This is a genomic window from Paracoccus amoyensis (genome assembly GCF_014490725.1).
GTDB lineage: Bacteria > Pseudomonadota > Alphaproteobacteria > Rhodobacterales > Rhodobacteraceae > Paracoccus > Paracoccus amoyensis.
This window is the reverse complement of the sequence record NZ_JACOQL010000001.1, coordinates 170836-225654: the sequence shown is the minus strand read 5'-3', so window position 1 is coordinate 225654 and position 54819 is coordinate 170836. Positions and strand designations below refer to the sequence as shown.

59 protein-coding genes, 1 tRNA gene and 1 pseudogene (2 of these 61 cut by a window edge) are annotated in these 54819 nt (G+C 60.6%); 26 read left to right on the top strand and 35 right to left on the bottom strand.

The genetic code is table 11. From position 1 onward, the window contains the following. Window positions 1-449: the 3' portion of a pyridoxal phosphate-dependent aminotransferase gene (locus H4P12_RS01135; RefSeq protein ID WP_187791755.1), read on the top strand. It extends 754 nt beyond the left edge of the window; 449 of the gene's 1203 nt are visible here — the last part of the coding sequence; its start codon lies beyond the left edge, outside the window; the stop codon is at window positions 447-449. A 47-nt stretch (window positions 450-496) separates the two neighbouring features. Next, window positions 497-883, top strand: a complete 387-nt coding sequence (locus H4P12_RS01130) for a host attachment family protein (protein WP_187791754.1) — start codon at window positions 497-499, stop codon at window positions 881-883. A 57-nt stretch (window positions 884-940) separates the two neighbouring features. Here the strand turns inward: H4P12_RS01130 and H4P12_RS01125 are convergent, their stop codons facing one another. Beyond that, window positions 941-1723, bottom strand: coding sequence for a 3-hydroxybutyrate dehydrogenase (locus H4P12_RS01125; RefSeq protein ID WP_187791753.1), 783 nt, complete (start codon window positions 1721-1723; stop codon window positions 941-943). A 353-nt stretch (window positions 1724-2076) separates the two neighbouring features. Here H4P12_RS01125 and H4P12_RS01120 point away from each other — a divergent pair, with 353 nt between their 5' ends. Together H4P12_RS01120 and H4P12_RS01115 are read left to right on the top strand one after the other, a co-directional pair. Beyond that, window positions 2077-3936 (top strand): extracellular solute-binding protein, encoded by a 1860-nt coding sequence (locus tag H4P12_RS01120; protein ID WP_187791752.1) that lies wholly within the window; start codon window positions 2077-2079, stop codon window positions 3934-3936. Window positions 3937-4066: 130 nt separating this feature from the next. Continuing rightward, on the top strand, window positions 4067-4405 hold the full coding sequence (locus H4P12_RS01115) for a hypothetical protein (protein ID WP_187791751.1): 339 nt from the start codon (window positions 4067-4069) through the stop codon (window positions 4403-4405). A 23-nt stretch (window positions 4406-4428) separates the two neighbouring features. On the opposite strand, the gene H4P12_RS01110 is transcribed toward H4P12_RS01115, so the two are convergent. Beyond that, on the bottom strand, window positions 4429-4755 hold the full coding sequence (locus tag H4P12_RS01110) for a YnfA family protein (protein WP_187791750.1): 327 nt from the start codon (window positions 4753-4755) through the stop codon (window positions 4429-4431). Between the two features lie 197 nt (window positions 4756-4952). On the opposite strand from H4P12_RS01110, the gene H4P12_RS01105 reads away from it, so the two are divergent. Further along, window positions 4953-5843, top strand: a complete 891-nt coding sequence (locus H4P12_RS01105) for a cation diffusion facilitator family transporter (RefSeq protein ID WP_187791749.1) — start codon at window positions 4953-4955, stop codon at window positions 5841-5843. Window positions 5844-5855: 12 nt separating this feature from the next. On the opposite strand, the gene xth is transcribed toward H4P12_RS01105, so the two are convergent. Continuing rightward, entirely contained in the window at window positions 5856-6641 is a 786-nt protein-coding gene (xth, locus tag H4P12_RS01100; RefSeq protein WP_187791748.1) for an exodeoxyribonuclease III, read from the bottom strand. Window positions 6642-7068: 427 nt separating this feature from the next. On the opposite strand from xth, the gene H4P12_RS01095 reads away from it, so the two are divergent. After that, the gene (locus H4P12_RS01095; protein ID WP_187791747.1) at window positions 7069-7674 is read left to right on the top strand and encodes a hypothetical protein; all 606 of its coding nucleotides are present in this window, start codon (window positions 7069-7071) and stop codon (window positions 7672-7674) included. Window positions 7675-7702: 28 nt separating this feature from the next. Here the strand turns inward: H4P12_RS01095 and H4P12_RS01090 are convergent, their stop codons facing one another. Both H4P12_RS01090 and H4P12_RS01085 read right to left on the bottom strand, forming a co-directional pair. Next, window positions 7703-8059, bottom strand: coding sequence for a hypothetical protein (locus H4P12_RS01090; RefSeq protein WP_223115660.1), 357 nt, complete (start codon window positions 8057-8059; stop codon window positions 7703-7705). A 91-nt stretch (window positions 8060-8150) separates the two neighbouring features. Continuing rightward, complete coding sequence (locus H4P12_RS01085) at window positions 8151-8474, bottom strand: HesB/IscA family protein (protein ID WP_187791746.1); 324 nt, start codon at window positions 8472-8474, stop codon at window positions 8151-8153. A gap of 78 nt (window positions 8475-8552) precedes the next feature. Between H4P12_RS01085 and H4P12_RS01080 the strand changes: the two genes are divergently transcribed. The 3 genes from H4P12_RS01080 to H4P12_RS01070 all read left to right on the top strand — a co-directional run bounded on the left by H4P12_RS01080 (window position 8553) and on the right by H4P12_RS01070 (window position 11083). After that, window positions 8553-9722 (top strand): deoxyguanosinetriphosphate triphosphohydrolase, encoded by a 1170-nt coding sequence (locus H4P12_RS01080; RefSeq protein ID WP_187791745.1) that lies wholly within the window; start codon window positions 8553-8555, stop codon window positions 9720-9722. A 90-nt stretch (window positions 9723-9812) separates the two neighbouring features. Then, a complete protein-coding gene (locus tag H4P12_RS01075) occupies window positions 9813-10241 on the top strand; it encodes an OsmC family protein (protein ID WP_187791744.1) in 429 nt (142 codons plus the stop codon). Further along, window positions 10241-11083 carry a transglutaminase-like domain-containing protein gene (locus H4P12_RS01070; protein WP_187791743.1) on the top strand — a complete coding sequence of 281 codons (843 nt, stop codon included), beginning with the start codon at window positions 10241-10243 and terminating at the stop codon, window positions 11081-11083. The genes H4P12_RS01075 and H4P12_RS01070 overlap by 1 nt, the downstream gene beginning before the upstream one ends. 7 nt (window positions 11084-11090) lie before the next feature. On the opposite strand, the gene H4P12_RS01065 is transcribed toward H4P12_RS01070, so the two are convergent. The 3 genes from H4P12_RS01065 to H4P12_RS01055 are packed head-to-tail and all read right to left on the bottom strand — an operon-like array spanning window position 11091 to window position 14206. Next, window positions 11091-11996 (bottom strand): DMT family transporter, encoded by a 906-nt coding sequence (locus H4P12_RS01065; protein WP_343069744.1) that lies wholly within the window; start codon window positions 11994-11996, stop codon window positions 11091-11093. Further along, window positions 11993-13588: a peptide chain release factor 3 gene (locus tag H4P12_RS01060; protein ID WP_187791742.1), complete on the bottom strand. Its 1596-nt coding sequence runs from the start codon at window positions 13586-13588 to the stop codon at window positions 11993-11995. The genes H4P12_RS01065 and H4P12_RS01060 overlap by 4 nt, the downstream gene beginning before the upstream one ends. 42 nt (window positions 13589-13630) lie before the next feature. Beyond that, entirely contained in the window at window positions 13631-14206 is a 576-nt protein-coding gene (locus tag H4P12_RS01055; protein ID WP_187791741.1) for a uracil-DNA glycosylase family protein, read from the bottom strand. Between the two features lie 167 nt (window positions 14207-14373). On the opposite strand from H4P12_RS01055, the gene H4P12_RS01050 reads away from it, so the two are divergent. Genes H4P12_RS01050 through H4P12_RS01035 form a run of 4 tightly spaced genes read left to right on the top strand, consistent with a single transcriptional unit; the run spans window position 14374 to window position 18992 of the window. Further along, complete coding sequence (locus tag H4P12_RS01050; protein ID WP_187791740.1) at window positions 14374-15027, top strand: ABC transporter ATP-binding protein; 654 nt, start codon at window positions 14374-14376, stop codon at window positions 15025-15027. Continuing rightward, the gene (locus H4P12_RS01045) at window positions 15011-16801 is read left to right on the top strand and encodes a KpsE/RkpR family capsule polysaccharide export protein (protein WP_187791739.1); all 1791 of its coding nucleotides are present in this window, start codon (window positions 15011-15013) and stop codon (window positions 16799-16801) included. The genes H4P12_RS01050 and H4P12_RS01045 overlap by 17 nt, the downstream gene beginning before the upstream one ends. Then, entirely contained in the window at window positions 16798-17640 is an 843-nt protein-coding gene (kdsA, locus tag H4P12_RS01040) for a 3-deoxy-8-phosphooctulonate synthase (protein WP_187791738.1), read from the top strand. The genes H4P12_RS01045 and kdsA overlap by 4 nt, the downstream gene beginning before the upstream one ends. Further along, complete coding sequence (locus H4P12_RS01035; protein ID WP_187791737.1) at window positions 17637-18992, top strand: mechanosensitive ion channel domain-containing protein; 1356 nt, start codon at window positions 17637-17639, stop codon at window positions 18990-18992. The genes kdsA and H4P12_RS01035 overlap by 4 nt, the downstream gene beginning before the upstream one ends. 3 nt (window positions 18993-18995) lie before the next feature. On the opposite strand, the gene H4P12_RS01030 is transcribed toward H4P12_RS01035, so the two are convergent. Then, window positions 18996-20171: a BaiN/RdsA family NAD(P)/FAD-dependent oxidoreductase gene (locus H4P12_RS01030; protein WP_187791736.1), complete on the bottom strand. Its 1176-nt coding sequence runs from the start codon at window positions 20169-20171 to the stop codon at window positions 18996-18998. A 94-nt stretch (window positions 20172-20265) separates the two neighbouring features. Here H4P12_RS01030 and H4P12_RS01025 point away from each other — a divergent pair. The 3 genes and pseudogenes from H4P12_RS01025 to H4P12_RS18985 all read left to right on the top strand — a co-directional run bounded on the left by H4P12_RS01025 (window position 20266) and on the right by H4P12_RS18985 (window position 20766). After that, window positions 20266-20340: transfer RNA gene (locus tag H4P12_RS01025), tRNA-Gln, on the top strand. A 138-nt stretch (window positions 20341-20478) separates the two neighbouring features. After that, a pseudogene (locus H4P12_RS01020) lies at window positions 20479-20625 on the top strand (catalase); the annotation flags it as partial. A 9-nt stretch (window positions 20626-20634) separates the two neighbouring features. Beyond that, a complete protein-coding gene (locus tag H4P12_RS18985) occupies window positions 20635-20766 on the top strand; it encodes a hypothetical protein (RefSeq protein WP_343069764.1) in 132 nt (43 codons plus the stop codon). A gap of 55 nt (window positions 20767-20821) precedes the next feature. Here H4P12_RS18985 and H4P12_RS01015 read toward each other — a convergent pair whose 3' ends face one another. Together H4P12_RS01015 and H4P12_RS01010 are read right to left on the bottom strand one after the other, a co-directional pair. Next, a complete protein-coding gene (locus H4P12_RS01015) occupies window positions 20822-21826 on the bottom strand; it encodes an NAD(P)H-quinone oxidoreductase (protein ID WP_187792435.1) in 1005 nt (334 codons plus the stop codon). Window positions 21827-21889: 63 nt separating this feature from the next. Beyond that, a complete protein-coding gene (locus H4P12_RS01010) occupies window positions 21890-22588 on the bottom strand; it encodes a TetR/AcrR family transcriptional regulator (protein ID WP_246448774.1) in 699 nt (232 codons plus the stop codon). Window positions 22589-22759: 171 nt separating this feature from the next. Here H4P12_RS01010 and H4P12_RS01005 point away from each other — a divergent pair, with 171 nt between their 5' ends. From H4P12_RS01005 to H4P12_RS00975, 7 genes are all read left to right on the top strand, one after another. Continuing rightward, window positions 22760-23533: an SDR family NAD(P)-dependent oxidoreductase gene (locus H4P12_RS01005; protein WP_187791735.1), complete on the top strand. Its 774-nt coding sequence runs from the start codon at window positions 22760-22762 to the stop codon at window positions 23531-23533. 9 nt (window positions 23534-23542) lie between these two features. Further along, complete coding sequence (locus H4P12_RS01000; protein WP_187791734.1) at window positions 23543-24751, top strand: acyl-CoA dehydrogenase family protein; 1209 nt, start codon at window positions 23543-23545, stop codon at window positions 24749-24751. A 42-nt stretch (window positions 24752-24793) separates the two neighbouring features. Beyond that, window positions 24794-26371: an AMP-binding protein gene (locus H4P12_RS00995; protein WP_187791733.1), complete on the top strand. Its 1578-nt coding sequence runs from the start codon at window positions 24794-24796 to the stop codon at window positions 26369-26371. Next, on the top strand, window positions 26361-27389 hold the full coding sequence (locus H4P12_RS00990) for a phosphotransferase family protein (RefSeq protein WP_187791732.1): 1029 nt from the start codon (window positions 26361-26363) through the stop codon (window positions 27387-27389). The genes H4P12_RS00995 and H4P12_RS00990 overlap by 11 nt, the downstream gene beginning before the upstream one ends. Beyond that, the gene (locus H4P12_RS00985) at window positions 27386-27940 is read left to right on the top strand and encodes a TRAP transporter small permease subunit (protein WP_187791731.1); all 555 of its coding nucleotides are present in this window, start codon (window positions 27386-27388) and stop codon (window positions 27938-27940) included. Before H4P12_RS00990 ends, H4P12_RS00985 begins: the two co-directional genes overlap by 4 nt. Further along, on the top strand, window positions 27930-29159 hold the full coding sequence (locus tag H4P12_RS00980; protein WP_187791730.1) for a TRAP transporter large permease: 1230 nt from the start codon (window positions 27930-27932) through the stop codon (window positions 29157-29159). Before H4P12_RS00985 ends, H4P12_RS00980 begins: the two co-directional genes overlap by 11 nt. Before the next feature lie 101 nt (window positions 29160-29260). Next, window positions 29261-30313 (top strand): TRAP transporter substrate-binding protein, encoded by a 1053-nt coding sequence (locus H4P12_RS00975; RefSeq protein WP_187791729.1) that lies wholly within the window; start codon window positions 29261-29263, stop codon window positions 30311-30313. An 83-nt stretch (window positions 30314-30396) separates the two neighbouring features. Here H4P12_RS00975 and H4P12_RS00970 read toward each other — a convergent pair whose 3' ends face one another. Then, complete coding sequence (locus tag H4P12_RS00970) at window positions 30397-30651, bottom strand: MerR family DNA-binding protein (RefSeq protein WP_187791728.1); 255 nt, start codon at window positions 30649-30651, stop codon at window positions 30397-30399. A 226-nt stretch (window positions 30652-30877) separates the two neighbouring features. Then, complete coding sequence (locus tag H4P12_RS00965) at window positions 30878-32068, bottom strand: MFS transporter (RefSeq protein WP_187791727.1); 1191 nt, start codon at window positions 32066-32068, stop codon at window positions 30878-30880. A gap of 130 nt (window positions 32069-32198) precedes the next feature. Here H4P12_RS00965 and H4P12_RS00960 point away from each other — a divergent pair, with 130 nt between their 5' ends. After that, a complete protein-coding gene (locus H4P12_RS00960) occupies window positions 32199-33089 on the top strand; it encodes a LysR family transcriptional regulator (protein ID WP_187791726.1) in 891 nt (296 codons plus the stop codon). Between the two features lie 322 nt (window positions 33090-33411). After that, window positions 33412-34776 carry a chromate efflux transporter gene (gene chrA / locus H4P12_RS00955; RefSeq protein WP_187791725.1) on the top strand — a complete coding sequence of 455 codons (1365 nt, stop codon included), beginning with the start codon at window positions 33412-33414 and terminating at the stop codon, window positions 34774-34776. A gap of 22 nt (window positions 34777-34798) precedes the next feature. Here chrA and H4P12_RS00950 read toward each other — a convergent pair whose 3' ends face one another. The 10 genes from H4P12_RS00950 to epmA form a co-directional block, all read right to left on the bottom strand. Continuing rightward, a complete protein-coding gene (locus H4P12_RS00950; protein WP_187791724.1) occupies window positions 34799-35545 on the bottom strand; it encodes a fumarylacetoacetate hydrolase family protein in 747 nt (248 codons plus the stop codon). Beyond that, window positions 35542-36480 (bottom strand): sugar kinase, encoded by a 939-nt coding sequence (locus H4P12_RS00945; RefSeq protein ID WP_187791723.1) that lies wholly within the window; start codon window positions 36478-36480, stop codon window positions 35542-35544. Before H4P12_RS00945 ends, H4P12_RS00950 begins: the two co-directional genes overlap by 4 nt. 1 nt (window position 36481) lies before the next feature. Then, window positions 36482-37402, bottom strand: a complete 921-nt coding sequence (locus H4P12_RS00940; protein WP_187791722.1) for a 2-hydroxyacid dehydrogenase — start codon at window positions 37400-37402, stop codon at window positions 36482-36484. Further along, window positions 37399-38133: an amino acid ABC transporter ATP-binding protein gene (locus H4P12_RS00935; RefSeq protein WP_187791721.1), complete on the bottom strand. Its 735-nt coding sequence runs from the start codon at window positions 38131-38133 to the stop codon at window positions 37399-37401. Before H4P12_RS00935 ends, H4P12_RS00940 begins: the two co-directional genes overlap by 4 nt. A gap of 53 nt (window positions 38134-38186) precedes the next feature. Next, the gene (locus H4P12_RS00930; RefSeq protein WP_246448772.1) at window positions 38187-38990 is read right to left on the bottom strand and encodes a transporter substrate-binding domain-containing protein; all 804 of its coding nucleotides are present in this window, start codon (window positions 38988-38990) and stop codon (window positions 38187-38189) included. A 21-nt stretch (window positions 38991-39011) separates the two neighbouring features. After that, window positions 39012-39668 (bottom strand): amino acid ABC transporter permease, encoded by a 657-nt coding sequence (locus H4P12_RS00925; protein WP_187791720.1) that lies wholly within the window; start codon window positions 39666-39668, stop codon window positions 39012-39014. Window position 39669: 1 nt separating this feature from the next. Then, complete coding sequence (locus tag H4P12_RS00920; protein WP_187791719.1) at window positions 39670-40338, bottom strand: amino acid ABC transporter permease; 669 nt, start codon at window positions 40336-40338, stop codon at window positions 39670-39672. A gap of 66 nt (window positions 40339-40404) precedes the next feature. After that, window positions 40405-41415: a LacI family DNA-binding transcriptional regulator gene (locus H4P12_RS00915; RefSeq protein WP_187791718.1), complete on the bottom strand. Its 1011-nt coding sequence runs from the start codon at window positions 41413-41415 to the stop codon at window positions 40405-40407. Between the two features lie 89 nt (window positions 41416-41504). Next, entirely contained in the window at window positions 41505-42503 is a 999-nt protein-coding gene (locus tag H4P12_RS00910; protein ID WP_187791717.1) for a serine hydrolase domain-containing protein, read from the bottom strand. Window positions 42504-42601: 98 nt separating this feature from the next. Then, a complete protein-coding gene (gene epmA, locus H4P12_RS00905) occupies window positions 42602-43663 on the bottom strand; it encodes an EF-P lysine aminoacylase EpmA (RefSeq protein ID WP_187791716.1) in 1062 nt (353 codons plus the stop codon). A 116-nt stretch (window positions 43664-43779) separates the two neighbouring features. Between epmA and efp the strand changes: the two genes are divergently transcribed. Beyond that, window positions 43780-44346, top strand: a complete 567-nt coding sequence (gene efp, locus H4P12_RS00900; protein ID WP_187791715.1) for an elongation factor P — start codon at window positions 43780-43782, stop codon at window positions 44344-44346. Between the two features lie 57 nt (window positions 44347-44403). Here efp and H4P12_RS00895 read toward each other — a convergent pair whose 3' ends face one another. The 12 genes from H4P12_RS00895 to H4P12_RS00840 form a co-directional block, all read right to left on the bottom strand. Next, complete coding sequence (locus H4P12_RS00895) at window positions 44404-45798, bottom strand: FAD/NAD(P)-binding protein (protein ID WP_187791714.1); 1395 nt, start codon at window positions 45796-45798, stop codon at window positions 44404-44406. 15 nt (window positions 45799-45813) lie between these two features. Further along, window positions 45814-45957, bottom strand: a complete 144-nt coding sequence (locus tag H4P12_RS00890; RefSeq protein WP_187791713.1) for a hypothetical protein — start codon at window positions 45955-45957, stop codon at window positions 45814-45816. A gap of 45 nt (window positions 45958-46002) precedes the next feature. Next, window positions 46003-46602 carry an RBBP9/YdeN family alpha/beta hydrolase gene (locus tag H4P12_RS00885; protein ID WP_187791712.1) on the bottom strand — a complete coding sequence of 200 codons (600 nt, stop codon included), beginning with the start codon at window positions 46600-46602 and terminating at the stop codon, window positions 46003-46005. 226 nt (window positions 46603-46828) lie between these two features. Next, entirely contained in the window at window positions 46829-47461 is a 633-nt protein-coding gene (locus H4P12_RS00880) for a 2-dehydro-3-deoxy-6-phosphogalactonate aldolase (RefSeq protein ID WP_187791711.1), read from the bottom strand. Next, a complete protein-coding gene (locus H4P12_RS00875) occupies window positions 47461-48363 on the bottom strand; it encodes a 2-dehydro-3-deoxygalactonokinase (RefSeq protein ID WP_187791710.1) in 903 nt (300 codons plus the stop codon). The genes H4P12_RS00880 and H4P12_RS00875 overlap by 1 nt, the downstream gene beginning before the upstream one ends. Next, a complete protein-coding gene (locus tag H4P12_RS00870; protein WP_187791709.1) occupies window positions 48360-49340 on the bottom strand; it encodes an aldose epimerase family protein in 981 nt (326 codons plus the stop codon). Before H4P12_RS00870 ends, H4P12_RS00875 begins: the two co-directional genes overlap by 4 nt. Further along, window positions 49337-50179: an SMP-30/gluconolactonase/LRE family protein gene (locus tag H4P12_RS00865; protein WP_187791708.1), complete on the bottom strand. Its 843-nt coding sequence runs from the start codon at window positions 50177-50179 to the stop codon at window positions 49337-49339. The genes H4P12_RS00870 and H4P12_RS00865 overlap by 4 nt, the downstream gene beginning before the upstream one ends. Further along, a complete protein-coding gene (gene yjfF / locus H4P12_RS00860) occupies window positions 50176-51156 on the bottom strand; it encodes a galactofuranose ABC transporter, permease protein YjfF (RefSeq protein ID WP_187791707.1) in 981 nt (326 codons plus the stop codon). Before yjfF ends, H4P12_RS00865 begins: the two co-directional genes overlap by 4 nt. Continuing rightward, window positions 51153-52172 (bottom strand): ABC transporter permease, encoded by a 1020-nt coding sequence (locus H4P12_RS00855; RefSeq protein WP_187791706.1) that lies wholly within the window; start codon window positions 52170-52172, stop codon window positions 51153-51155. Before H4P12_RS00855 ends, yjfF begins: the two co-directional genes overlap by 4 nt. Then, window positions 52172-53677, bottom strand: coding sequence for a sugar ABC transporter ATP-binding protein (locus H4P12_RS00850; RefSeq protein WP_187791705.1), 1506 nt, complete (start codon window positions 53675-53677; stop codon window positions 52172-52174). Before H4P12_RS00850 ends, H4P12_RS00855 begins: the two co-directional genes overlap by 1 nt. 59 nt (window positions 53678-53736) lie before the next feature. Further along, window positions 53737-54696, bottom strand: a complete 960-nt coding sequence (gene ytfQ / locus H4P12_RS00845; RefSeq protein ID WP_187791704.1) for a galactofuranose ABC transporter, galactofuranose-binding protein YtfQ — start codon at window positions 54694-54696, stop codon at window positions 53737-53739. Between the two features lie 46 nt (window positions 54697-54742). Further along, window positions 54743-54819: the 3' portion of an aldehyde dehydrogenase (NADP(+)) gene (locus H4P12_RS00840; RefSeq protein ID WP_187791703.1), read on the bottom strand. Its footprint extends 1429 nt past the window's final position; the window shows 77 of its 1506 coding nt (coding positions 1430-1506); the start codon falls outside the window, past its right edge — the gene reads right to left on this strand; the stop codon is at window positions 54743-54745.

Sequence of the window (54819 nt, the reverse complement as noted above, 5' to 3'; positions counted from 1 at the left end):
CGGCCCCTGCTCCGCTGGTCAAGGCGATGGCAAAGTTGCAATCGCAATCGACATCGAACCCCTGCTCGATCAGCCAATATGCGGCTGAAGCCGCGCTGAACGGGCCGCAAGACTATATCGACGAAAGCCGCGAGGCATTTCAGCGCCGGCGTGATCTGGTCGTGGCCGGGCTGAATGACTGTCCCGGTATCGAATGCCCGACACCGCAAGGGGCATTCTATGTCTATCCTTCCATCAAGGGTTTGATTGGCAAGACTTCGGCCGGTGGAACCGCGCTGACGGACGATCAGGCCTTTGCCAACGCCCTGTTAGAGGAAACCGGTGTTGCCGTCGTCTTTGGCGCGGCGTTTGGCCTTAGCCCGCATTTCCGCGTCAGCTATGCCACCAGCGATGACCAACTGACTGAGGCGGTCGCCCGGATCAGGAAGTTTTGCGAGGGCTGCAACTGACAGGTGGAATTGCGCGTTGATTTCGGAACAAGAAGCAGGAGGCTATTTTGTTACCGCATAATACACTTGTCGTTGTTGCCGACGGCCATTCCGCAACACTGTATCGCAATGTTGCAAAACATGGCGTTGAATTGTCAGAGGTTGAAAAGCTTTCCCCCGGTGATCTCGACAAACAGTCGGCGGGTGCCGTGATGGACGAAGGCTCGCCCCGCGCGGAAGAGGAAGCGGGCTTTGCCGCCCAACTTGCCCAATACCTCAATGCATTGGCGTTGAAGCATAAATATGATGATCTGGCTGTGGCGGCTGACCCGTCAACGCTGGGCGTAATGCGCAAGCATTATCACAAGGAGCTGCAATTCCGTCTGCGCAAGGAATTGTCCAAAACGCTGACCAATTCAGATCTGGCCGCGATCGAGGCTGCGTTTACCGCCTAAGCGTCGCACCCTGAACAAAACGGGCCGATAACGGCCCGTTTTTATGTCTGGTTCAGGTCAAAGGGCGGTCCAGCCGCCGTCCACGCTGATGGTCGTTCCGGTAATCTGGGCTGCTGCATCGCTGCACAGAAAGACGACCGTATCACCAAGCTGTTCGACGGTGACGAATTCTTTGGATGGCTGGCGTTCCAGCATGACCTTTTCGATCACCTCGTCACGGCCCATCTTGTATTCTTTCATCGTGTCGGGAATCTGCGCCTCGACCAGCGGCGTCAGGACGTAACCAGGGCACACCGCATTGCAGGTGATCGCCTCTCGGGCGGTTTCCAGACCGGTCACCTTGGTCAGCCCGACAACGCCGTGCTTGGCCGAAACATAGGCCGATTTATAGGGGCTGGCGGTCAGGCCATGGGCCGAGGCGATGTTGACGATGCGGCCCCAGCCGGCTTCGCGCATCTTCGGCAAAGCGGCAGCGGTGGTATGGAAGGCCGAACTAAGGTTGATTGCGATGATGGCATCCCATTTGTCCGATGGAAAATCCTGAATCGGCGCGACATGTTGAATGCCTGCGTTGTTCACCAGAATATCGCACTTCCCGGCCTTTTCGATCAGGGCGCGACATTCGTCGCCTTTGGACATGTCGGCCTTGATATAGCGAACGGTCACGCCGTGTTGCTTGGCCAGTTCGTCGGCCAGCGCATGATCTTCTTTATTGTCGGTAAAGCTGTTCAGGACGATGTCGGCCCCTGCGGCGGCAAGCTGATGGGCCACGCCCAAACCGATTCCCGAATTTGACCCCGTCACGACGGCAGTTTTTCCGGTCAGAAATTTCTCGAACATATATCCTCCTAAACGCTCGGGCTTGGGCGCAGAGTAATCCTGCGGCGGGCGGTGTGAAGCCTGAATTTACGCGGGCAGCTAAACGCCGCCCCGACGATTCTGAAAGGCATTCAGGATCAAGGACAGTGTTTCACCCATTTTTGTAAGCTGCCGTAAGCCATAAAAAAGCGCCCGCACAAGGCGGGCGCAAGTCATGAGGCAGGTTTCATACAGGCAAGAAACCTATCGAGCAGTGAGTTATTTATACGCGATGCACCGCCCGAGTCCAACATCCATTTCCCCGCTGCCATTGACGCCCGCAGACTCAGATTGTTGATATCGGAACGACAACAAGAATGACCGGGCGGCAGGCAATGCGAATCTTCAAAAACCTTAACAAATGCGCGATTACGCGTGCTTTTTCGCTGCTGGCTCTGGTTGGTTCCGGTGTTGCAGCAATGCCGCTGGCAACCCTTGCCGATCCCGCGCATGGCATTGCAATGTATGGAAAACCTGCGTTGGAGGCAGGTTTCGAATCCCTGCCCTATGCGAATCCGGAAGCCCCGAAAGGGGGCACGATTCGCATGGCAGAGCCGGGTAGTTTCGATTCGCTGAAACCTTGGGTTCTCAAGGGCGATGCGGCTTGGGGCGTGGGCGTTCATGTGGTCGAAACGCTGATGTATCGGTCAATTGATGAGCCTTTTACGCTTTATGGTCTGTTGGCCGAATCCGTCGAAACCGATGAGAATCGCTCTTGGGTGGAATTCACGTTGCGGCCCGAAGCCCGCTTTTCCGACGGCAGTCCGGTCACTGTCGAAGATGTGATGTGGTCCTATGAAACGCTTGGGACGCAGGGGCATCCCCGCTATCACGGCGTCTGGTCCAAGATTGCCAGGATGGAACAGACTGGCCCCCGAAGCGTCCGTTTCACCTTCAACGAACAGGACCGCGAACTGGCCATGCTGATGGGGCTGCGTCCGGTTCTGAAAAAAGCGCAGTGGGACGGCAAGGACTTTGCTCAATCCGGGCTGGAAGCTCCCATCGGATCGGGCGCTTACATGGTAGACCGCGTTGATCCCGGTCGTTCAGTCACGTTCCGGCGCAATCCCGATTATTGGGGCAAGGATCTGCCGCTGAACCGCGGCCTGCATAATTTTGACACAATCCGGTATGATTATTATGGCGACGCCAATGCCATGTTCGAGGCATTCAAGGCGGGCAATGCCGATATCTGGCGTGAACTGTCGCCGCAAAAATGGGAAACGCAGTTCAACTTTCCCAGGGCCGCGCAAGGCAGTGTTCTGAAAGCCGAGATTCCGAACGAACGTCCGTCGGGCATCATGGGGCTGGTGATGAACACGCGCCACCCGCTTTTCACGGATTGGCGTGTGCGGCAGGCGATGATCGAAGCGTTCAATTTCCAGTTCATCAACAACACATTGAACGCCGGAAAAGAACCTCGGATCACGTCCTACTTCTCAAACTCTGCGATCGCGATGCAGCCCGGCCCGGCACAAGGCCGCGTGGCGGAACTCTTGCAGCCATTCGCGGATGACCTGCTGCCCGGAACGATCGAAGGCTATTCCCTGCCCGCAGGCTCGGACCGGCCAATTGATCGCGACGGCATGCGCCGTGCCATGGACCTGCTGGAACAGGCGGGCTGGACCGTTCAGGGCGGCAAGCTGCGCGATGTCGATGGCCGCCCCTTCGCCTTTGAAATCCTGCTGAACCAATCCGGCAGTGCCATGCGCGCCGCGTCAGAGACGCAGCAAATGGTCGATATCTTTATCGAGGCCCTGCGCCGTCTGGGCATCGACGCCCATGCCACCCTGCTGGATTCGGCGCAGTTCATTCAGCGCACGAACAACTTTCAATTTGACATGACCTGGTATGAACGCGCCCTGTCGCTGTCACCCGGAAATGAACAGATGTTGTATTGGGGCAGCGCCGCAGCGGATCAGCCCGGCAGCCGGAACTGGATGGGAATGAAAAGCCCCGCAGCCGAGGCGATGATCCAGGAAATCGTGACTTCAGACACTCCCGAAGAATTTACTTCTGCCGTCAGGGCCTTGGATCGTGTGCTTACAGCGGGCCGATACGTGATTCCGGTCAGCTTCTCGCCCATCTCACGTCTGGCTCATTCGTCCAACCTGCATTATCCTAGTGACCGCACACCATTATACGGAGATTGGCCGGGTTTCATGCCCGAGCTGTGGTGGCAGGAGGCAGAGTGATGAAAGCAGTGATAGGCGCAATAATTGCCTGTGCCCTTTTGGCCGGATGCAACACGGTCGCGGGCGTTGGTGAAGACATAACCGGCATCGCCACGTGGGCACAGACCGGGATAGGTGGAAGGGGCTACTGATGAAATGGCACCACGTCGAGGAAAACTGGCCCGCCTTCTATGAGGCCATTCAGGAAAAATGGCCGGAAGTCGATGAAGGCGATCTGGATGATATCGGCGGCGATCAACGTGCCTTCGTCAAATATCTTGTCGAAGTGACCGGACAGGACAGCGCCGAAATCAAAGAGGAACTTCGGGAATGGCTGATCGGCGAAATCCCCTCGGACGTCGTGATGGACCCGATCCATGACAATCATTCCATCGCGCTAAGTTCCAAATACGTCGGCGAAGGCGAAGACGAATATGACGATGACGCCCGCTTCGGTCAGGATGATGAAATTCGCGGCGACGGCGATTGATCGCGGACGCAGCGCCTGCCAGGTCAGACGTCTCGTGGTGCCCATAAGATGATGGCCGCCCCGATCAGACAGACAGCCCCCCCGATCAGATCCCACTGATCGGGTTTTTGCCCTTCGACCAGCCACAACCACAACAGCGATGCGGCGATATAGACGCCGCCATAAACGGCGTAGGCCCGTCCCGCCTGATCCGGCGGGCTCAACGCCAGCAGCGATGCGAACAGCATCAGCGACAGGACGCCCGGCACCAGCCAAAGCGCCGATTTATCCAACCGATACCACGCCCAAAAGGCAAAGCAGCCAGCAATCTCGGCCAGCGCGGCGGTGGCGTAAATGAAAATGGCCTGCATGATTCTGTCTTAAACCCCGACCGCGATCCCGTCCATGAGAATGCTTCGCAAGACCCTTGCGAACCCCTCTCAACTAGCGAGATTCAAGGCCCTTTTCTGCGCAGTTCGGGCTTTTCCGGGCTGCGACCGGTTGAGGTTCAATGCCTGATCTGCGACATGCCCTCTTCGATCAAGGGACCGTTCAAGGGGTGCGGGTCATGTCGCCAACTCTTAAAATCGCCACCGGCAGCATTGTTGTTGGTGTGATTGTTCTGGCGCTGAAAACCCTGGCCTGGTGGCTGACGGGTTCGGTCGCGCTGATGTCGGATGCGCTGGAAAGCACGGTCAATGTCGCGACCGCCATCGCGGCGCTGATCGCGATTCGCATTGCCGCGAAGCCTGCAGATCACAGCCATCCCTATGGCCACCAAAAGGCAGAGTTCTTCAGCGCCGTTCTGGAAGGCGTGATGATCATTGTCGCCGCGCTTTTGATCCTGCGCGAATCCTATCATGGGCTCATGCATCCGCGCCTGCTGGAGGCACCGATGGAAGGCTTGCTGATAAATGCCGGGGCCAGTGTTCTGAACGCAATCTGGTGTGCCGTTCTGATCCGTCAGGGGCGCCGCCTGAAGTCCCCTGCCCTTGTCGCGGACGGCCACCATCTGCTTTCGGATGTCGTGACCTCGATCGGCGTCATTATTGGCGTTGCGCTGGCCGTTGCGACGGGCTGGCCGATCCTTGATCCGCTGCTGGCGGGGCTGGTGGCACTGAATATTCTGTGGTCGGGGTGGAAGGTGATGGCATCGTCGCTGAGCGGGCTGATGGACGAAGCTGTGCCCGACGCGACCCTGACCACAATCCGCGACATCATTTCCGACCGTGCGACCGGCGCAATCGAGGCGCATGACCTGCGCACGCGCCATGCCGGCAGCGCGACCTTTATCGATTTTCATCTGGTCGTGGATGGCGAAACGACGGTGACACGCGCCCATGAAATCTGCGACCGGATCGAGGCTTCGATCAAGGCAAAGCTGCCCGAAGCGCAGATCACCATTCATGTCGAGCCTGAACATAAGGCCAAGCACAGCGGCGTGCTGGTGCTGGACTGACGGCGGCCTTTTTCAGGCAGCCAGTCTGATCCAGACAGGCACGTGATCGCTGGGCTTTTCACCCGCCCGCGCATCCTTGTCGACGCCGACATCCACCATCAGATCGGCCGCCTGCGGTGACAAAAGCAGATGGTCGATGCGAATGCCGTCATCCTTGTTCCACGCACCTGCCTGATAGTCCCAGAACGTGAATGGGCCACGCGTCGACCATGGGTCGCGGAGACGGACAGCATCGCTCCAGCCTGCCCATTCAATCCGGCGCAGCGCCGCACGGCTTTCGGGCAGAAACAGCGCGTCCGTTATCCAGTTCTGCGGGTTGGCCGCATCGCGGGCTTCAGGAATGACGTTAAAATCGCCCAGCATCACGACCGGCATTTCAGTCGCGCGCAGTTCCGCCGCACGCGCTGCCAGACGTTGCATCCAAGCCAGCTTGTAATCGTATTTCGGCCCAGGAGCGGGGTTGCCATTGGGCAGGTAAAGCCCCGCGATCCGCACGGCAATATCACCGATCACGGTCGCTTCGATATAACGGGCCTGTTCGTCCGCATCGTCACCGGGCAGACCACGCATGACATCTTCCAACGGCAGCTTTGAAAAGATCGCAACACCGTTGAAGCCCTTCTGACCGTGCGTTTCCACGGTCCAGCCCAAATCCTCGAAATGTTCGCGCGGGAAATTTTCGTCGACCGATTTGATTTCCTGCAGCACGACCACATCGGCGCCGGACCCTGCCAACCAGTCGGTCAATGCTTCGATTCTGGCTTTGACGCCATTGATGTTGAATGTCGCGATTTTCATGCCTGTATGTTCGGCTTTCGTCGCCGGATTGGCAAGCCGTCCCACGACCTGTTCTTTTGGATCATTGCCGGCTGGGCCGAGATTATTCCCCTTCTAGTTCCGAGCCATTTCACGCTTTTGAAACAATCCAGAACGGATCGCTTTTCCGCTATACTGCGCCTTTGGCCTGAATCTGGCGACCACCCTGAAATATCGGACTGGATTATGATCCTACCGGTCTGATTTTCCAGCAGTGGCCACATCGTCGGCGCGGGCACGGATATCATCATTTCTGGCGGATGAATGGCGACCGGACCGCAGAGTTTTCAATCCTGCTGGATGACCTGGCAGCGATAGGACAAAACGGCCTTTCTGCCTTAGGGCGCTGCATTTCGGTTTTCGCCCCAAGGTGATAGAATAGGGTCAGGACCCCTTGGGATCGGACCTGATGATACGCTGCCTGATTGCACTGCTGCTGCTATGCCTGCTGCCCGCGCTGGCCGCGCCTGCATGGGCGGACGAACGGCCGCGTGCCGGTTTGATGTGGAACCGCAGCGGGTTGCCAGCGACCCTGCCGATGCTGGTGAAGACGTTGCCGGGCAAGGATTATGTCGCCTATATTGTCGACCCAGAGACAGACCAGCCTGTGATGGCGGGGTATATCCAGGGCGGCCGGTTGTTCCGATTGCTGGTTCCGCCGGGCACATGGATGGTGCGTTTCGCCTATGGCCGCGACTGGCAGAATGAGGATCAGCTGTTCGGCAGCGACACCGGCTGGACGCAGATGGATGCGCCCCTGACGTTCGGCGCGGGCGTGGCGCGCAGGCATGGCCATATCATCACGCTGATCGAACAGAACGGCAAGATGCGGGTGGCGGACGCGCGCCCGCAAACCCATTGCCAGATCGCCGGTTTGGACAGCATCCGTCACGGTTGGGATGGGGCGAACCGTGAAATCGCCTCACTTCTGGCTGGACGAGGCATGGGCGATTTCTGGGGCGAATTGCGTTATAACGAACTGGATATAAAGCTGCGCCAGATCGTCTGTGGATGATCCCGCCAACCTTGATCCGAAATGGGATTCAGGCCCGCTTTTTCCTAGGCGCGAAGGCAACCATCAACGCGCCGATCCCGGCACCGATCAGGGCATAGTTGATCATCATCGAAAACAGATCGGTCTGATTGGCCGCAGCGATCGAGCTGGCGGCCTGTTCGGCGCCTGCACCACTTGCCCGAGCATCCATCATCGCAATCATTCCCGGGTCATTGCAATTGGCCAGCATCGTATTGGCGTTTTCAGCGTCGCTGCCATATTCATCCCGAACCAATTGCTCGCAACGCGCCTGATCCGCTGCGGACACGGATGATGTGCCGAATTGCCGATAGGCGCCGATCCCGACCAAAAGGATGGCAATCAGAATATAGATCTTGGTTTTCATGGGTCTTATCCAGATTTGTTAAACTTGAATTGACCCTACTCGGGCGTCACCGCCCAAGCCAGAACAAAACAGGTTTGTGCAGGATAAGACCTCAGATCGAAAAGGACGTGCCGCAACCGCAACTGGATGATGCATTCGGGTTGTCGATCACGAAACGCGCGCCGATCAGCTCATCCGAAAAATCAATGACCGCGCCCGCCAGATAGGGCAGCGAGACCGGATCGACCACCACCCGCTGACCGCCACCTTCCAGCACCAAATCATCGGATTCAGGATCATCTAGCCGGATATCGTATTGGAACCCGGAACATCCGCCACCGGATACGGCCACGCGAAGCGGGCGGGTTTCACCACCTTCGTTGATTTCGGCCAACCGGGCAAAGGCGCGTTCGGTTACTTTCGGAGGCAGGTTCATGGGGCGTTCCCGTTTTCGTCTGTGGATAACAAATATAGGCTTTGCCACCATATCCCGCAAGGAAGGCTTCGTCAGTCCGTGTCAACATTAGCGCCCTATGCCTGCCACCCCGATGCCAGCCGCGGCAGGTTGTATCCGGAAAACCTGTCTACATTCCGTTCACCCTGGCAGCGCGACCGCGACCGGATCATCCATTCCAGCGCCTTTCGGCGGCTGAAACACAAGACGCAGGTTTTCGTGGAACATGATGGCGACGCCTATCGTGGCGATTATTTCCGCACCCGTCTGACCCACACGGTCGAGGTGGCGCAGGTTGCCCGGACCATCGCCGGCGCACTGAACCTGAATACCGATCTGGCCGAATCCGTGGCACTGGCCCATGACCTGGGCCATCCGCCCTTTGGTCATACGGGCGAAGATGCGCTGGCGGCGCTGATGGCCCCTTATGGGGGCTTTGATCACAACGCACAGGCGCTGCGGATCGTGACCCGGTTGGAACGCCATTACGCGGATTTCGACGGGCTGAACCTGACATGGGAAAGCCTGGAGGGGATCGCCAAGCATAACGGGCCGGTTCACGCTCCTCTGCCCTATGCGCTGGCCGAGGTGAATGACCAATGGGATTTGGAACTGCACACCAATGCCAGCGCCGAAGCGCAGGTTGCTGCGGTGGCGGATGATGTGGCCTATAACCACCATGATCTGCATGACGGTCTGCGAGCCGGATTGTTTACCGAGGCGGAACTGGCCGAACTGCCCGTGGTGGGCACTGCCTTTGCCCAGGTTGACGACCGCCACCCGGACCTTGACCCGATGCGCCGCCGTCACGAGGCGCTGCGCCGCGTCTTTGGTGTCATGGTCGAGGATGTGATCCACGTCGCCGAAAACCGACTGGCCAGCCTGCAACCCAGATCGGCACAGGAAATCCGTGATATGGACGGCCCGATCATCCGCTTTTCCAAGCCGCTGTATCAGAACATCAAGGCCATCAAATCCTTTCTGTTCACCCGCATGTATCGCGCGCCCTCGGTGGTGGATGAACGTGTCAGCGTCACCGCCATGCTGAACGATCTGTTCCCGCTTTTTCTGAACGATCCGAGCCACATGCCCGATCATTGGAGCGCCGAGGCCCTGGCCGCACCCGATGAAACGCATCGCGCCCGTATCGTGCTGGACTATGTCGCAGGGATGACCGACCGCTATGCCATCGCGGAACATCAGCGACTGTTCGCCCGGCGTCCGTTGTAGATATTTATCGTTTAATATTTATCGTATCGCGAACCCGTATCCCGGCCTGCGCGTTAGGTGGCAGTTGCACATCTGACAGGAGGAATGAAGATGGCCGGTTTCACGCGCAAAGGTTCGGCAAAATGGCAAGGCGGTCTGAAGGACGGCAAGGCGACGGTCTCGACGCAATCCGGTGCCCTGTCAGAACAGCCCTATGGCTTCAATACCCGGTTTGAAGACAAGCCCGGCACCAATCCCGAAGAACTGGTCGGCGCGGCGCATGCGTCCTGTTTCTCGATGGCGCTGTCGAAAATGCTGGAAGATGCCGGTATCTCGAATGTGACGATCGATACGACCTCGGCCGTGACGCTGGAGCAGGATGGCGATGGCTTCACCATCACCAAAGCCCATCTGACCACCAATATCTCGGGCGATGGCGACAAGGCAAAGATCGAGGAACTGGCTCAGCAGGCGAAAGCAGGGTGCCCGGTGTCGAAACTCCTGAAGGCAGACGTGACCATGGATGCGACGGTCGCCTGATGCTGATCCGGGTCGGTCATGAAATCATCATCACAACGGCACAGGACACCCCGTTGATCTGCCAAACGGCGCCGCATGTGTCACGGCAGGGCGATTTTATCGCGCCTGAAAGTGTCACGACCGACCCGCAGACGCCGATTCACAGCTATTTCGACGGCTATGGAAATATCTGCAGACGCATGATTGCGCCGCAGGGTCAGTTCACGCTGCGCGGTGATGTGACCTTGCACGATGACGGTCAGCGAGATGCGGTGGACGAATCCGCCGAAGAATGGCCGGTCGAAGCGTTGCCCGATGAAGCGCTGAATTTTCTGACCGGATCACGTTATGTCGAAACGGATCTTCTCAGCCAAGAGGCTTGGGACCGTTTCGGCACGATCGCACCCGGTTGGTCCCGCGTTCAGGCGATTGTCGATTACGCCCACAACCATCTGACCTTTGATTATCAACAGGCCCGCGCAACGCGCACGGCGGCCGAGGCGAATGCCGAGGGTGTGGGCGTTTGTCGCGATTTTGCACATCTGGCGCTGGCTTTTCTTCGCGCGCTGAATATCCCCGCCCGTTATGTAAACGGCTATGTCGGGGATATCGGCGTGCCCGCAGTTCCTGACCCCATGGATTTCGCCGCCTGGACAGAGGTATTTCTGGGCGGCAAGTGGTGGACTTTCGATCCACGCAACAACCAGCGCCGTATCGGCCGCGTTGTCGTTGCCCGCGGGCATGACGCTTCGGATGTGCCGTTGATCAACAGCTTTGGTCAGCACACGCTGGACGGCTTTACCGTTTGGTGCCACCCTGTCGATCATCAGGGAAATGAGCTGGACGGAATGCTGTTTGCTTGATTTCCGCTTAGCGCAGGAAAATCAACGCCATTCCGGTGCAGGCGATGGCGGCACCCAGCCAGCTGGCCGCCGTGGGTCGCTGGCCCGTGCGGAGCCACAGCATCGGCAGGATCAGAACCGGCGATGTCGCCGACAGTGTCGAGACGATCCCCACCTTGCCCCCTACCAACGCATACAACACCAGCGTCATGCCCAGACCAAGACCGATCACCGCAGTTGCCAGAGCAGGCAACACAACCGCCGCAGTCAGTTTGGCATTCTGTCTGCCATTGAAGCCCCCTACCATCATCAGGCTGCCAAGCGCGCCGAAACACAGACCCGAGGCTGCCACACGCATCAGGGATGCCGCATAGGGGTCGACCCCGGCCTCCATGACAGGTCGCGCGATCAGGGCGCCAACCGCCTGCCCCAATGCCGCGCCCAGACCGAACAGGATGCCGGTTATCACGATGCCCTCGGTCTGCTCGAAGCGGTGCGCATTGGCGCGTGGTCGTCCTGCAATCGCGATCGCGACACCGGCAGCGGTCAGCGCAACACCGATGCTTGCCTGCAGCGACAGTTCCTCGCCCAGCACCGCCCAGCCAAGGATCGCCGCCATCGGCGCGTTCAGCGCAAAGATCGCTCCGGCCCGCCGCGCCCCAAGGCGTCCGACAGCCGCGAAATTCAGCGTGTCACCAATGAAAATTCCGATGACCCCGGACAGGATCAGCACCAGCCCCGCGTCAATGTCCAACAACCCGCTTGGGGTGCGAAACACGACAATTGCACTGAGCAGAACGATGGCAAAGATGTGCCGCAACAAATTGAAACGGAACGGCCCGATGGCGCGAACGGCGTCCGTGACAACCGTTCCCGTGAATGCCCAACAGGCCGCGGCGCCAAGCGCCGCAAGTTCGTGCAAGGGCAGGTTCACACCATCATTTCTTTCGTCGCCGTCAGTTTCAGCTCGGGGTGGTCGCGTTCGATCCGGTCGATATCCCATTGCAGGCGGGTCAGATAGACCATGTCACCATCGTGATCCTGCGCCAGATGGCCCTTGTTGGCGTTGGCAAAGGCCTCGACCTTGTCCTTTGGACCTGCAACCCACCGGGCGCTGGTGAATTGCGACGCCTCGAACCGGACGGGGATGCCGTATTCCAGCTCGATCCGGCTGGCCAGAACCTCGAATTGCAGCGCGCCGACGACGCCGACGATGAAGCCGGAACCGATCATCGGCTTGAACACCTTGGCGGCGCCTTCCTCGGCGAATTGCATCAGGGCTTTTTCCAGATGCTTTGCCTTCATCGGGTCAGTGGCGCGAACGGTCTGCAACAATTCAGGTGCGAATGACGGGATGCCGGTAAAGCGCAACCCCTCACCCTCGGTCAGGGCATCACCGATGCGCAGCTGGCCATGGTTCGGGATGCCGATGATGTCGCCTGCCCACGCCTCTTCCGCCAGTTCGCGGTCGGCGGCCAGAAACAGCACCGGGTTTGACACCGCCATCGGCTTTTTCGACCGCACATGCAGCAGTTTCATCCCGCGTTCAAAATGCCCCGAGGCCAGGCGAACAAAGGCCACCCGGTCGCGGTGTTTGGGATCCATATTGGCCTGCACCTTGAAGACAAAGCCGGTCACCGGCTTTTCTTCGGGCACGATTTCACGATCCGCACTGTTTTGCGGCTGCGGTTCGGGGCCGTATTGGCTGATCCCCTTCATCAGTTCCTGAACGCCGAAACTGTTGATCGCGCTGCCAAACCAGATCGGGGTCATATGCCCTTCAAGGAAGGATTGGCGATCAAAGGCGGGCAGCAACTCGCGTGCCATCTGAACCTCTTCGCGCAGCTTTTCCAGCAACTCGGCCGGGACGTGCTGTTCCAGTCTGGGATCGTCCAGACCTTCGATCTTGATCGATTCCGCGACCTTGTTGCGATCGGCGCGGTCCATCAGTTCCAGCCGATCGTTCAACATGTCATAGCAGCCGATGAATTCGCGGCCCACCCCGATGGGCCAGCTTGCCGGGGTCACGTCAATAGCAAGGTTTTCCTGAATCTCGTCGATGATCTCGAACGTGTCGCGGCTTTCACGGTCCATCTTGTTACAGAAGGTCAGGATCGGCAGATCACGCAGACGGCAAACCTCGAACAGTTTGCGGGTCTGGGATTCCACGCCTTTCGCGCCGTCGATGACCATGATCGCGGCATCCACCGCCGTCAGCGTGCGATAGGTGTCTTCCGAAAAGTCGCTGTGACCGGGAGTATCGACCAGATTGAAGCGATAGCCGTCGAAATCAAACGACATCGCCGAGGCCGAGACCGAGATCCCCCGGTCCTGTTCCATCTTCATGAAGTCGGAACGGGTCCGGCGCGCCTCGCCCTTGGCGCGGACCTGACCGGCCATCTGAATGGCGCCACCGTAAAGCAGAAACTTTTCGGTCAGCGTGGTCTTACCGGCGTCGGGATGCGAGATGATCGCAAAGGTCCGGCGGCGGGCGATTTCGGGCGGAAGCGCGGGGCGGTTGTTCATGCCCGCGCATGTATAGCCGAACGGGCGGTTGTGCAATTGGCCTTACAGCATTGCCGCAACAGCGGTGCGCAATTCAGGTAACAGGTCAGCTTCGAACCACGGATTGCGTTTCAGCCAGCCCGTATTTCGCCATGAGGGATGCGGCAGGGGAAAGATCGCAGGTGCATGATCACGCCAGTTCGCAACGGTCCTGGTCACGTTCTGCGCGCCCAGATGCCATTTCATCGCATGCCCGCCCACCAGCAAGGTCAGCTTGGGTTGCAGCCTGTCCATGACCTGCTGACGCCATGTCGCCGCACAAAGTGACGGCGGCGGCAGGTCGGCCCCCTTGGCATCATAGCCCGGAAAACAGAAAGCCATCGGCACGATGGCAGTCCGGCTGCGATCATAGAACATCTCCGCATCAATCCCCATCCATTGCCGCAGCCTGTCCCCGGATCGATCGGTAAAGGGTTTGCCGCTTTCATGCACCCGCATCCCCGGAGCCTGCCCCACGATCAGGATGGGCGCACCCGTTTGAAACCAGACCACCGGCTTCGGCCGATGCCGTGTGGCCGTTGCGGCAAAGCGCGTTTCACATAGGCGACATGCCCTGATTTTCTGCTGAAGATCGGTCATCCCACCTATCTAGTAAAAATGCTTCACGAAAGAAGGGTGACACAACTATCTTTCATCTGGCATCACCAAGGGAACTGTGGACAGTCAGCGACTGCCGAAATACCGATGCACGACACGCATGCGGAAGATCGCTGGTTCGGGCAAGTAAGTGGGTGGTGACAAAAGCCATGCTGGAATTCGACAACGTCTCCAAGTCCTTCTGGACGGGAACGCGGCGCAAGGTGATCCTTGACCACGCGTCTTTTCGCGTCGAACCCGGCAATTCGGTCGGCATTCTTGCGCCAAATGGTACCGGCAAAACCACACTGATCAACATGATGTGCGGATTGGAAAAACCTGATGAAGGGAAAATCCGCCGCACCAGCCGGATTTCCTTCCCGCTTGGCTTCATGGGCGGTCTGGTGGCGCGTTTGTCCGCCAATGAAAACGCCCGCTATATCGCGCGGCTTTACGGGCTGGATCCTGACTATGTCTCTGCCTTTGCACGCTGGCTGACCGATATCGACGAATATTTCGACCGGCCCGTGGGCACCTACTCGGCCGGAATGCGACAGCGGTTCAATTTTTCACTGCTGCTGTCGCTGGAATTCGACATCTATCTGATCGACGAAGGCATGCCGCAAACAACCGATGTCGAATTTAACCGCAAGGCAGGATCTGTGCTGTATGAACGGCTTAGCAAGGCGACGGTGATCATCGTATCGCACCAACCGGCCACGATTGAAAAATTCTGTGATTCTGCCGCGATCCTGCGGGATGGGCGGCTTTACATGTTCGAATCCCTCGACGAAGCGAAACAATATTATGACTACACCGCCTAAGGCCCGCCGCTTCCACATCTCGGCCGATGAGGCTGTGCAGCCGGGACAAGCGGCGAAGACGCCTGCAACCGATCCTCGCATCCGGGTCGAGGTTCAGAAGAAAGCAAGCCCGCTACCCACCGGCGCGGACCAGGCCGCAACCGCGAAACCGGGGGACAGCGCCACAAGTGACGCTGCCGCAAAGCGTGCGCGGTTCATGCGCACGGACCCCGTCGACGACGGGCTTGATGGATTGCGCGCCGCCGCCGACGCCGCCGCAAAGAAAGCCGGTAACGTCGGCCACAAGCCGTCGTCCCCCGGCAATGAAGATGATCTGGACGCCAAGCTGGCGGCGATTCGGGCCGAAAACCTGTCGGCACGACAGTTGCGCATCGCACGCCGCATTGCGGGGCTGCATCATATCAATGTCGAATCCGACGAAGAGGCGGTCCTTCGCCTGCGAGAACGCGGCATTGACCCGTCGCACCGGGCAGCCCTGGGGCAAATTCTGTCGTCCGAAGGCAGCAGGTCACAGGCAAAACCATCTCAGCAGCCGCTTGCCCTTGTTCGCCCTGCCCAGCAAAGCATGCCGTTGCCACTGCCAAGCGCGGGCGGGGCGCGCTTGCCCCCGCGAGAGACGCTGGACGAAGATCGCCGCGCCGCAGAAATCTTCAAAATTCAACGCGATATCGCCCGCCGCCGCCGCCGCCGCATGCTGTTTCTGGCGATGCGCCTGTTGCTGTTGGTTGTGTTGCCGACGGTAATTGCAGGGCTTTATTATTTCCGCGTCGCGACGCCACTTTACGCCACGCATTCTCAGTTTCAGATTCAATTCGCCAGCGTCAGCGGTTTGGGCGGTGAAGGAAACGCCATCGCCGGGATGCAGGCCAATAGTGATGCGGTCAGCGTGCAGAATTATCTGTCGTCACGCGATGCGATGATGCGCTTGAACGCGGATAAGGGGTTCCGGGCGGCCTATCAGGATCCGTCCATTGACCCCCTGAAACGGTTGCCAGCTGATGCCACGAATGAGGCGACCTACCGGCTGTATCAGAAATCGGTAAAAATCGGCTATGATCCGACCGAGGGGATGCTGGATATGGAGGTTATCGCCCCGAACCCCGAAATCAGCGAAGCATTCTCGCGGGCACTGATCGACTATGCTGAAGAACGCGTGGATCATATGACCGCCAGATTGCGTGCCGACCAGATGGAGGGCGCTGTTCAGGTCTATGAGGATGCCGAAGCAAAGGTGGTCGCCGCGCAGCAACGCGTGCAGGAACTGCAACAATCGCTGGGCGTGCTTGATCCGGCCGCCGAAAGCACGGTCGTGATGAATCAGATCGCCTCGTTGGAAAATCAGCTGTCCGCAAAGCGGTTGGAGTTGGGGCAGCTGTTGTCGAATACCCGCCCGAATGAAAGCCGCGTTTCCGCCGTGCGAGGTGACGTAGCGCGTTTGGAAGAAATGATCGCCGATACCCGTCAGCAACTGACGCAGGGCGATGAAACACGCAGCTCTCTGGCGACGATAGGCGGCGAATTGCGAATTGCGGAAAGTGATTTGCTGACACGTCAGGAATTGCTGGCCGCCGCCGCCGAACAAATGGAATCCGCCCGGATCGAGGCGAACAAGCAAGTGCGCTACCTGTCCCTGTCGATCACCCCCGTCCCGCCAGATGAAGCAACCTATCCCAAGGCATTTCAGAACACTCTGGTGGCCTTCCTTATATTTTCCGGAATTTACCTTATGTTGTCCCTGACAACGTCCATTCTCCGCGAGCAGGTTTCAACATGACCCAGCAAAAGCACGTTCAGATCGGCAATATCACCTGTGGCAACGACCTGCCGCTGACGATCATTGCCGGTCCATGCCAATTGGAAACACTGGACCACGCTCTGATGATCGGTGAGAAGATGGCCGAAATCTGCGCGAAAGAAGGCGCAAGCTATGTCTTCAAGGCCAGCTATGACAAAGCCAACCGGACCTCGCTTGGCGGCAAACGCGGTATCGGCATTGAAGAAGGGCTGGAAATGCTGGCGACGGTGCGCGACCGTCTTGGCTGCCCGGTGCTGACCGATGTGCATGACATCGAACAGGCCACCCGCGCCGCAGAAGTCGTCGACATTATCCAGATTCCCGCCTTCCTGTCCCGGCAGACCGATCTGTTGCTGGCTGCAGGTCGCAGCGGTGCGGTGGTGAATATCAAGAAGGGGCAATTTCTGGCCCCATGGGATATGGCCAACGTCGCGGATAAAGTCGCCTCGACCGGCAATGACAAGATCATGCTGACCGAACGCGGAACCAGCTTTGGCTATAACACTTTGGTCGCAGACATGCGTTCGCTGCCCACGATGGAGCGGACAGGCTATCCCGTCATCATGGATGCGACCCATTCGGTGCAGCAACCGGGCGGTCAGGGCGGTTCATCCGGCGGACAGCGCGAATTTGCACCTGTGATGGCGCGGGCGGCGGTGTCGCTGGGCGTTGCGGGTGTCTTCATCGAAACCCATCAGGATCCCGATAATGCCCCCTCTGACGGGCCGAACATGATCTATCTGGACAAGATGCCATCCCTGGTCGCCTCGCTGATGCAGTTCGACCAGCTGGCAAAAGCCGATCCCGTCATGGCATGAGGTTCTGGCGGGTTTTTCGATTTTTTCTGCTGATCGCAAGCCTGACGCTGGCACCGATGGCCAGCGCACAGGCCCGCGATGATGCAGGCACAAACGAAGCCCCCGTCGGAACCATATCGGTCCGCGACAATCCCGCGACGGATTTCGCGATTCGCACCCGAATTGACGGCATCCTCAACCAAGTGCCCGCCTTTTCGGCGATCACGGCCCGCGTTCGCGCTGGCGTCGTCACGCTGGAAGGTGAGGTTACCGAACAGCAGACCATCACCCGCCTGAACGAGCTGATGTCCCGCGTCGATGGGGTGGTGGCGATTGAAAACAAAGTCGCGCTCAGCACCGATATCGGTGCCAGACTGGAAACGGTCCGGGAACGGTTTCAGCAGCGTTTGAACACGATTGCTGCGGGCTTCCCCTTTGTCCTTCTGGGCCTTGGGGTCGGTGCGGTTATCGTGATCGTTGGGGGTTGGATTTCCCGGCGGCGCAAAACGATCGAGCATCTGACCCCGAATCCGTTCATCGCCGATTTCCTGGCCCAGACAATCCGGCTGACATCGTGGATCGTGGCGCTGGTCGTGGCATTGGACTTGATGGAAGCGGGCGCCCTGTTGGGCACCTTGCTGGGTGCCGCAGGTATCTTTGGTCTGTCGCTCAGCTTCGCCTCTCGCGATACCATCGAAAATTTCGTCGCGACGCTGATTCTGTCGCTGCGGCAGCCCTTCAATCCGAATGACCTGATCGAGGTGAACAACCTGCGTGGCCGCGTGATCCGCATGACCAGCCGAGGAACCTCGCTGCTGACGCTGGACGGCAACCACATTCGCATCCCGAACCAGATCATCTACAAGGCAGTGATCATCAACTATACGCGCAATCCCGAACGGCGCTTCATGGTGGATCTGGTCATCAACCCCGCCTCGGATATGTGGCTGGCGCGCGATCTGGCGATCAAGACGATGGCGGGCATGGATTTCGTCATGAAACGGCCAGAGCCTGTGGCGTGGATCGAACCCTCTGGGTCGCATCAGGAACTGATCGTCGTGCGTGCAGGCGGCTGGCTTTCTCAGGAAGGGACCGATTTCGACCTTGCCCGTGGTGAGGCGTTCCGAAGATTGCGGCGTGCGCTGGATGATGCAGGTTTTGCCGTTCCAGAGATGATTTATCGCGTGCAGATGGAAGGTGGCGAAGTCGCCGATCAGCAACCTGCCGCCCCCGCACCCAAACCATATAAACGGGAAAAAACCCTTGATCTGACACCCGATGAGGCGTTCGAACAAATGGTCGACCGCGAACGGGTTGATGATGGCCGCAACCTGCTGACCCCTGCTCCGCCGCGGAACCCGCAGGGCAGCTAAAACCTATGAGGCCTTTCCGGCGGCATCGGCAGATGCCCATGCCCACTGGAAATTATAGCCGCCCAGCCACCCGGTCACATCCACGCACTCGCCGATGAAATACAGCCCCGGCACATGCCGCGCCTGCATCGTTTTGGCATCCAGATCACGTGTATCAATCCCGCCCAAGGTCACCTCTGCCGTGCGATATCCTTCGGTTCCGACAGGCCTGATGGGCCAGCGGTTCACCCTTGCCCCCAGGACCTCCAACCTCGCATTGGGCTGATCGGCCAATCTGGCATCGGCCAGCCCCATTTCCGCCACAATGGCAGCGGCCAACCGTTCGGGCAGAATCGCCGACAGCGCCGTTGCAACCGCCATACGACCGCCCTGCCCGCGTTGCCTCTTCAGTTCTTGTGCAACATCGCGGCCCGGCGCCATGTCGATCAGCAATGTCTCTCCGGGTTGCCAGTAGCTTGAGATTTGCAGGATGACCGGCCCGCTTATCCCGCGATGCGTAAACAGCAGCGCATCACGAAACTTGCCGCCGTTATGGGCAATCTGCGCGTCAATCGCGACGCCCGCCAAGGGCCGGCACAGTGCCAGATCCTGCTCTGCAAAGGTTAGCGGCACAAGTCCGGCCCGCGTTTCGACCAACCGCAGGCCGAATTGCTGCGCCAGATCATAGGCAAATCCCGTCGCCCCCATTTTCGGGATCGACTTGCCACCCGTCGCGACCACGATCCGGCTGGCCTCAACTTTATGCTGGCCTGCATCGACGATGAACCTGTCGCCGATCTGGCTGATTGAACGTGGCTGGCTCCCCAGCCTCAGGTCCGCCCCGCGCATCCGGTTCAGCAGCATATCCGTGATCTGTGTTGCCTTACCGTCGCAAAAAAGCTGGCCCTGCGTTTTTTCATGCCAGGCAATACCCGCCCTATCGACAAGGTCTACGAAATCCTCGGGACGGTAGCGCGACAGCGCACTGGCCGCGAATCTGGGGTTCTGCGACAGAAAGCGTTCGCGGCTGGCGGCCAGATTCGTGAAATTGCATCGCCCGCCACCGGATATCCGGATTTTTTCGCCCGGACGGGTTGCGTGATCCAGCACAACGACCCGCCGCCCCTGACCGAGGGCCGAGCCTGCACAGAATAATCCGGCCGCTCCGGCCCCAAGAATAACGATATCTGCCTGTTCCATAATGGGCGCATATCGGGGCTGCGTTTGGCACGCAAGTTTTCTCATTTTTCGACTTGCACCCTCTGATCGTGTTAGTTAGACAGCCTTCCACAGTTGGGGCGTGGCCAAGTGGTAAGGCATCGGTTTTTGGTACCGTGTACCGTAGGTTCGAATCCTACCGCCCCAGCCAAAATCATCCAGGTTCTTGAAAGCGTCACCTAAAAGCGCCGCAAGGCGGTTAATAGGGACCATGTCCTCCATGACTGTCCATCAATGGCGCGGTGAATAGCCCCGTGTTTTCTGGACGCCTTCCTGGCTAACGTCGAGGCAACGCGGCGCGGCCGATGCCGAACGCGACATTCGCGGATTCGCCATGGAATTCCATACTCAGGAAGGCAATTGGGACCTGTTCGGCAACAATACACCGGTCTTCTTCCTGCGCGATCCGCTGAAAGTTCCCGACCTGAACCATGCCCAGATCCCGGTGAATCTGCCCAAATGCCCCTATAACGCCGATCACCGCGACGGCGCGATGCGGGGGAAGGGCAATTACGGATCACGGCTGCATTACGAACCCAATATGTTCGGCGAATATGGGGCAATAGCGCGTGGCTGAAACCCCCACGCCCCCGGTCGCGATGACCGGGGGCGGGGTAGCACGTCTTGCGCGGTCAGGCCGATTGCAGTTGCTGCCCGTAATCGGTCAGCAGCACGATCTTGCCGGCATGCTTGCGGCCTTCCATCAGGGCATGGGCCTCGGCGGCGCGGTTCAGCGGGAAGGTCTGATCGACGACAGAGCGGATCTTCCCGGCCGCAAACAGCGGCCAGACGGTCTTTTGCAACCCGGCCGCGATCTGGGCCTTGACGGTCAAGGGCTGCGGCCGCAGCAGCGATCCGGTCAGGATCAGGTTTTTCACCAGCACCGGCATCATGTCGATCTGAACCTTGCTGCCCTGCAGATAATACAAGTTCACCAATCGGCCCTTCTGCGCAAGGCAGTCGATATTGCGCTGAATGTAGTCGCCGCCAACAATGTCCAGCACAAGATCGACACCTTCGCCGCCGGTCTTGTCGCGCACCACCTCGAAGAAATCCTGCTGACGATAGTTAATCGCGACGCTGGCGCCCAGCTCGCGGCAAAAATCGCAGGCCTCATCGCTTGATGCGGTTGTGAAGACCTCGACCCCAAGGGCCGAGGCAAGCTGGATCGTCGCGCTGCCGATGCCGCCGCTGCCGCCATGGACCAGCAGCCGCCGGGCGTTCAGCAGATCGCCCTGCATCGCCAGATTGAACCAGATCGTGAAATAGACCTCGGGCAGGGTCGCGGCCTCGGCCATTGTGACATTGGCGGGGATCGGCAAGCATTGCTCGACCGGGGCGCGGCAATATTCGGCATAGCCCCCGCCATGGGTCAGGGCGCAGACAGCGTCGCCGACCTTCAGATCGCCGACGTCGCTGCCAACTGCCGCGACGGTTCCGGCAACCTCAAGACCCGGCAGATCGCTCGCGTCAGGCGGCACGGCATAGCGACCCTGCCGCTGCAGCACGTCCGGATAGTTCACACCAGCCGCTGCGACGCGGATGACGACCTCGCCGGGTTCGGGGCGGGGGATGTCGCGCTGTTCGGGCACAAGGACCGTGGGCGGCCCTGGCCGCGAAATGGCGACGCATGTCATTTGACCTTCCAGCTGTTCTGCCACAGGAATGTCTCCTTGATTTTCAGAAATGGGTTTGGGAAATCATCCAGCCGCGGGGTGGGAAAGCTGATCGACGGGCAGGCAGGTGGTCAGGACCATTTCCTGCACCGCCGCAATATAATCGTCGACCGACACCTTGCGACGGCGGTATTTGGCGCGTTTGACATACCAGTCTTGCAGAAGCGGCTTGATCATCGTCGGCAAAAGGGGTGTCACGCCGGGGCGGAAGCGACCATCGGCGATGGCGCGGGCCGTAACCTCGGCGAACAGAGATTCGGTCAACGCCTCGCTATCGACAGCCCTGCCACGCTCCTTGGCGGGAAAATTCTTGGCCTCCATGAAGGCAAAGCTGAACCATGGCTGCATCTCCTCGGTCAGGCGGATATGCGCCTCGATCAACCATTTCAGATGTTCGATCGGATCGCTGACCACTTCGGGCGGCGGGTTGCCCAGAACGCTGTCGACCGCCCCGGTGACTTCGGACAGGATCATGTTCAGCAGCGTGGTCTTGCTGTCGAAATAGGCGTAAAGCCCCCCCATCGAAACGCCTGATTCTTTCGACAGGTCACGCAAGGACATCGCCTGAAAGCCCTTGCTGTTGGACAGTTTCAGCGCTGCCGAGATGATGATTTTCAGCTTTTTCAGTGCAACGTCAGGCTTCTGGACCGAGATGACATCTGCATGCCGTTCCAGCATCGAACGGCACAGGTCGTCGCCCGTATGACCCTTTAATTCCAACATTTTCGGTGCCCTTCTCTTCAATGATCGTTGCGACAACCAACCCGGTATCCACGCCCTGACATTGCGTCTGGAATCTTTCGTCGCAATTTATAGAACGAACGCTCGCTTGACAAGTTGGCACCTCCTCCCGCATAAAAAAATGAGCGAGCGCTCGATAGGAGGGTTGACGCCATGACCAAAACTGAACACCACCTTCATTCATGGCCCGGCATGGCGGGCCGCACAGCCCTGATAACCGGTGCCTCAACCGGCCTCGGGGCGCATTTCGCGCGGCTTCTGGCGCAGCAGGGCGCGCATGTTGTCGCCGCCGCGCGGCGGATCGACCGGGTCGAGACGCTGTGCGCTGACCTGCGCGATCAGGGGCATCAGGCGACGCCGCTGGCGCTGGATGTCAGTTCGGCGCAGGCGGTGCAGGCGGCGCTCTCGGGGCAGGTCTTCGATCTGGTCGTCAACAATGCCGGCGTGTCGCATTCCTGTGCCGCGCTCGATCTGGATCAGGACACGCTGGACGCGGTGATCGACACCAACCTCAAGGGCGTGTTCCACGTCGCCCGCGCCACGGCGGCGGCGATGCGCGAGGCCGGTCGGGGTGGCGCCATCGTCAACGTCGCCTCGATCCTCGGCTCGCGCGTCTCGGGCCATGTCGCGGCCTATGCGGCGTCCAAGGGCGGGGTGCTGCAACTGACCCGTGCGCTGGCGCTGGAATGGGCGCGCCACGGCATCCGCGTCAATAGCCTCAGCCCCGGCTATATCGAGACCGACCTGAACAGCCATTTCTTTGCCACCGAACAGGGTCAGGCGCTGATCCGCCGCGTGCCGCAGCGCCGCCTTGGCCAGCCGCAGGATCTGGACGGGGCGCTGTTGCTGCTCTTGTCCGACATGGGCCGCTTCATCACCGGTGCCGATATCGCCGTCGATGGCGGCCATCTTGTTTCATCGCTTTAGGAGGCCATCATGGACTTCACCATCTCCCCCGAGATCGAGGATTACCGCGCCCGCATCGCGGCGTTCGTCGATAGCCGCATCCTACCAGTCGAGGGCCATCGCAGCCTCTGGGACGAGCACGGCAATATCGGCCGCGCGGCGCTGACGGACCTGCGGGCACAGGCGCGCGATCAGGGCCTGTGGTGCCTGCAGGTGTCCAAGGAAAACGGCGGGCAAGGGCTGGGCAAGGTCGGCATGGCGGTCTGCTATGAGGCGATGAACCGCTCGATCTTTGGGCCGGTGGTGTTCAACGCGGCGGCGCCCGACGACGGCAATATGATGGTGCTGGAAAAGGCCGCGACCGAGGCGCAGAAGGAGCGCTGGCTGGCGCCGATTGTCGCGGGCAGCGTCAGTTCCGCCTTTGCCATGACCGAACCGTCGCCCGGCGGTGGCTCGGATCCGGGCATGATGCGCACGCGGGCGGAAAAGCGCGGCGACCGCTATGTGCTGACCGGCCGGAAATGGTTCATCACCGGCGCCGAGGACGCCGCCCATTTCATCGTCATGGCCCGCACCTCGGACGATCCGCGCCGCGGCCTGACCGCTTTCCTGCACCACCGCGACGACCCCGGCTGGCGCATCGAACGCCGCATCCCGATCATGGGCCCCGAGGAACATGGCGGCCATTGCGAGATCGTCTATGACGGGATGGAGCTGCCCGCCGACCGCATCCTTCTGGGCGAGGGACAGGGGCTGAAGCTGACCCAGATGCGGCTTGGCCCGGCGCGGCTGACCCATTGCATGCGCTGGCTGGGTCTGGCCAAGCGTTGCACCGAGATCGCGCGGGACTATGCCGGCAGCCGGACCGGTTTTGGCATCCGGCTGGGCGATCGCGAAAGCACCCAGATCAAGATGGGCGATCTGGCCATGGGGATCGAGATCGGCCGCCTGCTGGTGATGAAGGCCGCATGGACGCTGGATCAGGGCGATTTCGCCCGCCAGGAAGTCTCGATGGCAAAAATCCACGTCGCGAACCTGCTGCACAAGGCCGCCGATGTGGCGATCCAGATCAACGGCGCGCGGGGCTATTCCACCGACACGGTGCTGGAATGGATCTACCGCTATGCCCGGCAGGCGCGGTTGGTCGATGGCGCGGACGAGGTGCATCAGATGGTGCTGAATCGCCTGCAAGCGGACAATCCCGATGGGTTCTGGACCTGGCCCGTCAGCACCGCCTGAGGGCCGCTGCCAAAGAACATTCGTCACTGGGAGGAGGGAGCAATGTTCGATGAGCCGTATCTGGCGCCCTGCGCCACAAACTACGAAGCGCTGACACCGCTGGCCTTTCTGCGCCGTGCCGAACAGGTCCATGCCGATCGGCCCGCCATCATCTGGCGCGATCTGAAGCTGACCTATGCCGAATTCGGCGCCTTGGTGCGCCGCATGGCCTTCTGGCTGCGGGCGCAGGGCGTCGGGCCGGGCAATGTCGTGTCGCTGATCCTGCCCAACCGGCCCGAACTGCTGGCCGCGCATTTCGCGGTGCCCGGCATCGGGGCGGTGCTGAACGCCGTCAACACGCGGCTGAACGCGGATGAGGTCGGCTATATCCTCGGTCATGCGCAAAGCCGGGTGCTGATCGGCGATGCCGGGACGCTGACCGGTCTGGACGCGCTGCCGCTGCCGACGGTCGCGCTGTGTTCAGCGCCGGGCGCGGGCGACGGGCTGGACCTGTTCGCCGCCGATCTGCCCGAGGCAGATCTGACGGGCGCTCCGGTGAACGAAAACGCGGCCATCGCGCTGAACTATACCTCGGGCACGACCGGCCGTCCGAAGGGTGTCGTCTATACTCATCGCGGTGCCTGGCTGAACGCACTCGGCAATGTCGCGGCGCTGAAGTTCGACGACCGCACGCGCTATCTGTGGACGCTGCCGATGTTTCATTGCAACGGCTGGACCCATACATGGGCGGTCACGGCGGCGGGCGGCACGCATATCTGTCTGGACAGGATCGAGCCGGCGCAGATGATCGACCTGATCGCCGCCCATTGCGTCACCCATATGTGCTGCGCGCCGGTCGTGCTGTATATGCTGCTGGAAGAGATGCGCGACCCTGCCCCCGCGCCCGTCAAGGTCGGCACCGGTGGCGCCGCGCCGACCCCGGCGCTGATCGCGCGGATGCAGGAACTGGGCTTCGAGATCGTTCACCTTTACGGGCTGACCGAAAGCTATGGCCCGGTGACGCTGAACGATCCGGTCCTTGCGCCCGATGCCACGCTGTCGCAGCGCGCCGCGCGGCTGGCGCGGCAGGGCGTCCGGCATCTGACGGTGGGCCGGGTGCTGGTTCTGGATGCGCAGGGCCAGGGCGTTCCCGCCGATGGCCGCACCGTGGGCGAAATCGCGCTGTGCGGCAACACCCTGATGGCCGGCTATTACCGCGACCCCGAGGCGACGGCGCAGGCGCTTGGCGGCGGCGTGTTTCGCACTGGCGATCTGGCGGTGCTGCATCCAGACGGCGAAATCCAGATTCAGGACCGGGCGAAAGACATCATCATTTCCGGCGGCGAGAACTTTTCCAGCCTCGAAGTCGAGACCGTGCTGCACCAGCACCCTGATGTGCTGATCGCGGCCGTGGTCGCCGCGCCGGATGCGAAATGGGGCGAAACCGCATGGGCCTTCATCGAAGCCAAGACGGGCTGCACCCCTGATCCGCAGGCCTTGGACCGGTTCTGCCGCGATCATCTGGCAGGGTTCAAGCGGCCGCGACGGTTCGTGCTGGGCCCCCTGCCCAAGACCGCGACCGGCAAGGTCCAGAAATTCGCATTGCGCCAGAGGGCGAAGGAGATGGTCGATGAGCAATGATCTTGATCTTGCTGCGCTGGAAGGCTGGCTGGCCGGGAAGCTGCCGGGCAAGTCCGGGCTGGTGGTGACGCAAATCTCGGGCGGGCAGTCGAACCCGACCTATCAGGTGATCTTCGGGGGCGAACGCTTCGTTCTGCGTATCAAGCCGCCCGGTCCCTTGCTCCCCGGTGCCCATGCGATCGAGCGTGAATACCGCGTCATGAACGCGCTTGGCCCGACCGGCGTGCCGGTGCCCACCGTGCGCTGGCTGGAAGAGGACGAGACGGTTCTTGGCCGCCCATTCTATCTGATGGACTGGCTGGATGGGCGGGTGTTTTCGGATTGCTCGCTGCAGGGCGTCAGCCCCGATGACCGGCGCGCGATGTATCTGGACACGGCCCGCACGCTGGCGCGGCTGCATGCGGTGCGCCCGGATCAGATCGGCCTGTCCGATTATGGCAAGCCCGGCAATTACTTCGAACGCCAGATCGCCCGCTGGTCCCGCCAATGCCGGGAATCGACCGGGCCGCGTATCCCCGCGCTGGACAAGTTGACCGACTGGATCGTCCGGCATGCGCCGCCTGATGACGGCGCGGTTGCCATCAGCCATGGCGATTTCCGCATCGGCAACATGATGTTCCACCCGACCGAGCCGCGCGTCATCGCCATCCTGGACTGGGAGTTGTCGACGCTTGGTCATCCGCTGGCCGATCTGGGCTTTTGCGCGATGCCATGGGCCAGCGCGCCCGATGAATATGGCGGCATTCTGGGAACGGATTGGGCCGATGCCGGCATCCCCACGCTGGAGGAGTTCGTCGCCGAATATCAGGCAAATGCCATCACCGACATTCCGCTGACCACCTTCCACCGCGCCTTCGCCATGTTCCGCTTTGCCGCGATCTTCGTCGGCATCGCCGACCGCGCCCGCAGCGGCAATGCCGCCTCGGCCGAGGCCGCCAACCTCGCCCCGCTGGCCGAGCGCTTTGCACAGCGCGGGCTGGATATCATCGAACGCACCGAAAAGGAGGACAAAGAATGATCCGCCGCCTGACCCGCACCATCGACCAGATGAACGCCGCCATCGGCCAGGTCGTCAGTTTCCTGATCTGGGCCGGCATCGCAGTGCTCTGCTATGAGGTCGTCGCGCGCTATGTCTTCGGGCAGCCGACGGTCTGGGCACATGGCTATACGCAGCGCATCTTCGGATCTTATTTCATTCTGATCGGAGCATATACGCTGATCCAGCGCGATCACGTGCGGGTCGATATCCTGCTGACGCCTGAGTCCTCGCGCCGGAATGCCGTTCTGGACCTGCTGAACTACGCCTTTCTGATCCTGTGGGGCCTGGTCCTGACCATCGAGGGCTGGCGCTTCTTTCTTGATGCCTGGCGATGGGCCGAAGTCGACGACAGCGCCCTTCGCCACGCCATGTGGCCGCCCAAGCTGGCGCTTTTCCTTGGCAGCCTGCTGATCACCCTTCAGGGCGTCAACGAGGCGATCAAGTCCGTGCTTTACCTGATTTCGCCAAGCGGCGCCGAGGCTGCCACGCCAGCCGATGCCGAACAGGAGATGCTGACCCATGACGCCTGAAATCCTGACCTATGGCATGTTCGGCATGTTGCTGATCGCCATCATCTGCGGTATTTCGCTGTCCTTCGCCATGGGCGGCACCGCCGTGGTCTTCGGCTACCTGATCTTTGGGCCGAACGGCATGTATTCCATCGTTTCGGCAGCCTTCGGCGGGATGTGGTCAATCCTGCTGTCAGCGATCCCGCTGTTCACCTTCATCGGTGTGGCACTGGCCAAGTCCAAGATCGCCAGCGATCTGTATCACGCTTTCTACCTGTGGTCGGGGCGGATGCCGGGTGGGCTGCTGCTGGGCACCTCGGGTTTCGCTGCCACGCTGTCGGCCATGACCGGCAGTTGCGCGGCCTCGACGATCACCACCGGCATGGTCGGCATTCCGGCAATGGATCAGCGCGGCTATAACCGCAAATTCGTGCTGGGCACCATCGGCGCATCGGGCACATTGGGCATCCTGATCCCGCCCTCGATCACGCTGATCCTGATCGGGATGCAGACCGGACAATCCATCGGGCGGCTGTTTCTGGGTGGCATGGTGGCCGGGCTGATCGTTCTGGCCGTCTTCATGAGCTATGTGGCGATCCGCAGCCGGATGCGCCCGGAACTGGCCCCGACACTTGGGCAGACGCCGCCCTTGCGCGAAAGGCTGGCGTCGCTGAAATCGGTGATCCTGCCGGTGCTGATCATCTTGTCGGTGCTGGTCTCGATCTTTCAGGGCATCGCGACCCCGACCGAGGCCGCCGCCATCGGCGCTGCCGCCGTCACCCTGTCGGTTGCACTGCGGGGCGAATTGAACTGGCGCTATATCAAAGAGGTCAGCTTCACCACCGCATCCGTCACCGGGATGGTGATCTGGATCGTCTTCGGTGCCACCGCGTTCACCTCGATCTATGGCAGTGGCGGCGGAACGGCCTTCATGCAGCAAATGCTGTCCGGTCTCAGTGCCTCGCCCTGGGTGACAATCCTGCTGATGCAGCTGATCACGTTGATCCTGGGAATGTTCCTGGATCCGGTGGGGATCATCCTGCTGGTGCTGCCGATCTTCTTTCCGATCGTGGTGCAGCTTGGCTTTGACCCGATCTGGTTCTGCATCCTGTTCCAGTTGAACCTGTGCATTGGCTATATCTCGCCGCCCTTCGGCTATAACCTGTTCTATCTCAAAACCCCAGCCCCAAGACGCCGATCACGCAGATCTATGCGGCGGTGTTCCCGTTCCTGCTGCTGATGCTGGGCGTTGGCGCGCTGCTCTTCGCCTTTCCGCAAATTATCACGGCAACGACCGGCGCCTGACCGCGCCCCATGACCCAACAGAGAGAGGAGATCAAAATGAACCAGAAGCCGACAACGCCATCGCGCCGCCATTTCCTGACCGGCACGACCGCCGCCCTGACCATCGCCGCGCTGGCCGCGCCGCCCGCCATCGCGCAGGGCACCACCACTTGGCGGATGCAGACCCACTGGCCGACCGGGGTCTGGTATTACGAGGAGGTCTTCGTCAAATTCTGCAACCGGGTGACCGAGGCGACAGGTGGCGAGCTGACGATCACTCCGGTGCAGAATGACGGGCTTGTCCGCACCGGCGAGGCTTTGGATGCCGTGCGTCGGGGCCTGTTGGAAAGCGCCTTCATCTATCCCGCCTATTGGATCGGTCGCATTCCCGCCGCCGCCCATCTGAACGGCTTTATCGGCATGTGGGACACGCACGAGGAAATGGCCGCCTTCATGTATGAGATGGGCGCGCTGGATATCATCCGCGAGGCCTATGCCGCGCAGGGCATCTATCAGGCAGGGCCGGTGTCCTATGCCGGGCTGGCACTTTATTCGAACCGCCCGCTGCGCACGGTCGCCGATTTTGCCGGCTGGAAAGTGCGCTCGACCGGGCCGGCCGCCGATGTCTTCATCAAAATGGGCGCGACGCCTGTGTCGATACCGGGGGCGGAGCTGTATCAGGGCCTGCAAACCGGCGTGGTCGATGGGGCACATTGGGGCTCGACCTCGACCGGTTGGGGAATGAATCTGCATGAGGTGAACAAATATATCGTGCGCCCCGACCTTGTTGGCCATCTCAACGGCGAGGTGATCGTCGGGCTGGACACCTGGAGCAAGATCAGCCCCGAGATTCAGGCGATCTTCAATGAGGTCGTTCGTGCAACCTCGGCCGATGCAAGCGCACATTTCCTGTATCGCGACATGACCTATGCGCAGCGCTTCGTCGATGAGAAAGGCGGCGAACTGACCCAGCTTGACGACGAGGCGCTGGAAAATCTGCGCCGATACTCGCTGGAGGTCGTGGATGAGTATTCGGCAAAAGACCCGGATTATTGCGGCAAGCTTGGCCCGATGCTGCACGAACTCCAGAAGCTTCGCGGTCTTGTCTGACGGGCATCTGAAAGACTGGCGCAAACGCAAGGTCGTCATCCGGGCCTGACAGGGACCCGGATGATCGTTTTGTGACGCCCCCGCTATTCCACTGCCGCCAATTGCGCCTTCTTGCTCGCCTCTAACTCGGTCATCAACGCCTCGATGCGCCGTTTGCGGTCGCGGGCTTCTGCGATCAGAGCAGTGACGGTATCTCGTTTCTTCGCCAGCAGTGCCAGAGCATCGGTGCAGGACACGATATGTGCGCCCGGCTGAATCTCGACGCTGGCAATCTCACGCAGGGTGAAGCCGAGGCCCTGTGCCTGTTCGATAAAGCGCAGCAATGCCGGGCTTGGCACGACGCTGCTGCATTACGCTCAGCACGACCTTCCATTGCGCGGAATTCGGCGATTGAGCCGGCCTGAATGACCTGCACCCATGCTCTTTTGCGGTCTTGATCGATCTCCTTGATCGAAGGGCAGCCCTCATCCGGCCGATGCGCCAGCTTTTGATTGGTCGAGAACTCCTCGATGCTCAGGCCCAGCGGCAGGATCAAGATCGCTCGCGTGCGATCGGGCCGCGCGATCATGCTGCACGCCTCAGCAGGCGCTGGCCATTGCCGATCAGCAGGATCGCCGCCGCAGCCAGCATGCCGCTGCCCAAGAAGGTCGCGGTGATCGACAGCCGGTCCAACAACACCCCTCCGACGACCGCGCCCAGCAGGATCGAGACCTGGATCGCGGCGACCATCAGGCTGCCTGCGGCCTCGGGCGCGTCACCGGCGTTCCGTGACATCCAGGTCATCCAGATCACCGACATGCCGGTGTTCATGGCGCCCCAGATGGCCAGCAGCACGCCAACCGCCAGGACCGACCCACCGACCAGCAGCAGGGCCAGCGTGTCAACGCCCATGACCAGCGCAGGCAGCATCAACAACGGCGCGACCCGACTGCCATCGATCCGCCCAGCGGCCCATGTGCCGGCAAAGCCCGCCAGCCCCAGGACCAGCAGCAGGACCGACAGGACCGTCACATCGACGCCCGTCACCTGCTCCAGAAACGGGCGCAGATAGGTGAACATGGTGAAGGCCGATCCCCAGCTAAGCATCGCCGCCGCAAGGCCGCGCCGGAAATAGGGGCGGCGCAGCAACCCTGTCAGTGCAGCAAGGCTTTGGCCACCCCGTGCGGGCAACGAAGGCAGCGCCAGCACATGCCAGACCAGATTGACCGCAACAACCGGGGTCAGCAGCCAGAAAACCTCTCGCCAACCCAGCATCCCGCCCAGATAGCTGCCGAGCGGCGCGGCAAAGGCGGCGGCCATCGCCTGCCCGCCAAACATCAGCGACAGCGCACGCGGCACGTCGCGTTCCGGCACCAGCCGCATGATCACCGATGTCGCCAGCGCCCAGAAGCCGCCGACGCAGATGCCAAGGGCCGCCCGCGCCACCATCAGCACGGTGAAATTCGGTGCAATCGCGACCAACACCAGCGATACCAGCATCAATGCGGTCAGCCCGACCAGCACCCATTTGCGGTTCAGCCGCCCGGCGATCGTGGTGATCATCAGGCTGGCCAGCACCGCGAACAGCCCACTGATGGAAATCGCCTGCCCGGTCTGGCCTTCTGTTGCGCCCAAACCTTGCGCCATCGGCGTCAGCAGGCTGACCGGCATGAACTCGGACGCGATCAGCAGGGCCACGCACAGCGTCATGGACAGCACCGCACCCCAGGCGGCGGCGGGACGGGTCTCGAAATTTACATAGGTTGCGTCGCTCATTGTCATCACCTTCACCATTTGACGAAAGAGATAGCCGAGCGTGCGCAATCAGATTAGCCCAACAAACTGGCATGGACTAATCGACAGGGTCGATTAATATATCGCCACAACCCCTGATCCGAGACACCCCATGCCGCGCACCGATTTCAACGACCTGATGTGGTTCCGCGTTGTGGCCGAGGAACAGAACTTCACCCGCGCAGCGGCCAAGCTGGGCGTGGCGCAATCGACGTTGAGCCATACGATCAAGCGGCTGGAAACCCGCATGGGCATCCGCCTGCTGACCCGGACCACCCGCAACGTCGCCCCGACGCAGGCTGGCGGGCGATTGCTGGCCACCCTCGCGCCAAGGCTGACCGAGATCGAGGACGAGATCGCCACCTTGATGGAGTTCCGTGACACACCCTCGGGCGAGGTGCGATTGACCCTGTCGGATCATGCGCTGAATACCGTTGTCTGGCCCAAGCTGGCGCCGGTTCTGGCCGAATATCCCGATATTCAGGTCGAATTCAGCCTGGACACCGGTTTTCGCAACATCGTCGAAGATGGGTTCGACGCCGGCGTGCGGCTTGGCGAAAGCGTGGAAAAGGATATGATTGCGGTCAGGATCGGCCCGGACTGGCGGATGCTGGCCGTCGCCTCGCCCGGTTATGCGGCGGCCCATGGCCTGCCTCGACACCCCGAGGAGTTGCTGGCCCATAATTGTGTCCGCATGCGGCAGGCGACGCGAGGCGGCATCTATGCCTGGGAATTTGAAAAAGACGGGCAAGCGCTGAATGTGCGGGTGAATGGTCAGCTGACCTTCAATAATTCCTATGCCATGGTCGATGCCGCGCTGGCTGGGTTGGGGATCGCATTCGTGCCCAACAGCATGGCCGATCACCATGTCGCGTCGGGGGATCTGGTCTTGATGCTGGAAGACTGGTCGCCCTATTTTGACGGCTATTTCCTGTTTTACCCCAGCCGACGCCAGAACCGCCCGGCCTTCAGGGTCATCATGGAGGCGCTTAGGCAGCGATAGGATGGACATCGCCGAACAGGGTTGTTTTGATTGTCCCGGCAGGACTGGATTGGCCTGACATCGTTACCTTTTATCGCAGCCATCTGCGACCATGGGCAAATCCCTAAAAGACGCTTCACAAGGTGCTTTTGGCTTTTAAATGGCTTTCGGTCGCTTTCCTGGTCCATTCTTCAGTCGGCAACGGTCTTGGCAAAGGCCAGCGCATTGAAAATTTTCACGCGGCATGCACGCGTTACCGCCTTGCGGCAACGCTGGTCGTTGGTGTCAAAATACGATCAGGGAAAATCCAAGATTGGCCGATGAACAAGACCGAAGGAGCCGCATGGATATATCTGACCGCAGCTATCCTACCCTGGCCGAGGCAACCCGGGTCTGGGTACGGATCGCTGCCCTGTCTTTTGGTGGACCGGCCGGGCAGATCGCGGTCATGCACCGCATCGTGGTCGAGGAAAAACGCTGGTTCGGTGATGATCGTTTCCTGCATGCACTGAATTTCTGCATGCTGCTGCCGGGACCAGAGGCACAGCAGCTTGCCACCTATATCGGCTGGCTGATGCACGGGGTGCGCGGGGCGTTGATCGCGGGCGTGCTGTTCATCCTTCCCGGTGTCATCGCCATCATGGCGTTAAGCTGGGTCTATGCAATCTGGGGCGATGTCGGCCTTGTTGCCGGCCTGTTTTTCGGGCTGAAAGCCGCCGTGCTTGCCATCGTCCTGCAAGCCGTTTTCCGGGTCGGCAAACGCGCGCTAAAGAATGATGCCATGCGGGCCATCGCGGCCCTCTCTTTCATCGCGATCTTCGCCTTTGGCGCGCCCTTTCCGTTGATCATCGCGGTGGCGGCACTGGTTGGCTGGTCCGGGGCCAAGGCCGGGTTTGCCGCTTTTGCACCGGGCGGCGGTCACGGATCGGTGGACGGAAGCCATATCGCGGATGCGGATTCCCTGTTGGGCAAGGAGGTGGTGGCCATGCCCGCCTCCAGACGACGTGGCGCCTTGATCGCCGGTCTGGTCGCGCTGATGTTGTGGCTGTTGCCCGTGGGACTGCTGCTGATCACCGTCGGGCCGGGCAATGTCTTTACCGACATTGCCACCTTCTTTTCCAAGATGGCGGTCGTGACCTTTGGCGGCGCCTATGCGGTGCTGGCCTATGTCGCGCAAGAGGCCGTCGGCACCTATGGCTGGCTGGAACCGGGTGAGATGCTGGACGGGCTGGGCATGGCCGAAACCACCCCCGGCCCGCTGATCATGGTGCTGCAATTCGTGGGCTTTCTGGGCGCATACCGCGAAACGGACAGCCTGCTGGGCGGCACAATCGGCGGTCTGCTGGCAACTTGGGTCACGTTCGCACCCTGCTTTGCCTGGATCTTCCTTGGCGCACCATGGATGGAGCGGCTGCGCGAGAATCGTGCGCTGTCATCGGCCTTGACGGCGGTGACAGCGGCTGTGGTGGGCGTGATCCTTAACCTGGCGATCTGGTTCGCCATCCACGTCATCTGGCGTCAGGTGTTCAGGATCGAAGCAGGGCCATTTTCGATGGAATTGCCGGTGCTGTCATCGCTCAACTGGGCGGCGGCCATCCTGTCGGCACTGGCAATCTTCGCCCTGTTCCGCTTGAAGCTGGGCATGACGACCGTGCTGGCGGCCACCGCCATCGCCGGCATGGCGCTTTATCTGGCAGGATTTGCGTGACGCCGGCGTCGAGGCTTGGCGTCTAAGAGGTGCCCAGTTCGGCTTCAGCCCCCTGGACCGTCAATTCAACCGACGCCGACATCGCCACGGCGCTGGCCAGGCGCGCCTTTGCCAGCGGCAGCGGGCCAATCCTTGCGCCCGTAATGACAACATCGCCTGCCTTCAGCGGTCGCCCTTGCGCCCGCGCGTGATGCGACAACCAGCCCAGAAAATCCATGACGTCCGCCAAGGGGGCGGCGGCCTCGGTCGCGGCGATCCGCTGGCCGTCCAAGGTCAGCGCGATGCCCAGCCGGTCGGGCAGCCCGTCCTGCCAGTGAGGGACAGAGCCGCCAAGGATCACTGCGACCGAGTTGAAGCTGTCGGCCATCGCCTGTAATGGCGACGGCGCTGCGGCAAAGCGGGTTGCCACGATTTCAAAAGCAAGTCGGATATCGGCGATGCTGTTCAAATCCGGCTTTGGGCCGGGATCTTTGGCAAGGATCAGGGCCGTTTCAACCTCGACCATCGCATGCGACGGCAAAGCAAGCTGCGCACCGCTGTCAGCCAATGCAGCCTGCGGCAGGATCGAGGCTTCGCGGTCCACCCCGCCCAGCAAGGCCATTTTCCAGACGCCACCCGGATCGCCCAATCGCTGCATCACCGCCTGCTGCACGGCATAGGCGTCGCGGGTAGTTGCAGGTGATGGGCTCAGGGGTAATGCGGGCTTTCCGGTTTGGCGTGCATCAACAAGGGATGCGGCAGCGGCGTCAGCATCGAAAATATCGTTCATGTCGTTACCTTTTCGCCGAACAGGTCAGGCATTGCATCGTTTGGAATAACGGCCCCCGGATAGCCCACGACGATCGTTGCCAAACGGGCGGCAGAAAAGATGGCGTGATCCGGCGCGATGCCCTGATCCCGTGCCGCCAGATAGGCGGCGTTGAAGCTGTCGCCCGCGCCTGTCGTATCGGTGGCGGTAATGGCGGGTGGCAGATCATGGCGGGCAATCTGGCCCTGCCCACTGGCCCTGCGCAGAACCGTCGCGCCGCCTGTTGTCAGCACGATCTCCGCCTCGGTCATATCCATCAGCAGACGCATGGCAGCTTCCGGCGTGTCGCAACCAAAGCAAGCGGACATATCGTCCAGCGATGGCAGCACAAGCGAAGCAATGCCAGCCATACGGGTAATCACCTGTTGTGCCGCCACGGGATCGGGCCAAAGGGCCGGGCGATAGTTGGTGTCAAAGATGATCTGCGCACCCTCTGCCCGTCTGCGAACCAAAGCCTGCAGCAGGTTCTCGCGGCCTTGCGGATGCAAAACCGCAAGCGTCACCGCCGACAGAAACAGCGTTCCGGCCGTGTCCAGCGTCGCCAGATGGCACGGATCGTCAAAATGATCGCGGAACGGCGCCTGTTCGCGCCAATAGGTAAAGCTGCGTTCGCCCAACGCATCGGTGGAAATGAAGCTAAGGCCGGGACGGGCGCCCGGGCGGATCGCCAGATGCGAAATGTCGATCCCCTCGGCTGCGATATGGTCGCGCAGCCACAGGCTTTGCGGATCATCGCCAAGGCAGGACAGATAACCAACCTGATCGTGCGCGGTCAGTCGCGCCAGATAGATAGCCGTGTTCAGCGTATCGCCCCCTGCCCTGCGATCAAACGTCGACGGGGCGTCGGGGCGGGAGGTAAATTCAACCAGCGGCTCACCAATAGACAGAAAACGCATCTTAGGCCTCGTAAGGCGTCAATAACGGACGACCCGCGAAATGGGCGTCGATATTGTCCAGCACCAACCGCGACATTGCCCGCCGCGCCTCGACCGTGGCGGAACCGATATGCGGGGTCAGGACGCAGTTCGGCGCCTTTAGCAGCGATTGCGGGACATTCGGTTCGTCATCGAACACATCCAGACCCGCACCCGCAACCGCGCCTGTTTGCAGCGCATGGGCCAAGGCAGCGGCGTCAACCACCGGGCCACGGGCCACGTTGACCAGAATGCCGCCCGAACCAAGCGCATTCAGCGCCGCAGCACCAACCAGCCCGCGCGTATCGGCACCGCCCGCCGCAGTCACGAACAGCAGGTCGCAATCGCGGGCCAGCGCGACGGCATCGGGTCGAAATTCATCCGGGCTGCCAGGCTTTTCCTGCCGCGCCGTATACAGCACCTGCATCCCCATACCACGCAGCAGATCAGCCAGCCTGCGCCCGATCCTGCCATAGCCAAGGATACCCGCGCGGCGTTCCAGAACCGACATGCCCAGCCCCAGCTTGCCGCCCGCCGCCCAGTTACCCGCGCGCAGGAAGCGGTCGCCCTCGGCGATGCGGCGCCCGGCGGCCAGTGCCAGACCAAGCGCCATTTCCGCTACGGCCAGCGACAGCACGTCCGGGGTCGTTGTCACGGCGATGCCGCGTTCAGATGCCTGTTTCAGGTCAACCGCATCAACACCCACCCCATTCACCGCAATCAGGCGCAGATCGGGCAGCGCCGACATCTGTTCAGCCGTCAGACCCACATTGCCTGCGGTCAGAACGGCCTGCACATCGCCAGCTTGCGCAATATCGGTAACGACCTCGTAATCAGAGGCCAGACGATCCGCCATATCCTGCGGCTGCAACCGGGCCAGAACCAGAAGACGGGGGCGGCTCATGCGATTTGCCCCAGAAAGTTTTTCAACCGTTCGTTCTGCGGATTGTTGAAGAAAACATCAGGTGCGCCCTGTTCGACGATCATCCCCTTGTCCATGAAGATCACGCGGTCCGCGACGGCGCGCGCAAAGTCCATCTCGTGCGTGACGCACAGCATCGTCATGCCTTCGCGGGCAAGGTCGATCATCGTGTCCAGAACCTCTTTCACCATTTCAGGATCAAGGGCCGATGTCGGCTCATCAAACAGCATGATACGTGGCTTCATGCACAGAGCGCGGGCAATCGCGACGCGCTGTTGCTGACCACCGGAAAGCTGGGCCGGATATTTGTCGGCCTGTTCGGGAATCTTCACCCGCTCAAGATAATGACGCGCGGTCTGCTCGGCCTCGGCCCGCGGTGTCTTGCGGGTCTTCATCGGCGCAAGGATACAGTTTTCCAGTACGGTCATATGCGGAAACAGATTGAAGCTTTGAAACACCATGCCAACGTCCTGCCTGACCTTGGCGACATTATCGCCGCCTGCGGTCAGTTCGACGCCATCCACGTTGATCGTGCCGGAATGGATCGTTTCCAACTGGTTGATCGTACGGATCAGCGTCGACTTGCCCGAGCCGGAAGGCCCGCAGATGACGATCCTTTCACCACGCTCGACGGTCAGATCGACATCGACCAACGCATGATAGGCACCGTAGAATTTGTTCACGTCACGCATGATGATGGCGTGTTCGGTCATGATCCATCCCCTGTGAAAGCTGCCCGGCCGCCAAGGGCCGGGCTGATGCGTTATTACTCGGCCGTTTTGACGAAATCGGGCAGCGGTTCGCCCAGCCATTTCTGGTGGATATGATCCAGCGTGCCGTCAGCCTTGGCTTCGGCCACGAAGGCATCGACCTTTTCCAGCAGCGCATCCGATCCAGGCGCGACCGCGATCCCCTGCACCTGGCTGGACAGGTCGAATTTCTTGTCAAAGCGATCCCCCGCTGCCTGCGTAACCTGCGACATCACCACGTTCGACAGGCCAATCAGTTTCACCTGACCCGACATCAGCGCCTGAACCGAGCTGGCATCATCGTCAAAGCGGCGAATGTCGGTGCCTTCGGGCGCAACGCCGGTCACGCCCGTATCCTGGGTCGAGGCGCGCGTCACAGCGATTGACTGCCCGGCCAGAGCCGCGGCATCAGCAACCTGAACCCCGGCGTCGCCATAAACGGCAATGCTGATACCCGCATAGGGTTTGGAAAAATCGACCTTCTGGGCGCGTTCTTCCGTGATGCCAAGCGAGGCGACCAGAACGTCCACCTGTCCCGACAGCAGATAGGGAATGCGGTTCGGTCCGGTGACGGGCACGATCTGCGCCTCGACCCCCAGATATTCGGCCAGCGCCTTGGCAACATCGGCGTCATAGCCATCGGGCTGACCCGAGGCATCCAGAATGCCAAAGGGCGGGAAATCGACCAGCATTCCGACTTTGACGGTGCCCGCGCTTTCGATGGCTTCCAGATCTGCGGCCAGCGCCGGCCCGAACAGGCCAGCCGAGAAAGCCCCGGCGGCGATAAGGGTAAACAGACGGCGATTCAGTTTCATGTTCATGGTTTCCTCCTCCTTGGATAGTCAGCGCGTAATGGCACGGCGCATTCTGGTTTCCATGTGACGGGCCAACAGCGACAGCGGCCAGCACAGGATGAAATAGATTGCCGCGACCGTGCCAAAGACCAGAAACGGCTTGAAGGTCGCGTTGTTGACGATCTGACCGGCACGCGTCAGTTCCGTGAACCCGATGATCGAGGCCAGCGATGTGCCCTTGATCAACTGCACCAGAAAGCCGACTGTTGGTGCGGTCGCGATCCGCAGCGCCTGCGGCAGCACGACATGGCGCATCCGGTCGGGATAAGACAGCGCCAGTGCGGTCGCCGCTTCGGTCTGCCCCGATGGAACCGCTTCAATCGCGCCGCGCCAGATTTCGCCCAGATAGGCGCTGGCATGCAGGGTCAGCGCAACGGCGGCGGCCAGCAGCGGATTGATCGGCAAGCCCACGACGGCAAGACCGAAATAGACCAGAAACAACTGCATCAGCAGCGGCGTGCCTTGAAACACCTGAATGAACCAGGCCGCGATGCGGCGAAGCCACTTGCCATGCGACGTGCGGGCCAAGGCGATGCTCAGCCCACCGATGGCGCCGCCCAGAAAGGCGATGGCAGACAGGATCAGCGTCCAACGCGCGGCGGACATGATGAACAGGACATCGGCGGATGAAAATTCGCGGATCATGTCAACGGCTCGCTGGATAGGTGAAGAACAGGCGGCGGATCACGGCAAACAGCGCCGAAAAACCCAGTGACAGCAGGAAATACATGATCGTCAGGACCAGATAGATTTCAAAGCTGGCAAAGGTCTGCGCGTTCAGATCGGCCCCCGCCGACGCCAGATCATTGGCCGAAATCACCGATACGACGCTGGACGTCAGCATCAGATAGATGAACTGGCTGGTCAGCGAGGGATAGATGTTTCGCAATGCCGGTTTCAGCACGACATATCGGAATATCTTTGCCGGGCTAAGGCCAAGGGCGCGGCCTGCCTCGATCTGGCCCTGCGGAACGGATTCGATCCCCGCCCGGATAATCTCGGTCCCATAGGCACCGACATTGATCACCAGCGCGACCAGCGCGGCAGTATTGGCCGACATCGACACCCCGACCGCCGGCAAGCCAAAGAAGATGAAGAAGATCTGCACCAGAAACGGCGTGTTGCGGATCACCTCGACATAGACATCGATCAGCCATCTGACCGGACGAATGCCCGAGGTTTTTCCAATCGCCCCAAGAACGGAAACGATCAGGCCCAAAGCCATCGCCATCAGCGACAAACGGACGGTCAGCCATGCCCCATGAAGCAGCAGGTCCATACTGTCAACGACTGGCTGGAAGTTGAACTGATACATCTGCCCTCCCCGCGGATGCCTTGATTCCTCCAATTTAGAACGATCTAAATTCTGGTGATCAAAAAGTCAACCAAGTTTGCGCCCGCTGCTTTCCCGCAGCACCAACTGCGGCTTGATAATGGCGCGTTCGATGGCAGCGCCCTCCGCATTCAATCGCCGCGACAACAGTTGTGCCGCCGCCACGCCGATCCGATCCGGGGTCATCGCGACGCTGGTCAAGGGTGGATAGGTCAGCTGTGCCAGCGGCAGATCGTCCAGGCCCACAACATCGATGTCCCGCCCCGGCTCGCATCCTGCCTGACGCAGCCCCAGCATCAGCCCCGCCGCCAACACATCATTGAAGCACACCACCGCAGTTGGGCGACTGTCGAGGGCCAGAATCCGTGCTGCCGATTGCGCCGCCCCCTCCCATGTCAGGGGCGCTTCAACGATACCGGCATCTTCTGCGCCGGTCTGTTTCAGCGCCTTTGCAAAGCCAACCAGACGCTCCTCTCGGGCCGAGGTCAGGGCCGTGACCGACAGAAAGGCGATGCGATGATGGCCCAGATCGACCAGATGCCTGACGGCCAGACCTACGCCTTCGATATAATCCGCCCCGGCATAATCGGTCTGCCCTTTCCCGATTTCACGCAGCGATTGGACGATCGGCAAATTCCATCGCTGCAGCTTATGCAACAATTCGGGATCAGTGCCCTCGGCCGCGCACAGGATCACGCCGTCGACACCGTGGCCGCGAAACCGTTGCAGGATCGCATCCTGACGCGCCGGATCATCATGGCTGTTTGCGAGCAGGACCACCCGGTCATCCTGCTCCATGACCCGGTCGACCCCGGACAGAAATTCGGTGAAGAACGAATTGACAAGGTTGGGGACAATCAGCCCGACCGTCCGACTGCTGTTATTGCGCAGTCGCGCGGCCCCGATATCGTGGACATAATCCAGATCGGCCATCACCTGCTCGACCTTTTCGCGCGTGTGGGCCGCGACCAGAGGAGATTTGCGCACGACCAGCGAAACCGTGGCGCGTGAGACACCGGCGACGCGGGCGACTTCTTGCAAGGTGATCTTCTTGGGCATTCTCTCTCCGTCGGTTTGGGCATCAATATGAGCGATTGATCCGAAAACTGACAGAGGCCGGAATCATTCCGTCACATGTGGATAAGCGGTCAGAGCGTATCAACGATGCGGGTCACGATCGCGCGTAGATCATCGAAATATCCGCCACCGCGTGCCGGCTGATTCGGATCAGAGGTGATCGCGATGCTCAGGCGCTTTTGCGGCACAACGACCAGCATCTGTCCCCCATATCCACGGGCATATGCCGCGTTCCACCCGCCGAAACGCGTCAAAAACCATCCATAGCCATATTGATCGCCCGAAAATGGCGATCGAACACGCGGCTGCCATGACGTTTGCAACCAGGCTTGGCTGACGACGCGTCGCCCATCAATCTGCCCGCCGTTCAGCACCATATCGCCAATCCGCACAAGGCCAAGCGGGCTGATCGCCATGTCATTACCGCCCAGATAGCGCCCCTGCGGATCGGCAACCCAAGGGGGAATTGCGATGTCCAGCGGATTGCCCAGCCATTCCTGCGCCAGCCGGTGCAGGTTCTGACCCGCTGCACGCGACAGGGCCGCACCCAGGATATGCCAGCCACCGGTTGAATAGATGAAGCGCCCGCCGGGGCGCCCCTCCAGCGGCCGGCGCAGCGCATAGTCCACCCAGTCGTTGCTGGACACCCAACTGCCATAATTGCCCCCGGACGTTCCGCCAAGACCCGTTTGCATCGTCAACAGGTTGGCAATCGTCAGATCATCCCGCGTGTCGCCAAAGGGCTTGCGACCCAACAATGGCAAGACCGGCTGATCCACGCCTTCAAGGACACCGCGATCAATCGCAATTCCAGTCAACAGCGCAACAAGGGTCTTGGACACGGATTTCACATTGGCAGGCCGATCCAATGCGGGGCCGCGAAACGCCTCGGCCAAGACCTGCTGTCCGTTTTGGTGAATGACCAGACTGCGAAACTGGTCCAGCCGGGACGCCGTATCCCTGACTGGCGCCCAATCATTTGTCTGCGCCCGCAAGGGCGCGGCGAATGCGGGCCATGTCATCGCCGCCGCCGTCGCGTTCAGAAAATATCGTCGGGAGATATTGCGCATCAAACCGCCATGCGTTTTGGGAATGATCCCAATCTGGTCAGGAAAGAATGACCGTGCAATTAACCAATTGGTGAGCGTGGCGGCAAGCGGACGCGCCCTTATTCGCTCAACGGTGTCCAGACCACCTCTGAGATGCGGGGGGCGCCGGTGGCCAGCATCACCAGCCGGTCAAAGCCAAGCGCGCATCCCGAGGCGGGCGGCATGAACGAAAGTGCCGCCAGAAAATCTTCATCCAGCGGATAGCGTTCGCCATAGACGCGGTGCTTTTCGTCCATCTCAAGCAAAAAGCGCCGCCGTTGTTCAGCCGGGTCGGTCAGTTCGCCAAAGCCATTCGCCAGCTCAACTCCGCAGGCATAAAGCTCGAACCGCTCTGCCTCGCGCGGGTCACTGACCGAGCGGCGGGCAAGCGCCGCTTCGGCCGTGGGGTAACGGTCAAGGATCAGCGGTCGGCCATGACCCAGATGCGGCTCGACCTTTTCGATCAGAACGCGGGACAGCATGTCGGACCATGTATCGTCGTCCGCCAGACTGATCCCCTGGGCCTGCACCTGTGCGCGCAACGCCGCTGCATCGGTATCGCCACCATCACAGGTTGCCAGCAGGTCTATTCCCGCAAATTCGGTAAATGCCTGGGCCACGCTAACGATGTCAGGCGCGGCATAGGGATCACAACTCCTGTCCCCGTGCCGGAACAACTCGGCACCCGCCGCTTCGGCTGCAAGTGCAAGATAGCGGGCGCAATCGTGAAACAGCACCTGATAATCCTGACCCGCGCGATACCATTCCAGCATGGTGAATTCCGGGCTGTGCTGAATGGTCTGCTCGCGGTTGCGCCAGACATGGGCGAAGGAAAAAATCCGCTCCTCGCCTGCGGCCAGCAGTTTTTTCATCGCGAATTCGGGGCTGGTATGCAGATACATTGGCCGTCGTTCATCGTCGCTGCCAATCTGTTCGGTCACAAAGGCATGCAGATGCGCCTCGTTCCCGGGACTGACGACGAGGGCAGCCGGGTCCACTTCGATGAAATCTTCAGATTCCAGCCAGTCCCGGATCGCGCGCTGCGCACGGTTTCGGGCCAGCAGCAGCGGCCTGCGATCCGCGTGACGGGCGCGATCCCACCATGGGCTTGCGGCAATCGATGGGGTGCTGGGCTGGCTCATCGCGAAACTTTCTTGTGGCTGGCGATATCGGGAAAAATAGGCTAAACGACCGCATCTTCTTCGGCATGTCACCTAGCCGAGCATCGGTTTCTTGAAAAGCAGGCAAGGGAAATACCTTGAAAGTTATCGCTTCCAGCCTTCGCAAAGGCAATGTCGTGGACATTGATGGCACGCTGTATGTCGTCCTGACCGCGCAAAACTTCCACCCCGGCAAGGGCACGCCGGTCACACAGGTCGACATGCGCCGCATTTCGGACGGCACCAAGGTGTCGGAACGCTGGAGAACGACCGAACAGGTTGAACGCGCCCATGTCGATGAACGTGAATACGACTATCTTTACGAGGACGACGAAGGCTTTCACTTCATGGAGCCGGAAACCTATGAACAGTTGGTCGCCGGCCGCGATGTCATCGGCGATGACAATGTCTTCCTAGGCGAAGGTGTCCGGGTTTTCCTGCAGGTTCACAACGGCCTGGTGATCGCGATGGAGCTGCCCCAGAAAGTCGTCGTCGAAGTCGCCGAGACCGAACCGGTCGTGAAAGGGCAGACGGCATCGTCCAGCTACAAGCCGGCATTGGCAACCAACGGCGTCCGCGTCATGGTTCCGCCGCATATTGATGTCGGCACCAAGGTCGTCATCAACACCGCAGACCGTTCCTATGTGGAACGCGCCAAGGGCTGATCGCTTTGCGACATCACTGAAAGGGCCGCACGATGCGGCCTTTTTTAATGCCTGCTTTTAATGCCTGCGCAACAGGCTTGGTTCAGAGCGAACCGATACGATCCGGCCCGCCAGCCATTTTGCCTGATCGCGAATGTCAGGGATGGCGGTAATCTCCCAGAACGCGGCCCTGGAAACTGGCCCCATGGCATAGATACGCGGGTTGGGCGTGCCTTCGCGATCCAGCAATTCGCAATCGCCGCTGACATCCAAACCTAGCCGCAGCGGATCAAGACGCGCTGCCCCCTGCTGCAACAGATCAGCGATCAGCGGTGTCGCGTGTTTTTCTGGATCGTGCCGGATGCCCCTGCAATCAATGATACGGGCGGCGGCAATCGCCGTTTCCTCGTCAGAGCCGCGCCGCCGGATGATCGCTTGCAATTGCCCCGCGTCAGACCGCTCACCGCGCTGGAATGAGGCTGAGATCAGCCTGATTTGACCCTTGCGCAGCGCCGAATGCACAAGCCGCGAACTTTCTGGCGGCAAACGGTGGCGATGCACCTCCCACCACGATGCGCCGTGTCGCAGGAATCTTTTACGCTCTTCGATTGGCAGGCTGCGCCAGATACGACGCAAATGCGGGCGCAGGCCATCAACGGCGTCTCGCCATGTTCCGCCCTTTGCTTCGGCCAGTTTCACCTGATGGCGCAGCCATGACATCAACTGACTGACGGGCGCGCCCAACGGCACTTGATCGGCAGGAATGTCCAGCGCGGTTCCCGTGGCATGCTCGCGTGGCAATTGACCGCGACGAGAGACAACGACGATTTCGCCTTCATGCCCGGATTTCAGCAGCGAAACCGCGTGATCGACCATGGACAGGCCAGAGCCTATGACGACCACCCGTTCATCCTTTGGCAATATATCAACGGCTTCCCAAGCCCCTTGGACCAACCCCGCTGGATCAGCACCGGGCAACGCATGCCCTGTTGCCAGAACGGCAATATCACCAACCACAACGCGGCCATCGTCAAGATGCGCGGCCACGCCATCCGGCAGATCATCCAACCGCCGACAGGTCTGATGGATACAGTTCAACACCCCCTCTTCCATCTGACGCCATGGGGTCAGCAACCCTGACATGTATTCGCCATACAGTTTGCGACTGACAAAGCGGTCCGAGGTGTTCTGTTGTCCCGGCTGCCGCACCTGCAGCCATCTGACGAAATGATCCGGCTTATCGGGATAGGCGCTCATATTTGCGACGCGGGTGTTCAATAGGTGATCGGCGTCTTCGGTCGAATATGCAACGCCGCAGCCCAACATATGCCGGCCTTCGATGATCGTGACGCGGAGGCGATCATGGCATTGCCGCAGCAGAAGTGCCGCAAGCAGAACACCACTGGCCCCGCCACCGATGATGATCACATGTTCAGGGCCAGTCCTTGAGCTGCGCTTCAGCTGTTCATTCATCACGCGCGGCCCGCATTATATCAACTGGACAACGAAGACGGCGAGGACAGCCATATTCGTCAGGACCAGCGCCCAGCGAATGATGCTTTCTGCATTGTCCGGTTCGCGTTCATCACGTGCCATTTGACGCAGATGAAATTCGGTTTCGATGTCATACATGATGCACCTTTGAAGGTCTGGGGCGCGCCACCGGCGGCCCGTTCGTTAGCGAGATTGCGTGCGCAGTTCACCGGCCCAGCCCGTTGCCGATGCAAACAGCCGACGAATTGTCGAAGGACGCGCGGTCTGTTCGATCAGGTTGTCACGGATCAGCTTGCCACCGGCCCAGGGACCGTAGCCCGAAGCCACGTTGATATGCCCGGCATGTCCCAGATCGACCAGTTCGGCCCCCCAGGTTTCGGCCAGATCCTCGGCGCGTGCATAGGGCATCCACGGATCGTTGCGGCTGGCAACCAGAACCGTCGGAATGTCAAAGCTGGCCTTCGGGAAAGTCCCGAAACCTTTGGCCCGATCGCATTTGGACGCCTCGGCCGGCGCGACCAGAATGGCACCGCGCACCTTGAGATCAGGCCAGTTGGCCAACAATTGTGCGATGATGACAGAGCCGAGCGAGTGCCCCACCAGAATGCTGTTGGGATGCTTGATCACGGTCACAGCCAACGCCGCCTCCCACGCCTCGCGCACCGGGCGATGCGGTGCCGGCATGTCGATCAGCATGGCATTCGGGTCCGTCCGCGCCCACCAGTTCTGCCAATGGGGCGCCGGAGATCCGTCCAGTCCGGGAACGATCAGGGTCTTGGTCATGGTCGTCATCCTCTGCTTAATCTCACTTAAAACTACAATATTTATCGTGATTTAATATTCCAAATTAAGCCGGATTTGGAGAATGAAAATCTACCCTTGGGGATGAGAACCTTGGCAGAAGATGTGACATATTGATTTGATTTAAATCATGAAATTTTAATCTCAGCACCAAAATGAACAAGGGCGCCAGCGGCGCCCTTCTTTCGGTCATGCGAATCGAATTTTGCTATGTGCTTTCCGCGATCCGCCGCCAGGTTGCAACAAACTCTGCCGCACGGGTTGCGGTTTCAATCGCTGTCTGACCCGGACGATACAACGACTGCCCCAGACCAAAACCAGTCGCCCCCGCCTGCCAATAGCGCGACATGGTTTCCGCATTGACGCCGCCGACCGGCAACAGCCGTATATCTTTGGGCAATACGCTGCGCATCGCCTTGACCGCAGCCGGAGGAAACATTTCTGCCGGGAAAAGCTTCAGCGCCGCGGCACCAGCGTTCAGCGCGGCAAACGCTTCGGATAAGGTGCCGATGCCGGGGAAATAGACCATGCCCAGCCGGGCGGCTTCGGCCGCGACGGCCGGATCGAAATTCGGCGCAACGATCAATTGTCCCCCCGCCTGATGGACCGCCCGCACGTCTTCGGCCTGCAAAACGGTTCCCGCACCGATAATCGCATCGGGCAGTTCCTTTGCCAGCCGCGCAATGCTGTCCAACGGATCGGGCGAATTCAGCGGCACTTCGATCAGCGTAAAGCCCGCCTCGGTCAATGCCTTGCCGATATCGACAACCTCATCCGGGCGAACGCCGCGCAAAATTGCAACCAATGGGCAGGCGTCAAAGGCTTTCTGCCAGTTCGTCATCAGATTATCCCCGCATGTTTTGCGATTGTCCAAAGCCCGCGCTGCGCCATTCCGGGCGCGGCAATCGTGGCTTCAATTCCCTTGGTCTGTAGCGCCATCAGATAGCGTTCGGCCAGATCACCGCGACCGATGATGGTGACCGTCCGTTGCGCATCCTCGGTCACGGAATGCGCGACCTCATCCCCGATCAGCAGGCCGGACAGATAGTCTGCCACCTCGGTCGCAGCCAGCCGGTCCATCAGCGCCAGACTGCGAGCCGAAAAGATACGTCCCAGCAATGGCCCATCGGCCGCGCCCGCCTGTAGACCGCGCAGAAACGCCGCTGGACTGGGTGCCCCCTGCTGGATCAGCCGACCAAGGATCGAATGCTCGGACAACAGCTGGAACACCTCTCCGGTCATCACGGTGCGGAACGCGGTCAGCTTGCCGTCCTGAACCTGCGCCCATTTGTTATGGGTGCCGGGCAGGATGAACCGGCCCTCGCTGACACCGCTGGCGGCGATATGGCCGATGATCTCGGTTTCCTCGCCACGCATGACATCTGGCGACGGGCCGTCGCGGTCGCTGATCGCACCGCTGACGAACCAGATGCGGTGGCCATCGAAATCCTCATCGACCAGCGTCTGCGCCAACGCCTCGACGCCCAAAGGCAGCGGCTGATACGGCGTTTCGACCCAACCATTCCGGCTGGTGATCATGCCGGACGCGATGATCGGCACGGATGGGTGCAGCCACGGGCCAATGGCGGCGGTCAACGCAGCCTGAAACCCACCGGGCAGTTTCGCCGCGGCCAGAATGCCGGGGCCTTGGTTGACGCGATCCAAAACCTGCCCGTCCGCGCCCATACGCCACGCACGAAACGAGGTTGTGCCCCAATCAAGGCCGATCAAACTGGCCGTCATTGGTTGAATCCATATGAAACGGAGTGGCGATATTTTTCGCCGGGCCGCAGGATCGCATCGGGAAAATCGGGCCGGTTGGGCGCATCCGGCCATGATTGCGTTTCCAGTGCCACGCCCGCATGGGCGCCATAGGTCTGCCCGTCCAGTCCCGGCTCGGCCTTGAAGTGGCGACCATCGTAAAACTGCAATCCGGGTGCATCGGTTGTAACTGTCATGCGAAGCCCGGACCGACCGGTCAGGCGCGCGACCGTTTCCCGTTGCCCAGATCCATTGTTCAGGCAGAAATTATGGTCATAACCGGATGCGCCGATCTGGCGCGGTTGCCGGAAATCGAAGGCCGTCCCGGCCACCGGCGCCATTCCCGGCAGCGGGATCAGATCCTGATCGACGGGCAGGTAACGGTCGGCATCGATCCACAGCTCATGGTGCCGGACATCACCACCACCGTCCAGATTGAAATAGCCGTGATGGGCAAGGCTGCAAGGCGTCGGGGCATCCGTTTCAGCGGTGAAATCGAACGCCAGCGTTGAGGCGTGCAGTGCTATTTCCGCCATGACATGCAAGTTGCCGGGAAAGCCCATATGGCCATCGGGTAGGCTGACGGACAGCGTAACCCGGTCAGCCGCGAGGTCCTCGACCGTCCAGATTTGCTGATCCAGACCGTCCGATCCGCCATGCAAGGTATGCCGATCCAGAAAATTCTGATCGGTCTGATAGTCACGACCGTTTAGCGCAAATCGCCCGCCGCCGATGCGATTTGCAAAGCGGCCGACGATTGCGCCCCAATATCGCGCCCGACCCAGATATGCGGCCACGTCCGGGCTGCCCAGAACCAGCGGAGCGGCGACGCCGTCCATCCGCAAATCCTGCACGATCCCGCCAAGCGTCAGCACCTGCGCGGTCATGCCCTGTGATTGCAGAGTGATGCGCTGCACAACCCGGCCATCGGGCAAAGTTGCGACGGTTGAAACGGTCACAGAATGACCCGAGGCTCGGGGATCGTGAGCAGATCATGGGTGACCAGATATGTCAGACCCTGCTGCGCATCAGGATTGTCGATATTTTCCAACGCGGTCGTGACCAGCATCTGCCCAGTCTCACCAAATGCGGGGCAAGAGCTGTGTTGACCTCCCACGTCAAAGCGATGCGTCTGCTTGCCTGTCGCGTCAAAACGCTGAACAGCCCCCTGTCCCCACAGGGCGCAGCAAAAGCCGTCATCGGCATCCATGATCGCGCCGTCCGGGCCTTCGTCCCATTCACTCAGATCCAGATACAGTTCTCTGCGTCCTTCGGGCCAACCGTCAGCGTCCAGCCGCTTCCGCCAGACAAGGCCCAGATGCGTGTCGGCAAAATGCGCGATCCGCCCATCCGCTGAAAAACAAATCGCGTTCGGGATGGTCACGTCATCGAAAAGCTGGCGAACCTCGCCGCGGTAATAGCGGTAGATCGCCCCTGCCCCGGGCTGCGCGGATTTACCCATCGTGCTGAACCAGAAACCACCTTGACGATCCGCGCGACCATCGTTGGAGCGGGTGGCGGCGTCATCCGCCTCGACCGCGACAAGATCGGTCAGCGCGCCCGATGTCAGATCCAGAACCGCCAGCCCCGTTTCGGTCGAAATCAGCAGGCGGTCCCGGTCGATCCAGCCCGCAGCGGACGCCATGCGGTCAAAGCGCCATTCCAAAGGGCCAGTGTCATCCCGTGACAGCAAACGGCGGCGCAGAATGTCAAACCAGAAAAACTGACGTCTTTCGGGATGCCACAAGGCACCTTCGCCCAATTCGCAAACCCGATCATCAAAAACAATTGCTGTCATGCTTGTCCCCTTTGCTGCGCCATCCGCATTTGCGACAACCTCAGCAGTCCTTTTTGTAACAGAATAAACGCCAATAGCAGAATGCCGATCACAATTTTTGTCCACCAGCTGGACAAGGTGCCGTCGAAAACGATGTAGGTCTGGATCAGTCCCATGGTCAGCACCCCGATCAGCGTGCCGAACATATAGCCCGCCCCGCCCGTCAGCAGGGTGCCGCCGATCACCACGGCGGCAATCGCCGTCAACTCGGTTCCCACAGTGGCCAGCGAATAACCCGATCCGGTATAGATCGAAAATACGATCCCGGCCATTCCGGCCATCAGTCCGGAAAACGCATAGACCATGATGGTCGTGCGTCCCTGCCGGACGCCCATCAGACGAGCCGTCGTCTCGCCCCCGCCCAGGGCATAGACGCTGGTGCCGAAGCGCGTGCGATGGGCAACGATCATCCCCGCGACAAAGGTCAGCACCATCAACACACCGATCAGCGTCAGCCGCCCCTTGCCCGGCATCAGGTAATAGGCGCCTTGCAATGTTTGATAGAACGGATGCGTAATCGGCACGGATTCAATCGACAGCATATAGGCCGCGCCACGGGCCAGAAACATTCCCGCCAGCGTCACGATGAAGGCGGGCATCGCCAGCCGGTCGATCAGGAAGCCCATTGCCGCGCCGAAAGCCGTGGTCAGCATCAGCAGCAACGTGAACACGATCAGCGGGTGCAGCCCGGTATCGCGCAACAGCACCGCAATGAACACGCCGGAAAAGGCAATGACCGCCCCCACAGACAGGTCGATCCCGCCCGACAGAATAACCATGGTCATGCCCACGGCGACAATGCCCAGATAGGCGTTATCCGTCAGCAGGTTGCCGATCACCCGTGTGGACAACATGTTCGGAAACTGTATCCAGCACAGCAGATAGGCCAGCAGAAAGATCCCGATGGTGATGTAAAGCGGCAGGGCGCGGGTGCTCATCTGACGCCTCCCTGCAAGGCCGCTTCCCTGGCGGCCCGCTGGCTGTCCCGCCACAAACGCCATTCGGCGGCTATACGCGGCGACTGCAGCACAAGGATGATCAGAACAAGCACCGCCTTGATGACAAGGTTATATTCCGACGGAAAACCGGCCAGCCTGATCCCGGTCGTGATGATTTGAATGATCAGGGCGCCGATAATCGACGCTGCAATCGAAAAACGCCCGCCCAGCAGGGAGTTTCCCCCGATCACCACGGCAAGAATGGCGTCCAGTTCCAGCCACAGCCCGGCGTTATTGGCATCCGCGCCGCGAATATCGGCGGTGACGATCAACCCGGCCAATGCCGCACACAGACCCGAGGCGACATAGACCGCGATCAGCAGAACATGTGCATTTACCCCAGCCAGGGCGCTGGCACGACGGTTGATGCCGATAGCCTCGATCAGCAGGCCAAGCGCACTGCGCCGCATCAGCAAGGTGACCAGTAGCGCCGTGATGATCCACAGCCATGCAGGCACGGGCAGACCCAGCAATGTGCCCGACCCCAGCCATGCAAAACCCGGATCGGTAAAGGTCAGAATGCGCCCCTCGGTAATCAATTGCGCGATGCCGCGCCCCATCGTCATCAGGATCAGCGTGGCGACAAAGGGCTGGATGCCGACAATCGCGACCAGCGCGCCATTCCACAGCCCTGCCAGCGCACCCGCAGCAAAGGCCAGCAAGATTGCGGCAGGCAGCCCCCAGCCGGCCGAAATCGCCGCCGCCGCAACCGCACCGCAGATCGCCATGATCGTGCCGACGGACAGATCAATCCCGCGCGTGGCAATCACCAGCGTCATTCCCGTCGCCAGCAGGGCCACCGGCGCGGCGCGTTTGACGACATCGATCAACGGACCGACCAACCGCCCGTCGGCAAGCGTCACCGAAAGGAAGGACGGGTAAACCGCCGTGACCAATACCAGCAGCGCAATCAGCGCGATGATCTGCGGGGCAAGACGTTTCAGTGCCGCCATCATCAGGCTAGCTCCTTGGTCTGCGCGTCTGTCGCGGCGATGGCTTTCATGATCTGGTCCGGGTTCATCAGATCGCCGGTCAGTTCTGCGACATGCCGGCGGTCGCGCAGGACGATCACCCGGTCCGAGACTGCAATCAGTTCGTCAATCTCGGATGAGATCACCAGCAACGACATGCCCTGATCCGTCAGTTCGTGGATCAGCCGGACAATCTCGGCATGGGCGCCAACGTCGATGCCGCGCGTTGGTTCGTCCAGGATCAGAAAGCGCGGGTTCATCGCAAGCCATCGGGCCAGCACAACTTTCTGCTGATTCCCACCAGACAACTCTCCGATACGTTTTTCGCGCCCGGTCGTGCGGATATCCAGACGTTTGATGTAATCATCCGCCAGCCGGTTCTGCTGATCGCGCGGGATCGGCCGTGCCCAGCCACGGCGGGCCTGCAAGCCAAGGGTGATGTTTTCGCGGATCGACAGGTCCGCGACGATGCCATCGGTTTTGCGATCTTCCGGGGCGAAGCCGAAACCGTTGCGGATCCCGGCGCGTGGATTGCTGATGTCGATCTTACCCGATTGGTCGCGGGCGCTGCCAGTCGCCGCATTGCGCAGCCCGAACAGCAGTTCAGCCGTTTCGGTCCTGCCAGACCCTAGCAGCCCAGCCAGGCCGACAACCTCTCCCTGTCCCACGGCCAGGTCGAAAGGCGCGATCACGCCCCGACTGCCGATCCCCTCAAAGCGCAGCATCGGGGGGCGCGGTCCCCGGTTTATGGTGTCATGGCTGGTCGCATCTTCAAGTTCGCGGCCCAGCATGTGACCGATCAGGCTGACCCGGTTCAGATCGCGGGTGTTTTCAGTCACGATCTTGCGGCCGTTTCGCAGCACCGTAACACGGTCGGTCAGGTCAAAGACCTGATCCAGAAAATGCGACACGAAGATGATGCCCAGCCCGCGTTCGCGCAGGCCGCGCACCACGTCGAAAACCAACTGAACCTCTTGCGCGTCCAGACTGGCGGTCGGTTCATCAAGGATCAGCACCTTGCCCGACAGCGCCGCCGCGCGGGCGATCGCAATGATCTGCTGAATGGCAACGGAGTAGCTGCCAAGATTGCGGTCCACGTTCAGATCAAGCCCATAGGCTTGCAACATCCGCCGCGCCTGCGCCCGCATGGCGCGATTGTCGATCAGACCAAAGCGGCGCGGTTCCCGACCGAACATCAGGTTCTGCGCGACAGTCAGATTGGGCAGCAGATTCACTTCCTGATAGACGGTGCCGATGCCCAGATCCTGCGCCTGAACAGTGGATTGCGGGGCGATTTCCGTCCCCTCCAAAAGCACTGTGCCCCCGTCGCGCCGATATGCCCCGGTCAGGCATTTGATCAATGTGGATTTTCCCGCACCGTTTTCGCCCAGAAGCGCGTGGACCTCGCCCGCTTGCAGGTCGAAATCGACGCCGTCCAGGGCGCGGGTTCCGGGGAACATCTTGTTCAGGGATCGGATGGACAGAAGCATGTTGCCGCCTTTCTGTCTGATGCCGGGCCATGCAGTTGCGCGGCCCGGCAGACCATGGATCAGTAACCCAGACCTTTACGCGCCTCGTATTCACCAGCAGGATCATCGGATTGCGTGAACAACTTCGATTCCGTCTGGATGAATTTCGCAGGCTCGGTCCCGTCCGCCCAATAGGCTTTCAGCGCATCGAACGCAGGCCCTGCCATATTCGGCGTGAGTTCGACCGTGGCGTTTGCTTCGCCCGCGGCCATGGCCTGAAAAATATCCGGCACGCCATCGATAGACACGATCAGGATATCCTTGCCCGGTGCCAACCCGGCCTCCTTGATGGCCTGGATTGCGCCCACGGCCATATCGTCATTATGGGCGTAAAGCGCGCAGATATCCTTGCCGCCGTTTTCGGCCTGAAGGAAACTTTCCATCACCTCCTTGCCCAGTGCACGGGTAAAATCGCCGGTCTGGCTGCGGACGATGGACAGGTTGGCGTGGTCCTTGATGGCGTTTTCAAAGCCCGTCTTGCGGTCGATGGCAGGGCTGGATCCGGTAGTGCCTTGCAGTTCGACGATCCTGCATTCCCTGTCGCCGACCTCGTTGACCAGCCAGCCGCCCGCGACCTCACCCTCATGCACCAGATTGGATCCGACAGCCGTCAGATACAGATCATCCGAACTGTCCACCTGACGGTCCAGCAGGACGACCGGGATTTCAGCCTCTTTCGCTTCTTGCAGAACGGAATCCCAGCCGGTCGCCACGACCGGGGCCAGCAAAATCGCATCGACGCCCTGCGCGATAAAGGAACGCAACGCCGCGATCTGGTTTTCCTGCTTCTGCTGCGCGTCCGAGAATTGCAGCTGATAGCCGCGTTCTTCCGCCTGACTTTTGGTCAGCGTCGTTTCTGCAGCGCGCCAGCCGGATTCAGATCCGATCTGGGAAAAGCCGACAGTTTCGCCATCGGCCAGCGCCGCCGTGGCCGAGATGGCCATGGCAGCAACCGTCGTGAAAAGGGTCTTTCTGGTCATGGTATCCTCCCTGATTTATGACCGTGGGTGGGCGCGGCCGGTATGGTCAGTCGCGCAAGTCTTCGGGCAGCAGGGCGTCGGGAATGTTCTGATAGCTGACCGGACGCAGAAAGCGGCGGATCG

Bases quoted from the DNA above. Each gene is read 5' to 3' on its own strand.
- H4P12_RS01125 (WP_187791753.1), bottom strand. From the start codon at position 1,723: ATGTTCGAGAAATTTCTGACCGGAAAAACTGCCGTCGTGACGGGGTCA.
- H4P12_RS01120 (WP_187791752.1), top strand. From the start codon at position 2,077: ATGCGAATCTTCAAAAACCTTAACAAATGCGCGATTACGCGTGCTTTT.
- H4P12_RS01115 (WP_187791751.1), top strand. From the start codon at position 4,067: ATGAAATGGCACCACGTCGAGGAAAACTGGCCCGCCTTCTATGAGGCC.
- H4P12_RS01110 (WP_187791750.1), bottom strand. From the start codon at position 4,755: ATGCAGGCCATTTTCATTTACGCCACCGCCGCGCTGGCCGAGATTGCT.
- H4P12_RS01105 (WP_187791749.1), top strand. From the start codon at position 4,953: ATGTCGCCAACTCTTAAAATCGCCACCGGCAGCATTGTTGTTGGTGTG.
- xth (WP_187791748.1), bottom strand. From the start codon at position 6,641: ATGAAAATCGCGACATTCAACATCAATGGCGTCAAAGCCAGAATCGAA.
- H4P12_RS01095 (WP_187791747.1), top strand. From the start codon at position 7,069: ATGATACGCTGCCTGATTGCACTGCTGCTGCTATGCCTGCTGCCCGCG.
- H4P12_RS01090 (WP_223115660.1), bottom strand. From the start codon at position 8,059: ATGAAAACCAAGATCTATATTCTGATTGCCATCCTTTTGGTCGGGATC.
- H4P12_RS01085 (WP_187791746.1), bottom strand. From the start codon at position 8,474: ATGAACCTGCCTCCGAAAGTAACCGAACGCGCCTTTGCCCGGTTGGCC.
- H4P12_RS01075 (WP_187791744.1), top strand. From the start codon at position 9,813: ATGGCCGGTTTCACGCGCAAAGGTTCGGCAAAATGGCAAGGCGGTCTG.
- H4P12_RS01070 (WP_187791743.1), top strand. From the start codon at position 10,241: ATGCTGATCCGGGTCGGTCATGAAATCATCATCACAACGGCACAGGAC.
- H4P12_RS01060 (WP_187791742.1), bottom strand. From the start codon at position 13,588: ATGAACAACCGCCCCGCGCTTCCGCCCGAAATCGCCCGCCGCCGGACC.
- H4P12_RS01055 (WP_187791741.1), bottom strand. From the start codon at position 14,206: ATGACCGATCTTCAGCAGAAAATCAGGGCATGTCGCCTATGTGAAACG.
- H4P12_RS01050 (WP_187791740.1), top strand. From the start codon at position 14,374: ATGCTGGAATTCGACAACGTCTCCAAGTCCTTCTGGACGGGAACGCGG.
- H4P12_RS01045 (WP_187791739.1), top strand. From the start codon at position 15,011: ATGACTACACCGCCTAAGGCCCGCCGCTTCCACATCTCGGCCGATGAG.
- kdsA (WP_187791738.1), top strand. From the start codon at position 16,798: ATGACCCAGCAAAAGCACGTTCAGATCGGCAATATCACCTGTGGCAAC.
- H4P12_RS01035 (WP_187791737.1), top strand. From the start codon at position 17,637: ATGAGGTTCTGGCGGGTTTTTCGATTTTTTCTGCTGATCGCAAGCCTG.
- H4P12_RS01030 (WP_187791736.1), bottom strand. From the start codon at position 20,171: ATGGAACAGGCAGATATCGTTATTCTTGGGGCCGGAGCGGCCGGATTA.
- H4P12_RS01015 (WP_187792435.1), bottom strand. From the start codon at position 21,826: ATGACATGCGTCGCCATTTCGCGGCCAGGGCCGCCCACGGTCCTTGTG.
- H4P12_RS01010 (WP_246448774.1), bottom strand. From the start codon at position 22,588: ATGTTGGAATTAAAGGGTCATACGGGCGACGACCTGTGCCGTTCGATG.
- H4P12_RS01005 (WP_187791735.1), top strand. From the start codon at position 22,760: ATGACCAAAACTGAACACCACCTTCATTCATGGCCCGGCATGGCGGGC.
- H4P12_RS01000 (WP_187791734.1), top strand. From the start codon at position 23,543: ATGGACTTCACCATCTCCCCCGAGATCGAGGATTACCGCGCCCGCATC.
- H4P12_RS00995 (WP_187791733.1), top strand. From the start codon at position 24,794: ATGTTCGATGAGCCGTATCTGGCGCCCTGCGCCACAAACTACGAAGCG.
- H4P12_RS00990 (WP_187791732.1), top strand. From the start codon at position 26,361: ATGAGCAATGATCTTGATCTTGCTGCGCTGGAAGGCTGGCTGGCCGGG.
- H4P12_RS00985 (WP_187791731.1), top strand. From the start codon at position 27,386: ATGATCCGCCGCCTGACCCGCACCATCGACCAGATGAACGCCGCCATC.
- H4P12_RS00980 (WP_187791730.1), top strand. From the start codon at position 27,930: ATGACGCCTGAAATCCTGACCTATGGCATGTTCGGCATGTTGCTGATC.
- H4P12_RS00975 (WP_187791729.1), top strand. From the start codon at position 29,261: ATGAACCAGAAGCCGACAACGCCATCGCGCCGCCATTTCCTGACCGGC.
- H4P12_RS00965 (WP_187791727.1), bottom strand. From the start codon at position 32,068: ATGAGCGACGCAACCTATGTAAATTTCGAGACCCGTCCCGCCGCCGCC.
- H4P12_RS00960 (WP_187791726.1), top strand. From the start codon at position 32,199: ATGCCGCGCACCGATTTCAACGACCTGATGTGGTTCCGCGTTGTGGCC.
- chrA (WP_187791725.1), top strand. From the start codon at position 33,412: ATGGATATATCTGACCGCAGCTATCCTACCCTGGCCGAGGCAACCCGG.
- H4P12_RS00950 (WP_187791724.1), bottom strand. From the start codon at position 35,545: ATGAACGATATTTTCGATGCTGACGCCGCTGCCGCATCCCTTGTTGAT.
- H4P12_RS00945 (WP_187791723.1), bottom strand. From the start codon at position 36,480: ATGCGTTTTCTGTCTATTGGTGAGCCGCTGGTTGAATTTACCTCCCGC.
- H4P12_RS00940 (WP_187791722.1), bottom strand. From the start codon at position 37,402: ATGAGCCGCCCCCGTCTTCTGGTTCTGGCCCGGTTGCAGCCGCAGGAT.
- H4P12_RS00935 (WP_187791721.1), bottom strand. From the start codon at position 38,133: ATGACCGAACACGCCATCATCATGCGTGACGTGAACAAATTCTACGGT.
- H4P12_RS00930 (WP_246448772.1), bottom strand. From the start codon at position 38,990: ATGAACATGAAACTGAATCGCCGTCTGTTTACCCTTATCGCCGCCGGG.
- H4P12_RS00925 (WP_187791720.1), bottom strand. From the start codon at position 39,668: ATGATCCGCGAATTTTCATCCGCCGATGTCCTGTTCATCATGTCCGCC.
- H4P12_RS00920 (WP_187791719.1), bottom strand. From the start codon at position 40,338: ATGTATCAGTTCAACTTCCAGCCAGTCGTTGACAGTATGGACCTGCTG.
- H4P12_RS00915 (WP_187791718.1), bottom strand. From the start codon at position 41,415: ATGCCCAAGAAGATCACCTTGCAAGAAGTCGCCCGCGTCGCCGGTGTC.
- H4P12_RS00910 (WP_187791717.1), bottom strand. From the start codon at position 42,503: ATGCGCAATATCTCCCGACGATATTTTCTGAACGCGACGGCGGCGGCG.
- epmA (WP_187791716.1), bottom strand. From the start codon at position 43,663: ATGAGCCAGCCCAGCACCCCATCGATTGCCGCAAGCCCATGGTGGGAT.
- H4P12_RS00895 (WP_187791714.1), bottom strand. From the start codon at position 45,798: ATGAATGAACAGCTGAAGCGCAGCTCAAGGACTGGCCCTGAACATGTG.
- H4P12_RS00890 (WP_187791713.1), bottom strand. From the start codon at position 45,957: ATGTATGACATCGAAACCGAATTTCATCTGCGTCAAATGGCACGTGAT.
- H4P12_RS00885 (WP_187791712.1), bottom strand. From the start codon at position 46,602: ATGACCAAGACCCTGATCGTTCCCGGACTGGACGGATCTCCGGCGCCC.
- H4P12_RS00880 (WP_187791711.1), bottom strand. From the start codon at position 47,461: ATGACGAACTGGCAGAAAGCCTTTGACGCCTGCCCATTGGTTGCAATT.
- H4P12_RS00875 (WP_187791710.1), bottom strand. From the start codon at position 48,363: ATGACGGCCAGTTTGATCGGCCTTGATTGGGGCACAACCTCGTTTCGT.
- H4P12_RS00865 (WP_187791708.1), bottom strand. From the start codon at position 50,179: ATGACAGCAATTGTTTTTGATGATCGGGTTTGCGAATTGGGCGAAGGT.
- yjfF (WP_187791707.1), bottom strand. From the start codon at position 51,156: ATGAGCACCCGCGCCCTGCCGCTTTACATCACCATCGGGATCTTTCTG.
- H4P12_RS00855 (WP_187791706.1), bottom strand. From the start codon at position 52,172: ATGATGGCGGCACTGAAACGTCTTGCCCCGCAGATCATCGCGCTGATT.
- H4P12_RS00850 (WP_187791705.1), bottom strand. From the start codon at position 53,677: ATGCTTCTGTCCATCCGATCCCTGAACAAGATGTTCCCCGGAACCCGC.
- ytfQ (WP_187791704.1), bottom strand. From the start codon at position 54,696: ATGACCAGAAAGACCCTTTTCACGACGGTTGCTGCCATGGCCATCTCG.